Annotated in this window: 54 protein-coding genes and 2 pseudogenes (2 of these 56 cut by a window edge); 6 read left to right on the forward strand and 50 right to left on the reverse strand. The window is 45.8% G+C overall.

The features are described from left to right. On the forward strand, positions 1-998 hold the 3' portion of the coding sequence (locus MKY82_RS15855; RefSeq protein WP_194542653.1) for a GTP-binding protein. The gene continues 4 nt to the left of window position 1, outside the view; the window shows 998 of its 1,002 coding nt (coding positions 5-1,002); the start codon falls outside the window, past its left edge; its stop codon occupies positions 996-998. Positions 999-1,142: 144 nt separating this feature from the next. Beyond that, a complete protein-coding gene (sufU, locus tag MKY82_RS15860) occupies positions 1,143-1,592 on the forward strand; it encodes a Fe-S cluster assembly sulfur transfer protein SufU (protein WP_233355104.1) in 450 nt (149 codons plus the stop codon). Between the two features lie 47 nt (positions 1,593-1,639). Here the strand turns inward: sufU and MKY82_RS15865 are convergent, their stop codons facing one another. From MKY82_RS15865 to nikA, 31 genes are all read right to left on the reverse strand, one after another. Further along, positions 1,640-2,098 carry a Fur family transcriptional regulator gene (locus tag MKY82_RS15865; RefSeq protein WP_194542655.1) on the reverse strand — a complete coding sequence of 153 codons (459 nt, stop codon included), beginning with the start codon at positions 2,096-2,098 and terminating at the stop codon, positions 1,640-1,642. Between the two features lie 165 nt (positions 2,099-2,263). Continuing rightward, positions 2,264-3,118, reverse strand: a complete 855-nt coding sequence (locus MKY82_RS15870) for a class I SAM-dependent methyltransferase (protein WP_194542656.1) — start codon at positions 3,116-3,118, stop codon at positions 2,264-2,266. A 30-nt stretch (positions 3,119-3,148) separates the two neighbouring features. Beyond that, positions 3,149-3,922, reverse strand: coding sequence for an ABC transporter ATP-binding protein (locus tag MKY82_RS15875; RefSeq protein ID WP_220685282.1), 774 nt, complete (start codon positions 3,920-3,922; stop codon positions 3,149-3,151). 12 nt (positions 3,923-3,934) lie between these two features. After that, positions 3,935-5,041: an iron ABC transporter permease gene (locus MKY82_RS15880; protein WP_233354876.1), complete on the reverse strand. Its 1,107-nt coding sequence runs from the start codon at positions 5,039-5,041 to the stop codon at positions 3,935-3,937. Then, positions 5,038-6,213 carry an ABC transporter substrate-binding protein gene (locus tag MKY82_RS15885; protein ID WP_233354877.1) on the reverse strand — a complete coding sequence of 392 codons (1,176 nt, stop codon included), beginning with the start codon at positions 6,211-6,213 and terminating at the stop codon, positions 5,038-5,040. Before MKY82_RS15885 ends, MKY82_RS15880 begins: the two co-directional genes overlap by 4 nt. Positions 6,214-6,297: 84 nt before the next feature. Continuing rightward, complete coding sequence (locus MKY82_RS15890) at positions 6,298-7,065, reverse strand: methyltransferase domain-containing protein (protein WP_339224061.1); 768 nt, start codon at positions 7,063-7,065, stop codon at positions 6,298-6,300. 298 nt (positions 7,066-7,363) lie between these two features. Beyond that, positions 7,364-11,101, reverse strand: coding sequence for a cobaltochelatase subunit CobN (locus MKY82_RS15895; RefSeq protein ID WP_339224063.1), 3,738 nt, complete (start codon positions 11,099-11,101; stop codon positions 7,364-7,366). Between the two features lie 54 nt (positions 11,102-11,155). Then, entirely contained in the window at positions 11,156-13,102 is a 1,947-nt protein-coding gene (locus tag MKY82_RS15900; RefSeq protein ID WP_339224064.1) for a VWA domain-containing protein, read from the reverse strand. Between the two features lie 14 nt (positions 13,103-13,116). Then, a complete protein-coding gene (locus MKY82_RS15905) occupies positions 13,117-14,046 on the reverse strand; it encodes an AAA family ATPase (RefSeq protein ID WP_339224066.1) in 930 nt (309 codons plus the stop codon). A gap of 82 nt (positions 14,047-14,128) precedes the next feature. Then, positions 14,129-15,118, reverse strand: coding sequence for an iron ABC transporter permease (locus tag MKY82_RS15910; RefSeq protein WP_194542661.1), 990 nt, complete (start codon positions 15,116-15,118; stop codon positions 14,129-14,131). Next, a complete protein-coding gene (locus tag MKY82_RS15915; protein WP_339224069.1) occupies positions 15,108-16,154 on the reverse strand; it encodes an ABC transporter substrate-binding protein in 1,047 nt (348 codons plus the stop codon). The genes MKY82_RS15910 and MKY82_RS15915 overlap by 11 nt, the downstream gene beginning before the upstream one ends. Before the next feature lie 93 nt (positions 16,155-16,247). After that, entirely contained in the window at positions 16,248-16,730 is a 483-nt protein-coding gene (locus tag MKY82_RS15920; RefSeq protein WP_339224071.1) for a hypothetical protein, read from the reverse strand. Between the two features lie 31 nt (positions 16,731-16,761). Continuing rightward, positions 16,762-17,214, reverse strand: a complete 453-nt coding sequence (locus MKY82_RS15925) for a transcriptional repressor (RefSeq protein WP_194542664.1) — start codon at positions 17,212-17,214, stop codon at positions 16,762-16,764. A gap of 101 nt (positions 17,215-17,315) precedes the next feature. Beyond that, positions 17,316-17,585, reverse strand: a complete 270-nt coding sequence (gene rpsN / locus MKY82_RS15930) for a 30S ribosomal protein S14 (RefSeq protein ID WP_113059885.1) — start codon at positions 17,583-17,585, stop codon at positions 17,316-17,318. Between the two features lie 29 nt (positions 17,586-17,614). Next, a complete protein-coding gene (locus MKY82_RS15935; protein ID WP_339224074.1) occupies positions 17,615-18,820 on the reverse strand; it encodes a metal ABC transporter substrate-binding protein in 1,206 nt (401 codons plus the stop codon). Next, complete coding sequence (locus MKY82_RS15940; RefSeq protein WP_220685272.1) at positions 18,813-19,676, reverse strand: metal ABC transporter permease; 864 nt, start codon at positions 19,674-19,676, stop codon at positions 18,813-18,815. Before MKY82_RS15940 ends, MKY82_RS15935 begins: the two co-directional genes overlap by 8 nt. Further along, positions 19,622-20,329, reverse strand: coding sequence for a metal ABC transporter ATP-binding protein (locus tag MKY82_RS15945; protein ID WP_194542667.1), 708 nt, complete (start codon positions 20,327-20,329; stop codon positions 19,622-19,624). The genes MKY82_RS15940 and MKY82_RS15945 overlap by 55 nt, the downstream gene beginning before the upstream one ends. A gap of 77 nt (positions 20,330-20,406) precedes the next feature. Beyond that, positions 20,407-20,556, reverse strand: a complete 150-nt coding sequence (gene rpmG / locus MKY82_RS15950; RefSeq protein ID WP_007127873.1) for a 50S ribosomal protein L33 — start codon at positions 20,554-20,556, stop codon at positions 20,407-20,409. A 95-nt stretch (positions 20,557-20,651) separates the two neighbouring features. Beyond that, positions 20,652-21,467, reverse strand: coding sequence for an ATP-binding protein (locus tag MKY82_RS15955; protein ID WP_220685271.1), 816 nt, complete (start codon positions 21,465-21,467; stop codon positions 20,652-20,654). A 48-nt stretch (positions 21,468-21,515) separates the two neighbouring features. Beyond that, positions 21,516-21,848: a DUF3024 domain-containing protein gene (locus tag MKY82_RS15960; protein ID WP_194542669.1), complete on the reverse strand. Its 333-nt coding sequence runs from the start codon at positions 21,846-21,848 to the stop codon at positions 21,516-21,518. Positions 21,849-21,927: 79 nt separating this feature from the next. Further along, on the reverse strand, positions 21,928-23,115 hold the full coding sequence (locus tag MKY82_RS15965; RefSeq protein WP_339224080.1) for a GTP-binding protein: 1,188 nt from the start codon (positions 23,113-23,115) through the stop codon (positions 21,928-21,930). A 249-nt stretch (positions 23,116-23,364) separates the two neighbouring features. After that, positions 23,365-24,180: an ABC transporter ATP-binding protein gene (locus tag MKY82_RS15970; protein WP_339224082.1), complete on the reverse strand. Its 816-nt coding sequence runs from the start codon at positions 24,178-24,180 to the stop codon at positions 23,365-23,367. 32 nt (positions 24,181-24,212) lie between these two features. Beyond that, positions 24,213-25,265, reverse strand: coding sequence for an iron ABC transporter permease (locus MKY82_RS15975; protein WP_339224084.1), 1,053 nt, complete (start codon positions 25,263-25,265; stop codon positions 24,213-24,215). Beyond that, positions 25,262-26,296 carry an iron ABC transporter permease gene (locus MKY82_RS15980; protein WP_194542672.1) on the reverse strand — a complete coding sequence of 345 codons (1,035 nt, stop codon included), beginning with the start codon at positions 26,294-26,296 and terminating at the stop codon, positions 25,262-25,264. The genes MKY82_RS15975 and MKY82_RS15980 overlap by 4 nt, the downstream gene beginning before the upstream one ends. 2 nt (positions 26,297-26,298) lie before the next feature. Then, a complete protein-coding gene (locus MKY82_RS15985; protein ID WP_220685266.1) occupies positions 26,299-27,354 on the reverse strand; it encodes an ABC transporter substrate-binding protein in 1,056 nt (351 codons plus the stop codon). A 52-nt stretch (positions 27,355-27,406) separates the two neighbouring features. Then, a complete protein-coding gene (locus MKY82_RS15990) occupies positions 27,407-28,621 on the reverse strand; it encodes an MFS transporter (RefSeq protein ID WP_220685265.1) in 1,215 nt (404 codons plus the stop codon). A gap of 26 nt (positions 28,622-28,647) precedes the next feature. Beyond that, positions 28,648-29,394, reverse strand: a complete 747-nt coding sequence (locus MKY82_RS15995) for an ABC transporter ATP-binding protein (RefSeq protein WP_220685264.1) — start codon at positions 29,392-29,394, stop codon at positions 28,648-28,650. Positions 29,395-29,397: 3 nt separating this feature from the next. After that, complete coding sequence (locus tag MKY82_RS16000) at positions 29,398-30,204, reverse strand: ABC transporter ATP-binding protein (RefSeq protein WP_220685263.1); 807 nt, start codon at positions 30,202-30,204, stop codon at positions 29,398-29,400. Next, positions 30,191-31,072, reverse strand: a complete 882-nt coding sequence (gene opp1C / locus MKY82_RS16005; RefSeq protein ID WP_220685262.1) for a nickel/cobalt ABC transporter permease — start codon at positions 31,070-31,072, stop codon at positions 30,191-30,193. Before opp1C ends, MKY82_RS16000 begins: the two co-directional genes overlap by 14 nt. After that, a complete protein-coding gene (gene opp1B / locus MKY82_RS16010) occupies positions 31,072-32,004 on the reverse strand; it encodes a nickel/cobalt ABC transporter permease (RefSeq protein WP_220685261.1) in 933 nt (310 codons plus the stop codon). The genes opp1C and opp1B overlap by 1 nt, the downstream gene beginning before the upstream one ends. A gap of 30 nt (positions 32,005-32,034) precedes the next feature. Then, positions 32,035-33,612 carry a nickel ABC transporter substrate-binding protein gene (nikA, locus tag MKY82_RS16015; protein WP_308116329.1) on the reverse strand — a complete coding sequence of 526 codons (1,578 nt, stop codon included), beginning with the start codon at positions 33,610-33,612 and terminating at the stop codon, positions 32,035-32,037. Positions 33,613-35,000: 1,388 nt separating this feature from the next. On the opposite strand from nikA, the gene lepB reads away from it, so the two are divergent. Both lepB and MKY82_RS16025 read left to right on the forward strand, forming a co-directional pair. Then, positions 35,001-35,645: a signal peptidase I gene (gene lepB / locus MKY82_RS16020; RefSeq protein ID WP_339296561.1), complete on the forward strand. Its 645-nt coding sequence runs from the start codon at positions 35,001-35,003 to the stop codon at positions 35,643-35,645. A gap of 5 nt (positions 35,646-35,650) precedes the next feature. Next, a pseudogene (locus tag MKY82_RS16025) lies at positions 35,651-35,770 on the forward strand (coenzyme F420-0:L-glutamate ligase); the annotation flags it as partial. Positions 35,771-35,884: 114 nt separating this feature from the next. Here the strand turns inward: MKY82_RS16025 and MKY82_RS16030 are convergent. The 3 genes from MKY82_RS16030 to MKY82_RS16040 form a co-directional block, all read right to left on the reverse strand. Further along, positions 35,885-36,157 carry a phosphotransferase gene (locus MKY82_RS16030; protein ID WP_259445280.1) on the reverse strand — a complete coding sequence of 91 codons (273 nt, stop codon included), beginning with the start codon at positions 36,155-36,157 and terminating at the stop codon, positions 35,885-35,887. Between the two features lie 195 nt (positions 36,158-36,352). Continuing rightward, a complete protein-coding gene (locus MKY82_RS16035) occupies positions 36,353-36,493 on the reverse strand; it encodes a hypothetical protein (RefSeq protein ID WP_220685258.1) in 141 nt (46 codons plus the stop codon). A gap of 398 nt (positions 36,494-36,891) precedes the next feature. Next, a complete protein-coding gene (locus tag MKY82_RS16040; RefSeq protein WP_308116300.1) occupies positions 36,892-37,275 on the reverse strand; it encodes a recombinase family protein in 384 nt (127 codons plus the stop codon). A gap of 224 nt (positions 37,276-37,499) precedes the next feature. Between MKY82_RS16040 and MKY82_RS16045 the strand changes: the two genes are divergently transcribed. Further along, the gene (locus tag MKY82_RS16045; RefSeq protein ID WP_220685257.1) at positions 37,500-37,976 is read left to right on the forward strand and encodes a hypothetical protein; all 477 of its coding nucleotides are present in this window, start codon (positions 37,500-37,502) and stop codon (positions 37,974-37,976) included. A gap of 1,420 nt (positions 37,977-39,396) precedes the next feature. Here MKY82_RS16045 and MKY82_RS16050 read toward each other — a convergent pair. The 9 genes and pseudogenes from MKY82_RS16050 to MKY82_RS16090 form a co-directional block, all read right to left on the reverse strand. After that, a complete protein-coding gene (locus tag MKY82_RS16050) occupies positions 39,397-39,573 on the reverse strand; it encodes a hypothetical protein (RefSeq protein WP_220685256.1) in 177 nt (58 codons plus the stop codon). 539 nt (positions 39,574-40,112) lie between these two features. Next, positions 40,113-40,904: a phosphotransferase gene (locus MKY82_RS16055; protein WP_220685255.1), complete on the reverse strand. Its 792-nt coding sequence runs from the start codon at positions 40,902-40,904 to the stop codon at positions 40,113-40,115. A 119-nt stretch (positions 40,905-41,023) separates the two neighbouring features. Further along, positions 41,024-41,875 (reverse strand): alpha/beta hydrolase, encoded by an 852-nt coding sequence (locus MKY82_RS16060; RefSeq protein WP_339224103.1) that lies wholly within the window; start codon positions 41,873-41,875, stop codon positions 41,024-41,026. A gap of 563 nt (positions 41,876-42,438) precedes the next feature. Next, the gene (locus MKY82_RS16065; protein WP_339224105.1) at positions 42,439-43,242 is read right to left on the reverse strand and encodes a class I SAM-dependent methyltransferase; all 804 of its coding nucleotides are present in this window, start codon (positions 43,240-43,242) and stop codon (positions 42,439-42,441) included. A 195-nt stretch (positions 43,243-43,437) separates the two neighbouring features. Then, on the reverse strand, positions 43,438-43,851 hold the full coding sequence (locus MKY82_RS16070) for a tyrosine-type recombinase/integrase (RefSeq protein WP_339296562.1): 414 nt from the start codon (positions 43,849-43,851) through the stop codon (positions 43,438-43,440). Between the two features lie 726 nt (positions 43,852-44,577). Beyond that, entirely contained in the window at positions 44,578-45,243 is a 666-nt protein-coding gene (locus MKY82_RS16075; protein WP_006210636.1) for a prolyl oligopeptidase family serine peptidase, read from the reverse strand. 318 nt (positions 45,244-45,561) lie between these two features. Beyond that, positions 45,562-45,876, reverse strand: coding sequence for a hypothetical protein (locus MKY82_RS16080; RefSeq protein WP_339296563.1), 315 nt, complete (start codon positions 45,874-45,876; stop codon positions 45,562-45,564). Positions 45,877-45,987: 111 nt separating this feature from the next. Continuing rightward, positions 45,988-46,406, reverse strand: a pseudogene (locus tag MKY82_RS16085) (excinuclease ABC subunit UvrA); the annotation flags it as partial. A 178-nt stretch (positions 46,407-46,584) separates the two neighbouring features. After that, a complete protein-coding gene (locus MKY82_RS16090) occupies positions 46,585-48,027 on the reverse strand; it encodes an MFS transporter (RefSeq protein WP_339296564.1) in 1,443 nt (480 codons plus the stop codon). A gap of 220 nt (positions 48,028-48,247) precedes the next feature. Between MKY82_RS16090 and MKY82_RS16095 the strand changes: the two genes are divergently transcribed. Next, entirely contained in the window at positions 48,248-48,745 is a 498-nt protein-coding gene (locus MKY82_RS16095; RefSeq protein WP_077566311.1) for a MarR family transcriptional regulator, read from the forward strand. A 219-nt stretch (positions 48,746-48,964) separates the two neighbouring features. Here the strand turns inward: MKY82_RS16095 and MKY82_RS16100 are convergent, their stop codons facing one another. From MKY82_RS16100 to MKY82_RS16130, 7 genes are all read right to left on the reverse strand, one after another. Next, complete coding sequence (locus MKY82_RS16100; protein WP_077566312.1) at positions 48,965-49,396, reverse strand: VOC family protein; 432 nt, start codon at positions 49,394-49,396, stop codon at positions 48,965-48,967. 301 nt (positions 49,397-49,697) lie between these two features. Beyond that, positions 49,698-49,802 carry a hypothetical protein gene (locus MKY82_RS16105; RefSeq protein WP_339296565.1) on the reverse strand — a complete coding sequence of 35 codons (105 nt, stop codon included), beginning with the start codon at positions 49,800-49,802 and terminating at the stop codon, positions 49,698-49,700. 322 nt (positions 49,803-50,124) lie between these two features. Further along, positions 50,125-50,874, reverse strand: a complete 750-nt coding sequence (locus tag MKY82_RS16110; protein ID WP_339224110.1) for a DUF3600 domain-containing protein — start codon at positions 50,872-50,874, stop codon at positions 50,125-50,127. Beyond that, positions 50,861-51,448 carry a sigma-70 family RNA polymerase sigma factor gene (locus tag MKY82_RS16115; protein ID WP_339296566.1) on the reverse strand — a complete coding sequence of 196 codons (588 nt, stop codon included), beginning with the start codon at positions 51,446-51,448 and terminating at the stop codon, positions 50,861-50,863. Before MKY82_RS16115 ends, MKY82_RS16110 begins: the two co-directional genes overlap by 14 nt. A gap of 1,333 nt (positions 51,449-52,781) precedes the next feature. Further along, a complete protein-coding gene (locus MKY82_RS16120) occupies positions 52,782-55,184 on the reverse strand; it encodes a hypothetical protein (RefSeq protein ID WP_339296567.1) in 2,403 nt (800 codons plus the stop codon). 14 nt (positions 55,185-55,198) lie between these two features. Further along, positions 55,199-56,815 carry an extracellular solute-binding protein gene (locus MKY82_RS16125; protein WP_339296568.1) on the reverse strand — a complete coding sequence of 539 codons (1,617 nt, stop codon included), beginning with the start codon at positions 56,813-56,815 and terminating at the stop codon, positions 55,199-55,201. A gap of 41 nt (positions 56,816-56,856) precedes the next feature. Beyond that, positions 56,857-57,671: the 3' portion of a carbohydrate ABC transporter permease gene (locus tag MKY82_RS16130; protein ID WP_194542694.1), read on the reverse strand. 91 nt of this gene lie beyond the right edge of the window; the window shows 815 of its 906 coding nt (coding positions 92-906); its start codon lies off the right edge, out of view; its stop codon occupies positions 56,857-56,859.

The following is a 57,671-nucleotide window of genomic DNA, read 5'->3' on the forward strand; positions in this document are numbered from 1 at the left end:
CAATTCAACAGACCGACCCACGTATTCCCGTCACGGTACTGACAGGTTTTCTCGGAGCCGGTAAAACGACCTTACTAAATCATGTATTAACAGCGGAGCATGGCGAAAAAATAGCGGTCATTGTCAATGAGTTCGGTGAAGTTGGTATCGACAACCAACTTGTTGTAGGAGCGGATGAAGAAATCTTTGAAATGAACAATGGCTGTATCTGCTGTACGGTACGAGGTGATCTCATTCGTATTCTTAATCAGCTTAGGGATGCGAAGCTGGGTAATGGTGATCGCAAAGCAGATTTTGAACGTGTGCTCATCGAGACGACAGGTTTGGCAGATCCTGGCCCGGTTGCGCAGACCTTCTTTGTCGACCCTGAAATAGCTGATTTTTATAAGCTGGATGCGATTGTTACGGTTGTGGACGCAAAGCATGTTGAGCAGCATTTGGACGACGGACATGAAGCTCAGGAACAAGTCGCCTTTGCTGACGTACTTTTGCTGAACAAAACGGATCTTGTTTCAGAAGACGAACTACAGAGGTTGGAACGTCGCCTTCGTACCATGAACTCGGCAGCCAAGCTATATCATACCCAGCAGTCCAAAATTGACATTAACCAAATTCTCGGGATAGGTGCTTTTGATTTAGAGAAGAAGCTGGAGATCGAACCTGGATTTCTGGAAGAAGAGCATGATCATGAACATGACGATGAAGTAACCTCTATTTTCTTTCGGGAAACTCGACCTCTCGACTTAAAGAAAGTCGAACGTTTTCTCAATGAATGGTTGGTAGACCATGGCGTAGACACATTCCGATATAAAGGCGTTTTCAACATTAAGGGAGTCAAGAAACGAGTCGTTTTTCAGGGCATTCATATGCTGTTCAGTTCATATCCTGACAGGGACTGGAGACCAGATGAAGTGCCAACCAGCGAATTCGTGGTGATCGGTCGAAATCTTGACGAGAACTGGTTCCATGAACAGTTTGCTGGTTGTGTAGCCACTTAAGACATAATCGATTTAACCAAAAAGACCTCTCAGCCGTAGGTCTGTGCCATTTCCAGCTGAGAGGTCTATTATATTCATCAGGTTTTTTGTTGAAAAATAATTAATCCTAATTGTAACTATCCAGGGAGAGTGATGGAATTGAAAATGGACGAACTTTATAAGCAGCTTATCATCGATCATTATAGACATCCCCGAAATTATGGTGAAATAAACGACATGTCTTCCATTCGATTATTTTATAAAAACCCCACATGTGGGGATACGATTGTATTATATCTACTAGTCGATCAAGGGCAGATCCATGATATTAAGTTTGAAGGTAACGGGTGCTCCATTAGTATGGCCTCCTGTTCCATGATGACATCAGCTGTTAAAGGACGGTCTTTAGAGGAGGCGGAAAATCTCACCCGTCTGTTCTCCTCCATGATCACGATCGGGATCTCCCCGGAAGATGAGGCCCTGGAAGAATCACTTTCGTTACTAGGGGTTCATTCGTTTAGGGCTCGGCATAACTGTGCGCTAATGGGATGGCAGGCATTGCGCAAAGTTATTAATCAGTATAAGAATGATGACTCCCCACCACAACAAGTTTAAAAGCATGGTTCCTCGGACGGGACCATGCTTAATGAATATCATTTCTTCTATTCCATAGTCTCTTCTTTCTCCAGTGCCTGGCATACTTCACATATCCCATAGACCTCAAATCGATGTCGCAAGACTCTGTAGTCCCCAGGTAATTCAAGACCATGATCCATTGGGCAGTAGTCAAAGGGAAGCGTTTTTTCACAATTGACGCAAATCAGATGATGATGGTGGTGAGTCAGGCAGTTCTCTTTGAATTTTAAACCTCCGTCCATAAAGTAGAAATGTTCCAAAACCCCCATCTCACTTAACATACGAAGATTACGATAAACTGTATCCAGACTCATGCTTGGGTAATGAACGGACATTTGATCGTAGACATCTTTGGGCGATAAATAGCCATCGTGATCGGCGAAAATTTGGGCTAATGTTCTTCGTTGTTCCGTCACTCTCCATCCATTTCGCGCCATGGTATTCAACATATCTTTAACTTTGGTTTTGTTCTCCTTCATAAACATACGTTCCCTTCCTCAGTATACAAAACATCCAGCAAAATACCGTCGCTCCGTTTTGAAAAAGACTTATCTTTTTATTTTAACAAGAAAGAAGGAAAATGTCATATGTAGTGATTGGAGTGCAGGTGAAATTAGCCCCTCAGTGAGTTTATAACCAAACCACATGCGCTAATTTTTTTTGAAAATCATCTCTTCGGGCCTCCAATAGAGAAGCGCTGCCTTAAAACGATGTTTGTACAACAAAATGCCGTTCTCTTCCGTAACAAACTGTCTGAGAATCTTTTCCGTTGCTTTTCGGTCATAGTTAGCTTCCAAAATAACGCCTAAATTGTCCTTCAGCAGCTGTTCTTCATTCTCATAGCGATAGATTCTTTCCAAATTTACAATTTTGCAATTTACATCGATACCAAGTTCATACAGAAGATTGGTTAAATAGATATAGTCCCGTCGCTGAAATTTGACTTTGTAACCAAGCTCTTGATGGATCTCCCACAAATGTGGTTTTTCAGGCCCGGTTGTCAGCCCGATAATCGCCCACCGTTTGGAAGAGTTATTCATATTTAGAAGCGCCCGATCGATCTCCTGCATCCGATAATAACAATTGATCCCAAAAACAACATCAAACTGTTTTTTTGGTACAGAGTCTTCCCATTTAGAATGAATGAACCGTATATTTTGGTGACCTTGCCGCTTGGTATCCTTCTTTAAATGATTGAGTACACTACGTGAACTGTCCACGCAAACAAGCGAGGATGCTTTATCAGCAGCAGCAAAGGTATAGTTCCCCCATCCCGGTCCAATCTCCAAGACGTCATCGGTAGGCTCGATAAATTGAAGAAGCTCTCGCCGAATATCAGCTGCATAGTCATCCAATGCATCTGTTTTTTTGGGAATAAATCCTTCCCAGAAGGATTCCTCCTTGGCATCGTCGCTCATTCGCTCCGGCAGATTGCCGTTCCAATCCTTCATCCCTTCCAGCCATAGCTGCTTAAAATTCATATCAAAGCGGACGCCGTGATACATATTTAGTTTCCCCCTCTATTCCTCACTCGGTTAAGTCCATACCGGCTCAACCGCAGTCATTTTCAATCCGTATTTTGCAGAGGCAACCTCCACTTTTACGCCGTAAACCGTCTCCATATTTGTACAGGTAAACACCTCCTCAGGTCGACCGGAAGCATACACTTCCCCGTCCTTGAGCATGTATATTTCATCCGAATACCGAGCAGCCAGCTCTAGATCGTGTAAAATCAGGATCACTAGGATGCCCGAATGTTTTGAGAGCTTGCGTACTAGCTCCAACACTTCGAGTTGATGGCGAATATCGAGTGCTGAAGTCGGCTCATCCAGTAATAGCAAATCCGGCTGTTGTGCCAACGCGCGGGCTATCCAAACTTTTTGCCGCTCTCCCCCGCTTAGCTCGTCCAGATAACGCGTTGTATAGTGATCCAGATGAAGGTCGGACAGGAGGGTGCCCACAATATGAAGATCTTCTGATGACACTCCCCATCGAATGTACGGCTTTCGCCCGAGCATGACCGTTTCCATGACAGTCAGCGGAAAACCGGATGCCGTATGCTGAGGAACGTAAGCTTGAATTTTAGCCAAATCTCTGGGTTTGAGGGAATATACGTCTTTTCCCCTAAGCCAAACCGTTCCCTTCTTAGGCGGAAGAATGGAAGCGATGCTTTTGAGCAATGTCGTCTTCCCTGCGCCGTTAGGACCGACAATACTGACCACCCGGCCCTTTTCCAGATTCATGTGAATATTTCGTAATATGGAGTTTGAACGGTATCCAAATGACAAACCCGTTATTTGTAAAAACAAGACTTCCCCCTCCTAGGTCCAATACTCCCGGCGCTTCTTGACCAGTAAATAGATGAAAAATGGTGCGCCGAAGAAGGATGTTACAATTCCAACGGGGATTTCAATCGGCGTAAGGAGCAGCCGCGCCACCGTATCCGACGTAAGCAAGAGCAAGGCGCCGATCAAGCAAGAGCACGGTAATAAATATCTATAGTCGGTACCGATTATCATTCGGCTGATATGCGGGGCAACAAGCCCGATAAAACCGATAATGCCTGTAAAAGCAATGGTTGTTGATGCCAGAAGCGTCACCGTCACCAAGCAAACCCAGCGTATATGCTTCACTTTCACTCCGAGCGTGAGTGCTACCTCCTCCCCGGAGATGAGAGCATTCAAATCCCATGCATATTTCATCAAGACTAATAGCGCAAAGGCGGACAGCGGCAAGAGAATTTCCAGCACATGCCAACCGGAGCCCCAGAACCCCCCCATTAACCAAATAATCAGATCTTTAAGCGCATCGTTGTTGGAAAAATACTTAAGAGCCGATACGCCGGCCGAGAATAATTGACCAATCGCTACACCCGCGAGTAGCAAGACCGTAGTTGAGCTGTTTTTCATACGAGCAATACCGTATACAACTCCTACTGCCAAACACCCGAAGAGAAAAGCGTTAAAAGCAATCAGCCATGGTCCGCTGTGAACGAGGTTCATACCGAATACGCTAGTGCCCGCCACGATCGCAAGTGCGGCTCCGAAGGCTGCTCCACTTGAAACCCCCAGGGTAAACGGATCGGCTAGAGGATTACGCAGCAATGCCTGCATGATCGTACCCGCTGCGGCCAGCGATATACCGGTCACCACAGACATCAGGACTCGGGGGAGCCGAACCTCACGTACGATATACACATTCATTTCGTCAGCACCGGCGCCAGTCATCATTGCCCAGAGCTCTTGAAGGGGCACCGTCGCCGAGCCTTTGGTGATCGCTGCTCCTGCTGTAATGATCAATAAGATCAGAAGCAATATGAGCAGCAAGAGCTTACGTAATGATCTACCACGGTAAATCGATTCCATTTGACGATCTGAGGACATCGACTCCAATGGGATATCGTTGTGATGGATTGATTTTTCCATCATTCCGTCTCCTTAAACGAGTAGTACCAAATCCCTTGATAAGGAACATCCAGCCATTCTTCAAAATATTCCTTGGCATATGCTTCAGGATTAACATCTTCAAATAGGTCAGGATACAGCCACTTGGAAAGTTGCAAAACACCGATATATCGTTTGTCTGAACCAATAAAATTAGTATGAAAAAAATAAACTTCCCTGTCTTTGCCTGCATTCAACTTCTTCAAGGATGAAATTTTCATGATATTGGCGAACGCCTCATCAAGCGGTTTGGCATCCATCGTTTCGTACCCACCTAGCCAAGTACCATGTAGTGTAACGACATCAGGATTTCGTTTGAGCACATATTCTTCATCGACCATGATCGTTGTGGAAGCCTCCGCAGGATTCCATTGTAGATCGGCTGCATCTTTTCCACCCGCCAAAATTGTGGCGTAACCTTCACCTACGCCGGTCTTACCATCCAGTGACTGGCTTGGAAAAACTCGATAGCCGCCATTGGAGTTGAGAAAACCGGCTGACAGTGCCAGAACACTTTTTTTCTCACTTGTATCTATAGATTGAATTCGTTTTGCCGGAATACTTTCAATTTCATGCCTCCATTCCAGAAATTTAGCGGCCCTTTCTTCTTTACCGAACAGCTTACCCAGCAGTTTCCATTCTATATCCGTCTGCTCTGGCAAGTAATTGTTCATGCGTACGACCTTAATGCCAGCCGGCTCCAACTTTTCCTCCAGTTTTTGATCAGGCCGATTCGTGTAGGTGAATACCACTTCAGGCTTTAAGCTAAGTATCGCCTCCAAATTTACCTGTTCCGTTTCTCCAATGTCTGGCAATTTGTCAAAGCCAAGATAAGGATTGTGTTTGATCGTATTGTCACCAGTGGCCACTACGCGGTCTTCCGCTCCCAACAGTTTAATGGCTTCTGCTGTATTTCGATTAATAACGACGGTTTTCTGAACCGGGATATTTAGTGTAATTTCTTTGCCACTTGTATCGGTAAAGGTCCAACTTTTTAGTTCCGTATCTTTTTGTGAACTCAGCTGTTGACTTTCTTGATTTGTTACAATTGCATCATCATTATTGGTTGTCGAACATCCCGCTATAAGCAAAGTTAGAATCATTGCAAATGCGAGTCTAATGATAACGTTCGACAAGAATTTTATTTGAATAAACAAAGTGTGTCTCCTCCGGAATTTTAAATGTAATATTTACGATTAATGAACATCTAGCATGAAAAATAAATACTCTTAAGCATTCCTTTAACCTACGCTTTCCTTTCGATGACCAACCATAATCATTCGCGGTGAATGCCTCTTATCATAATGTTGTCCATCATAATTTCCGTAAATTATATCCAATGTAAGACCGACTTTTTTTAGCATATCTTCCAATTTCTCTGGACCATATAGCTTGACGCGTTCCGAATATCGACGAGTAAGATGGTTAGATCCTTGAACTACAATTTCCTTCATAACGAAACCGCTTAAAATGCGGCGGGTTTCCGAGATGAGGTTTCCCTCCTCTACCCGCTCCGAAAAAGGAACCAGGTGATCTGTTGTGTATTCTGCGTTTATATAATCGATAATGAACCGCCCTCCCGGTTTCAATGCCTTATGGATTTGCCGTAACACCGTTAACTGCTCGCTGTCCTCTTCAAAATAACCAAATGAGGTAAATAAATTGACAACGGCATCAAATCGCTCCTTAAACATCTTACTTTCTGGTAAAGCCCGCATATCGCATTCAACCCAATTTACAAGTTCATTAGGGTCGGAGGCCCTAGCTTCCTGGAGCAGCTCCGAGGAAAGATCCACACCTGTTACGCGATAGCCTGCACGTGCAAGTGACATTGCATGTCTCCCCATACCACAACATAGGTCGAGGATTTTACCTTGAGATGGAAGCTTCAGCCACTCCATCATTCTAAATACTTCTTTTTCAGCCTGGCGTCTATCCCTATGACGGTATATTAGCAAATAATCCTTGCCGAAACTCTCTTCGTACCATTTATGTAACGTCTTTTCCATTTATTCACTCTCCCTTGAGATATCAAAGTCACTTGTCATCCATACAAGGCCCCTTTATTCAGGCTAAACAAGATATCAGTTTCCTTAATTGTAATAATTACGATTAATTATCGAAAAAAGAATCGAGAAGACCTTGATTAATCGTAATATTTACAATTAAAGTCTACTTGCAATTTTATAATATGTCAACACTTCCCCCCTCATGAACACGTAGGGATTAAAAAAGCCTCCAAGCAGACATTCACATTGTCTGCCCGGAGGCGTTAGTATACAAACAGTTTGCTATAAGTCATTCTTCTTAATCGTGAGGACCCTCAAGTTCTCCTTCAAGCTCCAAAAAACGATCCCGTAACATGTTCAATTCTTCCTCTGTCGCCTTCCAATAGTTCCGTTGATGACTTTCTAGCAGCGTTTCCAACATACCAGAGTAGGCCCAGCTGTTATTTTCAGACATTTGCTTGCTGCGTTGTTCGTTGGCCACATATTCATGATGAACCGCTGAGAAAATCCAGGAGTCTACTTGGTTGGTCGTCGCTGCAAGCCCCAACAAGTTTTCTACTCGGTCTGCTGCTTTCTGGGCTCCATGATAATCATGCTTTAGCAAACCGTCTATCCATTTGGGATTGAGCAGACGGGTTCGTACTCCACGATGGACAGAGTTTCTTACTTCTTCAGTTAAGATTTGCTCCCGCGTGGTATCGCTAATATATATTTCCGCCTTGACGCCTTTGGTGATTTCTACCGATTTCGCCAAGCCTCCAAAAAACTCATAATAATGATCCAGATCGGTAATTTCATGTTCATGGTTGCTCCGAATCTGTGAAACAATATCAACGGCAGCCAAGTTCGCCGCATACAAATCATACATATCCTTGCCCCTGTAATCGGAGCTGTACACATGCTTCAGGCTGTTCATGAAAGCTGCGCCCAATTGGTCTTCTTCTTCCCACTGCTTGGTCTCGATCAGCTTTGTGACCGAGGTTCCATATTCTCCTGCGGCAGGCCCGTATATGCGGGCACATGCCAAGTCCCAAGCCTCGTCATGCTCTGCCCCGGCGCTGCGTAACTGCTGATACAACCTCTCCGAATGCTTTTTGAACCGGTTTTGATCAACCGGCTCCTCCAGCTCAGAAATTTCTTTAAAGAGACGGTGAAGCGTTGATAGCTGGTCCGGGAACATGTCGCGGAAAAATCCACAGATATGGACCAGGACATTCAGTCGCGGCCTCTTCAGCTCTGATAGCGGAATAATTTCATATTCCACCTGCTTATGGTGATCCTGGTCCTTAACTCTAACGCCTAGATAAGCCAGAATCTGCCCCAACGTCTCCCCTTGTGTCCGGGACGTTTCCAAGCCCCACATAACCAGCGCGGATGTTTCCGGATATGACTTATGCGCTGCATCATACAAATTCAAGGTGTTCTCCGCAATCCTCCAACCACTCGCAACGGCTGCACGGCTTGGTATGGACCTTGGGTCAAACTGTACCAGATTGTTTCCGGACGGCAGAACCTCGGGATTCCGAAAGCAGTCGCCTGCAAGACTAACCGGCATATATTTACCGTCCATGGCCCTAAGAAGATTCGTAAGCTCCAGATCTGCCTTCGTAGACTGATAAGCCTTTAAGCCGAGCTCCCAAATGTTCTGCCATTGTGATTGTTGATCGGCTGATCCTTGCGGTGGTTCAGGAACTTCCCGGGTTTGAACAAAGGTTAACACAGCTTTCTCCACATACTCATCCAGCGTTCGCAGCCTGCGGATATCCTGGGCTTCCAGCAGCTCATCATAATCCCAGCCCATCGAATGCGCATATAATCTCTGCAGCGATCCGTAGGTTCCCCGTTCATGGCCAAAAATCATGCTCATATGCTGCGCCGCCTGCTCATGTGTATACCCCTCGCCTAATATATGCAGGCCATCAGGAATCATGGATCTTTGGATTCGGTACAGCTCGGATTCCAGCGATTCAAGACTAGAGGATTCAAGAAAAAGCGCAGCTGCCTGCTCCTGCAACATCTCCCACAGATCAGGAAGTCGTGCAGGATTCAGCTGTTCCGCTTCCCGATACTGATGCAGCAGTGTTTCCAGGCCGGCGTATTCTCCGTATAACCCGGATACTGTGAATGGAGGGGATTGGTATCCTATCAAGGTAGCATGGGATCTTCGCTTCGCAATCATGGCTTCGGAGGGGTTGCCGACATAATACGCGTAAAAATGCGGAATATCCCGAATCAATGCATCAGGTAAACAATCCCCCGACATGCCGCTTTCTTTGCCTTCCAAAAATTCAAGCGTACCATGGGTTCCCACATGCAAGATCGCATCAGCCTTGAACTCATCACGAAGGTATTGGTAAAAAGCCAAATACTGATGGTGCGGAAGGAGACTTTTATCATGGTAAGCAGCCTCCGGATGCTCATGTACGCCCCTGCTAGGCTGGATACCGATGAACAAGTTGCCGATCCGAAGGCCGGGAATTTTGAAATCGCCGTCCTCGGTCGTCATGATGTCGCCTGGCACTTCGCCCCACTGTTGAACAAGCTCTCTCTTCCGCTTATTCAAGACCTGATTGCTCTGCTCATACGATGTATTTTTATAAGTCGGAAGATGATCGGGCCAGTTGTCGTTGGACCACACTGCGGAATTTATGGTTCCATCCTGTATGAAACGCTCTTTCAATTCGAAACCAGAGTATGTCTCGGTATCATAACCATGCGCCTTCATCGCCGTGAGGATGCGGGATATCGATTCGAAGGTATCCAGAAAGGAGGCCTGGAACAGATGTCCTTCCCCTGGAGGGTAGTTATAGCCGATAATGGCGATTCGCTTCTCGGATTGCTTCTTGGATCGGAGATTCAGGTACCGCTTTACACGACCGACCACCCGCTGCGCTCGATCTTCGATCATACGGAGCTCTTTGGCATCAAACCGCATGTCCTCGTCATATCCAAGGCTGGATAACGCGGCAACCGGATGCGTCTCAATGCTCCCGTCGAGCTCAGGCAGCATCATTTGAACCAGAAATTCGGAAGGCGTCAAGCCTTGTCTGGAGCTTTCCCACTCCTGCCGTTCCCGGCGCGTCAGGAAAAACGGATGGAACATCGGAGCGTCCACTTCTTTTAGTAACGCCAGGATTTCATCGCTCTTTCCCCCCGTAGGTCCGGCACCCAGGCGGAACGGAACAAAGTTTACGATCAAGTCTACCTTGCCTCCATGAACGCCCCCATGCATCAGCAAGGTTCGCAGCCGATTCGGTTCAACATCCGACAAAGAAGTGAATACGACAGGAAGAACATTGGCAAACTCTCGAATGCTCTGCATCATGCTGCTGACGATATCTCCGGTGTGGAGCGGGTAGCTGTGACCCATAAAAAGTATGGCAACTGTTGGATCATCCTCACGGGCCGGCATGGACGCCCGATAGGCCTCCAAGGATTCAAATGACTGCGGGTTAGAGGGATCATAGATGCTCAGCGACTTCAGGGCAAAGGGCGGCTCGACCGGCGGCCAATCCGTTTCCTTTCCGAAGCAGGTGGCAATGTAGCCAAGCATATGGTGTAAATTGGGAACCCCTGCATTTCTCCAATATGCGACCAAGGTCCGGTGATGCCTGAGATTATCTTGCTGCTCGGTCGATATTGAAGATGTAGAAGGATGTCCACTTGAGGTTGTTGACGGATGTCCACGATGGCCTGCGCCGGCAAGATCGTGATACCTCAATGAACCCAGCCTATATAAATCCTTAAGCCGCTCCCCTTCCCCTCCTACAATCACTTGCTCCGCTTTAAGACCGATACAAAGGTCATGAATACGGGAAACGGTCCGGGCAGGGCTGCCGTGCGGATCGTGGATGATAAAATCCGCTTGATTTACGGCTGTCTCGAGCCAGCTCCACTGTGCCTCCGACAAGGTTCCTTCTATATTAAATACAGATAATGAAAGGCGACTGCGCAAAGATGCATCCCACTTCTTCTTATATATGAACGATAAATCCTTCATGGCCGCATGGGATGTCGTTAAGACCGTGATCTTCATTCTGTTTTCCTCCTCCTATCCAAGAACGATAGAATCATGCTTGATTAGGGTTATCTAACCCAATATGGTTCGAACCGTGCCAGTAAATCCATCTTCGTTCAAGTGTTCGAGTACTCGATACTCAGCACCCAATGCTTCAGCCAATTCTTTAGAGCGTCCCAATTTAACAAAGCCCTGCTCCGTATCAATGACCAGACAGGAGATCCCGGCAAGCCGGATCCAGCTTGCGGCCTCCAGGCATTCATTCCAAATGTCCGAATAAACCGACAATCCTGAAGGACTTTGGTTCGCTCGGCCATCCGTAACGAATATCAACGTCGGTATCGTATCATGATTTCTTCGTTTCTCCGCTTGAAGCACCTTATAGGCCAGGTTAAGCCCGGCTGCCAGAGGCGTCCTTCCTCCAGTCGGAATATCGCGGAGATGCTTTGACGCTGTATCGATGCTGCGTGTAACCGGAAGCACAAGCTCAGCCTCGTCCCGTCTGAACGCGATCATGCCAATTCGGTCTCGCTTCACATAAGAATCCCGGAGCAGATGAAGGATGCCTCCTTTGACCGCTGTCATGCGCTTTCGGGCCAGCATCGAACCGCTGGCATCAACCACAAACAATAACGTAGACCCAACGCGATTCTCTCTTTTCTTGAGACGCAAATCATCGAGTTCAATGGCAAACGCGACGCCGTCCTTTTTGGTACGGATCAACTGATAGGGAGCCGCTGCGCGGATCGTAGCATCAAAAGCCACATCGGTTCGCTGCTTCCTGTTCGGGTATACAGCCCCTACCGATCTGCCTCTCTTCTGAACCGTACGCAGATCATGTCGCTTTCCCGAGCCCTCATATTCTAACTTACGCTTCATGTTCAACTTCAAGGGCTCGATTGGATACGCCTCGTCAGGAAACAGCACCTGATCATCCATTCGATCACTGGATACATTCTGAGGATCATTAGGATCCTCCACAACCAGCATTTCTGTTCTGCTTTGTTTGAAGGCGTCTCCCGCCTCATTCGTATTGGTCCTCCCATCCCCGTGATCGGGATGCTCTGCAGGGGAGTGGGAAGAATTCGTTTGATCGGGTGATGGATTCGTCTGATCGCCTGCATCCGGTTCAAGTGGATGACTCCCAGGGGCGTGGGGGTTCTCGAATGCAATTCGCATTCGATGAGGAAGAACATACTCGGCGATCTCTCGGATATCCTCCATGGTTACTTTGGTGCGCCCATCCCAGGCGGCTGCCGCTTTAGCCCCTTCAACAAGAGAGAGCTCGGCACGGGCGCTTGCAATCCCCGCTTCATATGCGGTTGAGGAGGCTAGCTGAATCATTTCAGCGCTTACCTCCATGTGAGGAATCAATTGTCCGGCCGCTTGGATTTGCAACCGGAGTGCATCTTCCTGACGCTGATATCGGCTACGGAAGGCATAGGGGTCCTGCTCGAATTGTAATCTTCGGCGTATTACCTCGGCTCGATCCTTGTGATCTATCAACTCGGCCAACGTTACACAGAATCCAAAGTGATCCAGCAGTGAAGGCGAAAGAACGCCGTCTCCCAAATCCATTGCCGCAAGCAGCATAAATCGGCTTTCTCGAATTTCTGATATCCCTTCTCGCTGCAGATAAACCCAGCCGCTCGAGCGTGTATTGACAATCTCTCTGATGAGCACTTCGGGCACTAGATTCATATGATCGGCCAGCAGCAGTTGACCATCGGCAATTTCTAACAAACCCGGGGAACGTACGAGCCTGCCGCGGTCGATGGCGGCCGTCATATCGAATGAGCCGAGAAGCCGATCCGCTGTGATGTTGACAGGTACGGATATTTTCAGACGGTCAGGGATCATCGAAGAAACTGCATGCAGCAGATGACTTTTACCTGATCCTCTAGAACCATGAATAAGAACTCCGCCAATCGCAGGATTCACAGCATATAGCAGAAGCGCCCGCTTCGCTTTCTCTTGTCCAACGATTCCGCTGAATGGATATACTGAAAGCTGCTCCATTTCCCCCACCTTCATCATGCCTGTACCATTGCTGTTGAACGCAGTAACGCATGTAATCGCTGTTCGATACCGCCGGACTCTTCAAACGGCTGCCGTCTCATCCGATGAGGCAAGACCAGGTATGCGACTTCCTGCATATGTTCATGGCTAATTGAATCTTGGCCCTGCCATGCTGCCAGGGTGAGCGCTGTTTTGATCAGGGTAATGTCGGATCGATGCCCCTCAACTTCCAGCGCAATTCCGATTTTTGCTGCCAGCTCCAGCATGTCGTCTGTAACGTCAATCTGATCCAATCGCTCCCTTGCCTGAAGGATCTGATTCAGAACGCGCTCCTGTTCGGCCTCATAATGCGCTGAAAATGATGCAGGGTCACGCTCAAAATCCATACGTCTGCGGATGACAAGGGCACGCTCGCGAACATCCTTCTCTCCGCCGATGTCGACCGACAGCGCGAAACGGTCCAGTAGCTGCGGCCGCAGGTCACCTTCTTCCGGGTTCATCGTCCCCACCAACAGAAATCGCGACGGATGAGAATAGGATATCCCTTCTCGCTCTACCGTGTTGATTCCCATTGCAGCCGCATCCAGCAATACATCGACAATATGATCGTCCAACAGATTGATCTCATCGATATATAAAATATGACCATGTGCCGCAGCCAGCAGACCCGGTTCGAATTTCTTCTCTCCTGTCTTGATTGCGTGCTCAATATCGAGAGCACCAACGACGCGGTCTTCCGTTGCACTTACAGGCAAGTTAATGACTTTTAGATCAGGCATGAGCCCAGCCAATGCCCGTACAGCTGTAGATTTTGCCGTTCCTTTCTCACCTCGGATCAAAACCCCCCCAAGCTTCGGATTTACGACGTTCAAAATGAGCGCCAGTTTCATTCTCGATTGACCTACAATGGCTGTAAATGGATATTGCTGCTCTACGTCTTTCAAACATCACAACTCCTTATGGCTTCATTAATCCCGATACTCGGGCCGTGACACGTTGGCGAAAGGTCCTGTGTCTCAATCCGATTCATGCCTTTTTCCTCCTTAACAGATACAGGAAAAAGGGCGCTCCCAGCACACCCATGATGATTCCGACCGGTAGCTCCATCGGGGAGAACATAATTCTTGCCAGCGTGTCGCAAATCGTCAGAACGGCAGCCCCTAACAGCGCTGTGGAAGGAATCAGAAACCGGTAATCCCCTCCGACAAGCAGCCGGGCGACGTGCGGTATGATCAGCCCGACGAATCCCAGAAGGCCTGCGATGCTGACGGCACTGGCTGCAAGCAGCGTTGCGATCGCAGTTATCCATAATCGGGAAAGTTCCACCCGTATCCCTAAACTCCGAGCCGTGGCATCTCCGAGCATCATAATGTTCATTTGCTTGGAGAAGAGCATCGAGAGAGCTAGACCGATTAAAGAGTATGGGAGGATGGTCGATAGGTCGGGCCAGCTTTTAGCTGCAAGTCCGCCTACCATAAAGAGCAAGGCCCCTTGCACCCTGTCGCTGTAAAAGGTAAGCATTGCTGATATCCCGGATCCCAAAAAGGCGGAGACTGCCACACCTGCAAGGACAATTCTGAGCGGGTTTACTCCGTCTTTCCAAGACAGCAGATAGATGATGAATGCGGCAAGCGTCGCTCCGATGAATGCGGCAGGCGTCAACAGATAATCATACTGCGGCATAACGACAAGCAGGAAAATTCCGAACAGCCCGGCCCCGCTAGAGACCCCAATTATATGGGGATCTGCCAGCGGATTTCGCATAATTCCTTGCAGCAAAGCTCCTGAAACGGCAAGGTTCGCTCCAACAAGCATTGCAACAAGCGTTCGTGGCAGTCGGATATTCCAGATAATCTCCCGGTTCACTCCGGGCAGATCATGTTGCAATACGGCCGCAGCAATATCTCGAAGCGGAACCATAACAGCGCCGGTGGCTATGCTAAAAAGGGAAGCTGCTATCGCTAAAACCATGAATATGATGATCACGGACACAGAGCGAATGGATTTATTCGGCATCACCGAAGATCTCCGGATACACCAGCTTGGCTAAATACTTCAGCGATTCATCATAGTGAAGGCCTGGATTCGTGAGGAATAAATCGGATGGTACGACAATCACTCGCTGTTCTTTGACAGCTCCTATAGAAGCCCATGCAGGATTGCTCTCGAGTTCCTCCTTAATTTTCTTATCCCCCACAGCCTTTTGTCCGTGGATGATCATAAAGATATAATCCGGATTCTGCTTCGCAAGCGTCTCCATGCTGTAAGGGGACGTGGTTGGACTGTCAGGCGATGATGCTAGAGTCTCTGCCACGTTGCTCAGGCCAAGCATTTTAGCTATCTCCAGTCCTGTTGTTCCGTCCTTCTGAATGGAAATTCCACCGGGGGTGACGTTTAGATTGATAAAGGTACGATGATCTCCCGGCAATTGCTGCAGAACTTCATTCACCCGGTCATCTAATGTCTTCAGCTTTTCCTGCAGCTGTTCTTCCGTCCCGGCAATCTTCGCCATCCATTCCGCCTTTGACTTCATATCCTCGTAGCTGGACATGCTCATTAGCGCCACGTCAATGCCACTGCTCTCCAGCGACTTTACAAGCTCCTTATGAAAACGTGCTTGCCCGATGACCAGATCCGGTTTTAAAGCCACCACCTGCTCCAAGCTAATCTGACTTACGGTTCCGACAGACGCTACCGCTTCTGCTTCTTCAGGGATCGAAACGCCCAGGGCTTCCATCCGCCCTACCGCTTGTCCTCCCACAGCATACAGCAGCTCAAGGAATTCGGGTGACAGCACGACGATTCGTTCCGGACGCTGTTCGAGCGTAATCGTACGATTCGTCGCGTCTTGGAAAGTGATATAAGCTTCGTTGACTGCTGGGGGCTCAGTTTCTGTTTCCGATGACTTCAGTTCTTTTTGGTCATGAGCTTCTGTCTCCTGGCTGCCTGAAGTTTCGGTTCCATTGCACGCTGACGCAACAAGTGCGAATACGACGATAATACAGATCGTCAAGATGTAATGTGTTTTTTTCTTGCTTAATTGCAAAGACATGGACTCGTTCTCCCCTTATGACTAAATCCTTTGATTTAGCAGCTAGTAACGACATTCTATGTAGAATGTAATTTTTACGATTATAGAAGATGCTTATTTGCTTACCGTATTAATGCAGAATTCTTTGGCATAATGATTCATTAAAGTACAGAATCTCCGATTGTGCCGAATAAAAAAGGAGGACAGATCATAGCGGTTCCTGGATGGCTCGTAAGTAACAAGCAAACGGTGTTTCATTCGCTCCATTGCGAACTCGATAAATGACTTTGCCTGCACCGAGGAGATGAAGGTGACATACGCATAGAGCGAGTGGTCTTCCGGCTCATCCAAGAGGCTGACTCCCGCGCAGGAATACTCTGTCTGTATCCCTGCTCGTTTGAAATACATATACGCAGGAAGAAGTTCTGCGTCAAGTTCTATGTTACCTAACCAGACTGTCTGCTTTTCCCGCATTCGCTGCTTGGACAGCTTCGCCCATTTCCCCAATTCCATCTCCCGGCGGTTCCACTGATCTTTGCTGTGCGTACTTATCACTCGTTCTGCTTCTTGATCGAAGATCCTAACCCTGTCCGCCATCTCTGTCCTCCCTGTCGGCCATGATGCTTGCTCAGTCATTCCATTCCGGTCTAGCGGGAGCATGTGTTTCTAATGAACTTTCACAATCCGTGCAGTAACCGAAAATATCAATTTTGTATTTCAGTGATCGAAACTGCTGGGGCTTGGGTAACTCCATCTCCTCTGGATCAAAGCTCATCGGAATGGTTTGTTTACAATCCATGCATATAAAATAAAGCTGCGGCTGAACATGATCGATTATGCGATACCGCAATTCATTATCCAACACGAAAATCTCAACGATCCGCAATTGCCTAAAAAGCTCAAGATTCCGATATACTGTACCGTAACTCAATCCATGAAAGGTTTTCTCCATGGCTTGGTATATCTCTATGGCTGAGAATGGACGGTTTAATCCTAAAATCAGATCAACAAGGAATCTTCGCTGCGTTGTAATTCGCACGCCATGCTCAACCAGGTAGTCAATCATTTTATCGAGCTGCATGCCAGGATTCAACCTGATCACCTGCCTGCTACTATCATGATATGATTTATGTTAGACAACTTTAGTACACAGCCCACGATCCTATACCCAGATGTTGCGTCTTACCAACTGGACTTTTTCACGCCTGGAATTTGTCCTTTGTGGGCTAGCTCGCGAAAGACGATCCGTGACACGCCAAACTTGCTAATATAGCCTCTTGGTCTGCCGCTAACCGCGCAGCGATTGTGAAGTCGTGTCGGGGAGGAGTCACGAGGAAGCTTCTGCAGTCCCTCATAGTCCCCTTTTTCTTTTAGCTCCCTGCGTTTTTCAGCATATTTGGCCACGACTTGCTGTCTTTTTCGTTCTTTAATGACTTTGGACTTTTTTGCCATCTAAAACAATCCTCCTCTATTCTTAAGATTTATTCATTTAAAGCAGCTTGCAAGGCTTGGAGATTTTGATGCATGATTGCAATGTAATCAAGTTCTTTTGCGATATCTTCCTCCGTCAAGCCTTCAATCGGATTCAGCACGGCTGTGGATGCTCCGATTTCAGTTGCGATCGTCTCTGCAACGTTTGAGGCGACGAGCGTTTCAAAAAATATAGTTTTTACATTGTTCTCCTTGGCAAATTCAATGATCTTCGCCATTTGCGAAGCCGACGGCTCTTGATCCGGAGACAACCCCGCGATCGGTACCTGGGTTAAACCATATTCATGGGCTAAATACCCGAAAGCAGCATGCTGGGTGATGAAGTCTTTTCTCTTGGAATCCTTCAATCCTTCGTTAAACTCCTGATCCAACGCCTCCAGCTTGCTTACGTAGGCATCTGCATTCGCTTTGTAGGCATCCTTATGCTCAGGATCTGCTTCAGCCAGGCCTTGTTCAATATTACGCACTTGCTGAATAGCAAGAGCAGGCGAAAGCCACACATGTGGGTCAAGACCACCGTGATCATGATGATGCCCACCTTCTTCGCCATGATCATGGGCATGTTCATCTTCGTGGCTGTGTTCATCCTCTGCACCATGGTCATGGGCATGTTCATCTTCGTGGCTATGTGCACCCTCTGCCCCATGGTCGTGCGCATGTTCATCCTCGTGGCTATGTTCGCCCTCTATGCCATGATCATGGGCATGTTCATCTTCGTGGCTATGTTCGCCCTCTGTGCCGTGGCCATGGGCATGCTCCTCTTCATGGCTGTGTTCGCCTTCCATGATCTCTATTCCTTGACTAGCCTCAATTACCTTTAGATCACGATCTTTGACGCTATCCAGTACCTGATCAATCCAACTCTCCATACCTGCACCGTTATACACAATCACGTCAGCATCAGCAATGCCTGCCATATCCTGCGGCGTAGGTTCCCAGTCATGCGGTTCAACCCCTGCCGGTACCAAATTCTCAACATCCGCCAAATCGCCGGCAACTTGGCGCGTAAATTCATACATCGGATAGAAGCTTGTTTTAATCTTTAATTTTGTTGCTGTCGATGTATCTGTTACTTGGCTATCTGTTGTATTCATGCTTCCATTGGATTCACTTGGCTTGGCAGAGCCGCAGCCCGCGACAGCCAATGCTGCGGATAATGAAAAAGCGGCAAAGATTCGTTTATAACTCTTAATCATGATTAATAACTCCTCTTACTTTCGGTTTGTTTATTTGTACAGCTCTTCGATTTCGCAATTGCAGCAGCTTCTGAATGAATACGGCTATGAGCAAGAACCCTAACAAAATGAGTGCAATCGTGCCACCGGGTGGCGAATTCAAATAGTAGGAGGCGGTTAACCCCGAGAAAACGCCAAACAATCCTGTAAGGACGGCTACTCCCATGGCAGCTAAAAATCCGGGAGCAATCCGGAGCGCTATCGAGGCTGGAAGTACAATAAGTGCCGATACTAGCAATACACCAACGATCGGCATGGAAGCAGCGACCGTCATGCCTGTGAACACGGCGAATGAAAACGATAGAATCGAAACCCGAGTTCCTGAAATTGCAGCAGTTTCCTCATCAAAGGCGAAGTTATACAGGGGCCGGCGTAAGGCAACAAAAAACACCAGCCCTAATGCGGTTACGATGGCAATCAGTCCTAGTTGTGTATCACTGACCGCAACGATGGATCCAAAAAGGTAGGAACTGAAGCTTTTGTTCAAATGCGCATTCAAACTCATCAGGACGACGGCCACTGCCAGTCCGGAGGTCATGATAATGGCTACCGGCACCTCGGTGTAGGTGCGGTATACCCTTCGAAGCTGTTCAATGACAAGAGCTCCGATAATGGCGATCACAAATCCGCTTATCGTCGGATTGAGTTGCAGGAACGATCCTAATGCCACCCCTGCCAACGATACATGGGAGAGGGTGTCAGCCATAAGCACCTGCCGACGAAGCATTAAATATACGCCGAGGATCGGAGCGATTACACCGATCAGGCCTCCTGCCCAAAACGCGCGCTGCATGAATTCGTAACCGAGCATCGCCATCCCGTATCCTCCTTTCGTTCCAGATGGACGACCCGGTCCAGGTAAGGATCGATTTCCTCCAATGAATGGGTAACCATGATAACCGTTTTGCCTCTATGTTTCACATAGTGATCCAGCAGCTCGTATAACTCTTTACGGCTCGCTTCATCCATCCCGGTTGTTGGTTCATCGAGGATCAGCGCCTCCGGCTCCTGAGCCAATGCTCTGGCAATACAAACCCGTTGCTTCTGCCCCCCTGACAATTCGCCAATCTTATGGTTGCGATATTCCCACATCCCCACTTCAATCAAGCTTTGCTTGACGGCCTCATGATCGCTGGCTGCAAACCGTTTGAACAACCCGAGACGATGATAACGGCCTGAACGAACGAGTTCGATGACTTTACTGGGGAAACCGGCGTTAAACGAAGCCACAAGTTGAGGAACATAACCAACCGTTATTGGTGATCCGTCCTCCGATACACGATTCATTTCAATCGTTCCGCTCCACGGCTTGATCAAACCCAGCATCAATTTAAGCAAGGTCGATTTCGCTGCACCATTGGGGCCTGAAATAACGATAAATTGCCCGGTATGGATATCCAGTGACAGGTTCTCGATGACGGTTCGATCTCCGTATCCAAACACGACGTCGCGCATGGAGGACATAATCATTTCTATCTCTTCCTTCCTCATGACAGAACATTCAACACTGTCTTGCGTAATAATTACGATTAATGACGCTGCTTATATTAACGTGTCTCACGATGTAACGTATATCTTTTCAATCTAGGGCAATACTTGCGCATTTCCAAACGCTCTGGATGATTTTTCTTATTTTTGGTTGTCGTGTAATTGCGATCTCCCGTTTCGGTGCATGCCAATGTAACGATGACTCTCATATTTTGCATCCTCCTTATTAGTAATGTTTACGATTAGTAATACTACCCTCTATGTGTATCTTTTGTCAACCCATCTATCGGATTTATGACATCTATTAATGAGCAGCGACGGTTATTGGATTATACTCTTCAATAGCGTTCTGCATATGCTTCATCTGAAGAGGCATTCGCTCAATAATCGCTTTTCGTTTTGCTTTTAGTACAATTTGTTCAATATCAGCAAAGCTGCACCTTGCAAGCTGCTGGCAAGTTTCAGTGAGAATTGACGGATCATATTCAAATTCGCCAATGAGAATTTCAATGTATAACTTCCTTTGCTCCAGCTCAGGCACGGTATAGATTAACTTCGTATCGAATCGGCGCCATATAGCCTGATCCAGATCCTTTTCTAAATTGGTGGCCGCCATAATAATGCTCCGGTCTCCAAAGTCATCCAAGCATTGGAGCAACGTATTTACAGCACGCGCCATCTCCTTGACTTCATCGTTGTTATCTCGAGTCCGGGCAATGGCATCGAATTCATCCAGGAACAGAACACACGAAAATGTGTCGGCATAATCGAATATTTTACGGATATTGCTTCCGGTTTCCCCCAAATGACTGTGGATGATCGCGTCCAAGCGAACCAAGACAAGTGGAAGTTCAAGGACCTTAGCCATGTAAAAAGCCGTTAAGGTCTTTCCTGTTCCTGGAGGGCCGTACATGACAATCTTGTTTGGAACCGGCACGCCATGCTGTTCAAACTCCTCCCTCATCCCTAAAATTTCAACAAATTCATTCACAATTCTTTGATTGATTTCTGGCAAAATGAGATGCTTTGCCTTTTTGGCACAGTCCTTGGGAGAATATAGGCTTGCCATGTCAATTCCCTTCGCACGAGGAAGACGCTGACTCGTATTACTTTTGCTCATCGATAGTTGTAGCTCCTTCAGTGTGTATATAGATGGATGTAACCCGGTTTAAGTAACCCATATAACCTCTTGGGCATCAATTTCTACCTGCTCCAGCACCTCTTCAAAATCATTGCTGGGATTAATAGACGAAACTGGAATCCATTCATTGCCGTTCGGCTTGGCATAGACTCTCCATGTACCTTTGTGGAAATGAAATTGCACTAGCTCGGTAGACATCCATTCCCGTCGATCCCAATCGGGTCTTTCTTCCGAAAGGATGACGGTATCTTCAAGAGTCCGATATGTTAGCCGAACAGACGCTCTAAGATCCGCAGGTACTTTCACGGCAATGTAACCCTCAAGAATTGCACAGATCCTTTTGTACGTAAATGGGTCCACGCTAAAATACCTCCTATTCCTCGGTTTATTCTTCTAGCGCGCTGTTCACGTAATTTTAAATCAATAGCCGCTCTATCAGTTATGCAATCCAAGGCAATGGATTCTCAAAGCGCGCCCAATTCAAGCTCATTTCCTCATCGGTAAGCAGACACTGATCCAACGCATCCTCAACATTCTCTCGATCCATGTCGATCCCGATCATCACCAACTCGGTTTGCCGATCTCCCCAATCGGTGTCCCATTTCGACCGAACATCCGCCTCGGTTCGTAAAATCTCTTCTCTTTCGGCTGCAGGAAGAGCGGCAACCCAATATCCAGCTGGTCCAAACTGAATCGAGGGGCCGGCTTGGCTTAAGCTTGCCGCAACATCTCCATCGGCAGCCAACCACACCAGTCCTTTCGCACGCACTACCTGTTCAGGCCATTCCCCCATGAATTCAGCCAACCGGGAAGGATGAAAGGGCCTTCTGCGACGATACACGAAGGAGCTTATTCCATACTCTTCGGTCTCCGGGACATGCGTTTCTTTTTGCAATTCCTGGATCCATCCGGCTGACATGCTTACCCGTTCAAAATCAAACAATCCCGTATTTAAGATCTCAGACGGATCGACTTGCCCATTCCGGGTACGAATGATCTTGGCGCTCGGCTGCAGCTTCCGAAGGACAGCTTCCAGCTTGTTCAATTCCTCGTCATCCACGAGATCACATTTATTTAGCAGCAGTACATCGCAAGTTTCGATCTGATCGATAAGCAAATCCACGACATCACGATCATCTTCGCTTCCTGCGCCCTGATTGCGGTCCAGAAGGCTCTGACCGGATGCGAAATCCTGCCAGAATCGATTAGCGTCCACGACGGTGACCAAACAATCGAGTTTAGCCAGATTCGTTAAATCAATCCCTGTCTCTTCGTCGGCATATGTAAATGTCTGAGCGACCGGGATCGGTTCGCTGATGCCTGTGGATTCAATCAGAATGTAATCAAACCGTTGTTCATTGGCGAGTTTTTCAATTTCCTCCATTAAATCATCTCGCAGCGTGCAGCATATGCATCCGTTGGACATCTCGACCAGCTTCTCTTCCGTGCGGGATAAGGACGCCTCTCCCTTAACCAGCGCTGCATCAATGTTAATCTCGCTCATGTCATTTACAATGACAGCGACCTTCAGGCCTTGCCGGTTATTCAAAACGTGATTTAATACCGTTGTTTTTCCCGAACCTAGATACCCGCTGAGTACCGTTACGGGGATTTGTTGTTGTGTCATTGCATTCTTCTCCTTGTGACTTGATATTGGACTTAAAATGGACTAATCCATCTTATTCGTAATGATTACGATCTATGACAAACCTAATATAATTCCTTTTATTCAAAATGTCAAACGTCTATATTTCGATACATCACGTCCTTAGAATCACAAATTATCTTGGCTCCAAAAAAACCACAGCGAATAGACCAAAGATGATATGGATCCCTGGTCTACCAGCCCTTGATTTTGCAAGCGTTGAGCAATACCTTATCCTTCGCGATGAACGATTGAATGGGGCAGGAAGATAGGCGTTCCCGCCACAGGATCCTTCAACACCGTAGCGTGTATTCCGAACACTTCCTGCAGCACAGCTTCAGTCAGCACTCGATCCGGCGTACCATCCCGTACAACCCGCCCATCCTTTAGAACAACCATTCGATCTGCGTATCTCGCCGCCTGATTCAAATCATGAAGCACAACAATAATCGTAGTCCCTCTCTCTTGATTCAGCCTTCTAACGAGCTCCAATATCTCCAACTGATGTCGAACATCCAGGAATGTCGTGGGCTCATCCAGCATTAACACGGGAGTCGACTGAGCGATCGCCATGGCAATCCACGCTCGCTGCCTTTCTCCCCCCGAAAGGGAATCCAGCGGCCGCTGCTCGAAAGCTTGCATTCCGGTAACCTCAAGCGCCTCTTCGATTGCAGCATGATCCTGCTTTTTCAACATCCGCAGCGGACCTACGTGAGGATACCGTCCCTGCTCTACCAGCTCTCTGACCGTTATGGCCATCGGAACCTCCGGTGACTGAGGGAGTATCGCCATTTTCCTTGCCAAGGCCCTCGGAGATTCTTTTGCAATGGCATGCCCATCCAGATATACACACCCTTTCTGCGGCATAAGCAGCCGTGCCATGGTTTTAAGCAGCGTGGATTTGCCGGATCCGTTGGTGCCCAAGAGCGCGGTCACACCACCCGATAGGATATCCATGGACAGCTCTTTGAGGATGGGTTTGTCGTTATATCGCAAATCTATTTTCTGAGCTTCCAGCAAGGGTTTTTGGGATTGATCTTCTTTCATCTTCGTCTCTGTCTCCTTGTTCGTTGAAACATTTAATGTGATTTTCTTTTTTGCTTAATGAGATACAGAAAAAAAGGAGCCCCCATAAAGGCGGTAACTGCCCCAACCGGAAGGGAAACTTGCGAGCTTAAACCGAATACACGCAGCTCGAACGATACGGCCTGGGCAATGACATCGGCGCAGAGCAGCAGCAGACCTGTGACAACCGTACTGAAAGGGAATAATCTTCTTGCATCTTGGCCTACCAGTCTCCTTGCAATATGAGGGCCGATAAGACCGATAAATCCGATTGCGCCAACGGCTGCAACCGCTCCGGCGGTCAGCATTGCCGCCAGGATGAGCATCATCCATCTCATTCGACGAACTTGTACGCCCAGACTAGCTGCCGTAGACTGCCCCAATTGCAAGGCATTCGCAGCTCCTGCGCTAAGCAGACCCAGAGGAATGATGAGTAAAGCCCAAGGCCAAAGCATATCCCAATGTACCCATACCCGGCCATTAAGGGATCCGATCATCCATAACAAGATGCTGCCGACCGCTTCCGTATGCCTGAGCAGGATTAACGAGGTGCAGGATTGCAATACGCTGCCCGTCAGTATTCCGACTAATGCAAGCCTGGTGATATCCATTCCCTTACCCAAGCTTAATGCGTTTACAAAAAGCACAGTGCCGATGCCGCCCGCCCATGCAACCAAAGGAAGATATTTTGTCGCATCCCCTAACCCGTCAGCAAAAGTGATCCAAATGACGATCATCAACACCGAGCCTGCCGATACGCCGAGCAACCCCGGCTCTGCCAATGGGTTCCGGGTTATGGACTGAAGAATCGCTCCTGCCAGACCCAGCATGGCACCCGCTACAAGCGCAATCAAGGTCCTTGGCAGTCGAAGCTGCCATATGATTTGTCGATGGTGTGCCTCTTCATGCGCGTTTGCTAATGCACGCAGAATATGTTGCGGTGAAATAACCACTTTGCCAAATGCGATATGCATGACACACAGAATCAGGATAAGCAGCAAGGCTACCATGAGTCCGATCTTATATGTCATCTCATAGGGATTACGATTCCGGATCAGCTTGTTCATTCTGAAGACCGCCCCCCAAGCTTACGCAAAAACAATGCGATAATGACAGGTCCGCCGATTAGAGTCGTCCAAAGCCCGACAGGCACTTCCCTGGGCATAAATACGGTTCGTGCCAGGATATCGGCTGTTGTTAATAGTACGGCTCCGAGCATTGCCGAGAATGGAAGAACGAACTTTGCGTCATATTGCTGTGATAAGCTCCGTATAAGGTGAGGAGCGATCAAGGCAATATAGCCAATAGGTCCGCACTGGGATACAACCGCAGCCGTCATCGCGCAGCATACGATGAGCAGATAAATACGCACCCGCATGACATGAAGTCCCAGTCCTTCGGCAGTCTCGCTCCCCAAGCGCAGAACGTTCAAAGATCTGGCGAAGCTAAGGGAAAGGGGAATCGTAACGAGCGCCCAGGGCAAAAGATAACCGACATGAGTCCAATTGCGGTTCGCCAAATTTCCCATCAGGAACGTAAACAAGAGGCTTGCACTATTGGATGACCCCATCGTAATCACCCATACCACCAATCCGTTCATGATCGCAGTTACTGCAGCGCCGATAAGGATAATATGTATGCCTCCATTCCTTCCCCCAGCTGCCAAAATAACAACAGCCCCGCCTATAAGTCCTCCAATAAGGGCAAACCACGGCTGCATGACATAGGAAATGGGAACATGTAAAACCGTAATAAGGGCCATCATAAACGAAGCTCCCGAAGAAACACCTAACAACTCCGGACCTGCTAATGAATTTCGTAGTCCATCCTGCAAAAGAACGCCGCATAACCCCAGCATCGCTCCGGCAATGCATCCTAGTACGATTCGAGGGAGCCTGATCTCCAGAACGGACACCCTCTCAAGTTCGGTTCCCCCGTTTAAGAACAGCAGCTGCCGCAAGCCTGACCAGGATATTTCCGGGTAGCCGTACTTCATGCCTATCGCCATAGCAGCAGCCAGCATGATAAACAAGGCAAAAAAAAGGGGCGCACCCCCTATATTTGCTCTCTTGACTATGGTGGAATCGGTACTCTGCAATGCTATTCCACCGCTTTCTTATAAAGCTCGGGATACATGATGCTCATCGCTTCGTCTAATATGATGCCGAGCGAACGTGTTCCTCTGCCGCTCGCCCATACGGACGTGCGCATCTCATGAACCTGTCCATTCTTTACCGCGCTGAGTCTGGACCACAGCGGGTTCGTCTTGAATTGCTCGGATAATGGCTGTGCATCTGGGCTGAACGTGAAGGTCTCGACAAAAATATAATCCGGATCGTTCTCAAGCACCTTTTCCAACGAATAAGCCATCCCCCCTGCTTGATGGCCGCCATCTGCCTCGGGTGCGGGCCATGGGTATTGCGTCACTTCCGCCAGCACCGAGCCTACGAGTGACCCGGCCGTATCGATCCCGAAGTTTACATCGGACCCGTACATCACCAGCGCGGTTTTATCCTTCGGACTGTGTTCTTTGTAGTAGTTGAATTTATCCAGCAGGCGCTTCTCGGCCGCTTCGGCTTCTGCTACTTTTCCGGTCAGCTGGCCCATATGCTGTAAGAACTCGATCGATTCTAGCATACTTTTGGGCTGGACGATGTACAGCGGAGCAATGCCGGCTAAGCCTTCCCGTAAACCTTCATGGGTTCCTTCCAATCCGATGACAAGATCCGGCCCCGCTAACGAAATATCCTCCAAATTGGGTTCAAAGAAGCTTCCTCCGATTTGTCCAAGGCTTGCGGCTTCCTCACCATAAAATTCTGGTTCAGGCGCTAGTCCTCCTGCAGTTACCGCAGCGGGTTTCAATCCCAGCTCAACCAGGGCATCTACGCAGATCTCTGTTAAACACGCCACCTTCTCCACCGGCAGGTCAACGGATATCTCAGTGCCGGTTACATCCTTGAATGTCGCTTCGGAGTTTTTTCCTTCCTCATTTGACGCTGCCTCTTCAGCACTTGGCGTTGCTTTTTCAACATTTGGATCCGCTCTGTCCGTTGCATTTTCAGTCCCCGTTTCTTGAGGCGGGTCTTGGGGAACACTGCTGCAGCCAGAAATGAGTGCTGCAATTATCAAAAATATGATACCTAGTCGTTTGCGCATGGGTTACATCTCCTTTAATTCAGTGTAATTATTACGAATAATACAGATGAAGCTATGTACTCTGTACATTATCTTCTTCACTGGCCAAACTTCTCGAAGCCTTCCTATCACTGCGCCCATATGCAAAAACAATCATAATCAGCCCCAAGGCAGCACAGATCAAGTACATGGAGGAGTAAGATAGAACATCGGCGATCGGTCCCATAACGACACCGCCCAAAGATACACCGAGATCGGCCATTGCGATAAACAAGCCTATCAATACATTGCGGCTTTGTTGAGGCAATACAAAAGATAAATAGGTTGTTAGTGTCGGATACAGGAGTGCCTGCGCAATGCCCATAACTATGGCTCCTGCGTACAGAAATAGAGAACCCCATAGTTGAGAAATACTGATGCATAGGGAAGCGAGGGCAATGAGAAACATGATTCCCATGACAAACCACGAATGCCATCTGCCATCGGAAGGGATTCTTTTTCTTAGCGTGAAACGAGCAGCGACTACAACAGCGGCTTGGAGCATCAAATAGATGCCGGCATGGCCGCTCTCCAACTGAGAGCCGTAGAGCGGCATAAACGTGGTTACCGCTCCAAACACGATTGACGACGAGAGCATCAGTACACTGCATTTGAACATGAGTGGATTTTTTATGATCTGTCCAAAGGACTGAAATACCCCTGAATTCGTGGTGGGCGCATCGGAAGATCCCGTTGCCGGGTCCATTTTGACTGCGTATCCGAAAAGACCAGTACTGATAGCAATCAGGATTAAGATGATCGATATGGAGTCCATCCCGTTCGATTGCCAGAAACCTATAGCAAAAACAGGACCGATAATGCCCGGAATATATGAAAATAAAGAGTAAAAGGAGATGCCTTGAGAACGATCTTTCTCTGGCAAAGCGTCAATAATGCCAATCTGTAGGGCCATCGAAAAAAATGCTGTTGAAACACCCTGCAGTATTCGTGCAACCAAATACCCACTTAACCCGGTGAATGAATACAGTATTAAAGCAGCAGCGTTGACCAAGAGAATAATGCGAAGGATCCTAATTGGCCCGTACTTTTGGATCCATTGGCCGGCCCACGGCCGAAAAAACATAGTTGTAAACATGTAGGCGCCCATAATAATGCCGATCGTTGTGCCGCTTGCTCCCCATGCAGCTCCCTGGAGCGGTATGATGACGTTCAGAATGGCATTGGCGCTGAAATATAGCAGTGTGAGCAAGTATAAACGCAGAAATGGCCAAGACATCGCTCCACTCATCATTCAATCCTCCTGCGTTGAAAATGTCAAAATGTAATCAAGTGATCGATCAGTCGCTTGGCATAGTCCGATTGGACCTGCTTTAATTGCTCGACGTGAACGGTCTCCTCAACCTGACCACTTTTAAAAATAAGGATCCGATTGCAAAGGTAAGTTGCTGCTTGTATATCATGGGTAATAAAGACATAACTCATCTGATAGATTTCTTTTAGTTCCTTTAATAATCGTAGAACTTGAATCTGAACAGATACATCCAAGGAACTCACGGCTTCATCGAGTACAATGCACTTTGGCTCCGTTGAAACGGCTCTTGCGATGCATACCCTTTGCACTTCCCCCCCGGACAGCTCATGAGGATACTTTTTTTTGTACGAGGAATCCAACCCGACTCGACCCAACAGAACGTCGATTTTGCCTCGAAGATCTTTTCCGGGTCCCCTCAAAGCTCTCAATGGTTCCATGATGGCTTCTTCAACCGTAAAGTACGGGTTAATGGAAGATGTATAATCTTGAAAGACTGCACTGATATTGCCCAATCTGGTTTGTCGGTGCGTCACGTTGTTCCCTTCGAAAACGATCCTTCCACTATCTGGCTTCTCGATGCCCAAGATGAGACGTCCAAGCGTTGATTTTCCGCTGCCGCTTTCTCCAATAATACCAAGACACTCGCCCTTCCCGCATTCAAAGCTTACGTTCCTGAGAATGTTTTGACGTTTACCCGTCATCCATCCGCCAATGCGGTAGGATTTATCGACGCCTTCGACTTTCAGCACGGATTACTCTCCCTTCATGATGGAATTGAAATGGTTGCTCAGCTCGAGGCGAGTAGAAACCAAGTATTGGGTGTATGCGTGGTTCGCATCTGTAAATACCGTTTCGGTTAGGCCCCTTTCAACAATCTCTCCGTTTCTCATCACAATCACTTCGTCCGCAATCTTCCTCACAACCCCCAGATCGTGGGAGACAAATATCATAGAACTGCCTGTGCGTTCGCGAAGCTGAATTAATTGCTCGAGCACTTCATATTGAGAAATCGTATCCAGTGCCGTTGTCGGTTCGTCCGCGATGATAACGTCGGGTTCAAGGACCAATGCCAATGCAATCATTAATCGCTGCAGCATCCCGCCCGACAATTGGTAAGGGTATTTATTCATGATCTCCTGTGGATCATGAATCATGACGCTCTTCATGGCATTTATCATGATGGATTCCGCCTCGCTTTTACCCCAGCCGAAATGCTGCTTTAGCGTCTCCTTGAAATGCACGCCGACTACGCATGATGGATCGAATGCGCTCATTCCATTCTGCATGATCATGCAAATATATTTGCCGCGTCTTTTTCTCATTTCCTTCTCCGGGAGTAGGGTTAAATCATCCCCTTTAAACAAGATATTCCCGGATTGGCGAATACCTGGCTTGTGTAATCGGATAATCGACCTGCATGTCATGGATTTGCCGCTTCCGCTTTCTCCTACGATGGCCAGACAGGTGCCCGACTTTAGCTGAAACGAGCTGTTATGGATGATATCTTTACCGTCTTTCGCGTTCCAAACCCTCAGTTGATTTACCTCAAGCATATTCATAGGCCGGTTTCTCCACCTCTGCATTTCTTTGCATTCTTCCCGAGTTCATTCGTTTCGGATCCAGCGCATCCCGAAGTCCATCCGCCAAAAAATTAAACGCTAAGACGGCAATTACAATGGCCAGCCCAGGCGCAAGCATGAGTTCCGGACGGGAGAACATTACCTCTCTCGCCTCATTCAGCATCATTCCCCACTCGGCGTGCGGGGCCTTTATTCCCAATCCAAGAAACGATAATCCTGAAATTTGCAGAATCATGGAACACATCGAACCGCTTGCGGTAACTGCAATATCGGAAAATGTCACGGGAACAATATGTTGAAGGATGATCTTGCGATTGTTGATGCCCGCTGCCTTTGAAAACTTGACATAATCCATCTCGGAATACTGCATGACCGATGTCCTGATGACGCGGGCAAACCACGCCCATTTCATAGCAACGAATGCAATCAATATGTTCTCGAGACCCGCCCCCAGAATGCCCACTACCGCTAAGGTCATGACATATCCCGGAAAGGATAGCATAATATCACATAGTCTCATGAATACCTTATCTGTTTTCCCGCGAAAGTATCCTGAGATAAAGCCTACAATCGCCCCCACGCCTACTGATGCCATGAGTGCAACTAAAACCCAAAGTATGCTGGGGCGAATACCGTAAATCAGCCGGGATAGAATATCTCTCCCTAAATGATCGTTACCAAGCCAATGAGACCAGGAAATCCCTTCATACCGAAAATCCATATTAACTTCGTTAGGATCATGCGGAGCGAACACGGGGGCTGCGACACCAACGATTAGGATTGCTGCAATAACAATCAGAGACAGGCTGGCTAGCTTGTCATTGCTTAAATTTTTTAGGACTCTCATCAGATTTCCTTCCTTAGCTTCGGATTGAATGCCGCATTAATCAGGTCAGCCAGGGTGTTAAACAATACAAAAGCTACGGCCATAATAAGGACATAAGCCTGTATGACTGGGAAGTCCCTGCTCAGAATCGACTTTATGCTTAACCGACCGAGTCCCGGCCATGCAAATACATTTTCGATAACGACCGTACTTCCCAATATAATCGGAATGGCCATGCAAAATATGGATACGGCGACCTGCAAGGAATTTCGTAGAATATGAATGGTGATCTTCCTCTCAGGCAAACCGCAAGCTCTCCCATAGACAACATAATCTTCGTGTAATTGAAAGAGCATGGAGCTTCTTACGTTTCTGAAGTAAATGCCTACATAAGCCACTGATATGACCGTCACCGGTAGAATGTAGCTTTGATAAGAATCCATCCCACTTGTCGGTAATAGGTCCAAATGGACGGAAAAATACCAGATCATAAGCGAGGCCAGCCAATAGGAAGGCATTGCGGTCAGAATGAAGGACCACCCTCTGATTGACCGATCCAATAACTTGCCTTCATTGAGTGCACAAACAACCCCCAAGATGATAGATAGCAAGATAATGAAGAACGATGAAATTAAAGTAAGCTTTAACGTATTGAGAAACGCCGGACTTATCAAAGACCACACCGATTGCCCCGTTATATAGGATTCTCCAAAATCCAATTGAAGACAGGCTAATACCCAGTCTGCGTACTGTTTAAGGAATGGCTGATTCATTCCCAGCTCCTCCCTCGTTTTGACAATCAGATCGTCCGTGATTTCAGGGACCTCTTGGGCGCGAAGCACTACTTCCACAGGGTCCATCGGAGACAGATTAATCAATAGGAAAGTCAAAAACGATATGACGACCAGAATTGGAACGGACAATAATAGACGTTTAATAATATAGCTCCCCATACATGTCTCCTTATCGAATGATGATCTGTCCTATTCAAAATACATGCGTTCGAACGGGAGCTCGAATTGCGTTTGTTTGAAAGCAATCCCTTTTAATGCCTTAGGTGCGAGCACCGTAACACTGCCATTCGATATCGGGATAAATACGGCCTCATCATGCACGATCCGCATGATCTCCGCGTACAAATTTGTCCGGTTATCTTCATCGGTAGAGACCATTACCTTCTGAATAAGGTTGTAGAGGACATCTGCTTCCTCGATTCCCTTGGTAGTGTGGAGATAAGAAGCTTCCGAGGTGAAGGCCGAGATGGTGCTTTGAGGATCATACGCCAATCCCCAAGTTTGATTGAACAATAAGTCATAATCCCCTGTAGATCGGCGATTCGCAATGGAAGTGGATTCTTCGCCGATAATATCCAGTTGTAATCCAATTGATTTTAATGCATTTTGAATAAATTCAGCCTGTGTTTTTTGTGAGGAGGAGTTGCTGTCGTAATATAAATTCATGGCCAGTCTATGACCCGATTTACTTCTGACGTCATTGCCACTGGCTAATTTCCATCCGGCTTGGTCCAGTAAGAGCTCGGACGCTTCTACATCATAACCCCGCTCCTTTAATTGGACGTCTGCATAATTGACGTTGGATGAGAACAATCGATCCGCTTCCGCTTCTGTGCCTTCAAATATGTCCTTGCTGATGGTTTCCCGATCTATTGCATACCAGATAGCTTCCCGGACGGCGGTTTCGCTTATCGGGCTTTCCGATTGGCTGCTGTTGGCAACGATCATTTTTGTATTCATGGCGTCACTTCGGACTATTTGGTAATTCCCCGTATCGACCAAGCGGTTCATCGCTTGTACATCGAGGCTGTCCGCTCCCCGGTCATCAGTGAATACGAAATTCACTTCTCCTTTTTGCAAAGCGAGGAACGTGGTTTCACCGGCCGGAAGCACTTTTGCAGTAATTTTTTTGATTTTTGGAGTTCTTCCCCAATACTCCTCATTAGCGGTGAAGGATGCATACTGGTCGATCTGATGTTCCTTGAATATGTAAGGACCTGTGCCGTTGGACCCGCTCACGCCATTCTTCGTCTCACCTTGAATGAAGTCTTTGGGGGAAATAAATACATAGGGTCGTGTCATGGACAGTTCGACCAGTGCAGGATAATATGATTCACTCAAATTGATTTGGACGGTGTATTCATCCAGAACGGCTACACTTTCTATTTTGGACGATAGTTTTATCCAAGCGTGCTTCTCGGCATTACGCTGGACGGCATCGATATTTTGCTTGACCGCTTCGGCATTAAACGGCTCTCCGTCATGAAACTTCACATTTTCCCTTAAATAAAAGGTATACACTTTTCCATCTTCCGAAACGTCCCATTTTTCAGCTAACAATGGTTTGATGCCTTCTTCTGTGTTCTCTACCAAAGACTCGTACACCATCCCCTGAGCTGGCATGGAACCCGTGTACAAATGAGGATTCATGTCATGAATATCTTTGGCTGTTGCATAGATAATTTCATCTTGGATTGCCGACTCACCATTCTTACCCTGAGTTGCTTCACCACACCCTGCTATCAGTGCAACCGTGATAATGTACATACAAACCTTAAGAATTCTGTTCACGCTTTCCCTCCCAAAAATAATTAATGTACTGCTAATGAATTTCTTTCCCAGACCAGACCCTCATTGATCCCCCTATCTCTTCCCATTTTTACTCACTGCAACTTAATTGTAATCATTACTATTTAATCCGAAAAAAATATAGCATGTCATCAAAAAATAGTCAACAAATTCTTCCATGGAATTTTCTATACAAATTTGAGGACTGCGCCAGTTGACATGGCAGACTTAAAAATATTCGTTCGCCTTAAGATTCCATAGCCTTATGCATGTAGACTTGCTATGAGACCGATTTAGTACAAATAACGGTCCATTGTCTTAAACACGATACCAACCCTTTTACACTAATTACTTCCTAACCACTCCTCAGCAGTGCAGGAAAACCCGATTAAAACTGTTGGCTTTTTGAGAGACGTAGCCAATATTCGAATAATCTTTAAAGCTTCCTATGAATTGTCCGAGCCATGCGACTGTACTTGCCTGCATTGGCAAAATCCTTTAAGTAATGTCGATTTACCTGAAACGTTGGAACCGATACGCTACATCATCTCGCACGCCGTTATACAGGATTACTAATTGGGACTACATGGACTCTGCCTGACAACTTAGCATTAGAGAACAAAAGGTTACTTGAAATCTCGTTATTCGAAAAACAAAAGGAAGAACTCACGGATCAAAGATGGACTCAATCAAGAAAAGCCCTGACTGATAACTCACATGTTAAAACAGTTACATCAGAAACAGAGGATCGTAAGGAGATAGTATCCATTGATGAAAATACTGGGCTTCCGATTAAAAGAGAAATACTAACAAAAGATGATGATGGTAACTGGAATACTGACACTATAAAAATTGAGGAATACCGGTACTTAGATTCCATTCCCATGGAGCTCCAAAGTATTGAAGATCAAATTTGAACAACGTGCCACAATACCCCAAAAAAGATCACCGCCTCCCTCCATAAATAGAAGTCAGCGGTGACATTTTTAAATTCCTGATGTTGCCTTATACGTAAAATCTACTTCGAAATAAATGTTTGGTGTTTGAATATGAACTCAGGTTTCGTTAAATACGCCATGTAAATTTATTTGAACACAAACCAAGTTAATTATACTTTTGTATATAATTCAAGTCGTTTGTATTTAATAGCTTTAAAATTTTTGTGATTGGATAAGTAAAAGACATTACCATCTTTTCTGAAAATTAACACTCCTGGATTGTAATTTTATTATTATAGTAAATCTAAAGGAATACTATCCGTTATATTAAATGTGAAGTAAAGCCTAACAGAAAGGGGACGATCGACATGATATCTTAATGCTTCGATAAAAAACTCAATAAAACTTTATATACCTTGGAGGGGAAAGATGAGAATCGTATGGTTTGCATTCATCCTGTTATTCTTGGTAACCGGTTGTCATATTCAAGAATCAACACCTCAAACGATTAGTGATACAGTGACTCCTTATTACGTTAGTGAAATGAAAGATGTGCCTGAAGATACCATACTAATAGAAAACTTAATTGATGAGATGGATCAGGGGACATTTGAGTATCATTCAGGTGAATGGGGAAAATTTGTTGTTAATCCCAATCAACGTGAATTTAACAGAGGTGATGTGGTATACATCGAGACACCTAAAGAAGCGTTGAAAAACCAACCTCCGTATATACCGGAGGCGAAAATTCTACGGATTGTTGGAATGCCCGGAGAAAGGTTAAAAGTAAAGAAAGGTCAGATTTTTATCAATGATCTACGTCTTGATGCTTTTTATGGTAGCGCAAGGAATCACGGAATGACCGAGGAGCAGTATATTGTATGGGCAAACGAGAACGAGGAAGATTCTCATCGGTTTAATGATTATTTTCATCAAAATGTTGAAGAAATCACAATTCCACAGGAACATTATTTTGTTATAGGAGATAATTGGTGGAGAAGCGTCGATAGTTTTAAATTTGGCCCGATTCATAAAAAGGATATCATAGGTACAGTTATTGGATATAAAAAATAAACTTTACTACACCTCGCAGATTAACAGATCTAATTGGTTCATTATCTGATTTGACTTCTGGTAGTGGGGATAAAGGAACACCCATGGTCTATATCCAAGGTTACTTCGATAACTATACAAAATAAGATCGGTGCAAAAAGAATGTCTCCTAATCGAGACATCCTTTTTTGCTTGCCTATTCAACTATCGGATTCGATCTCCATGACACCATTGATACTTAACAGCAAGATTATCAAGCATCATTCTGACAATACTAGGTCGAGCCAGGATTTCGCCTCATGGTACAGAACTGGATTGTTTTCTGGCGTGTAGTAAGCCAGCACTGCCGCCGCCTGCGATACGACCCATCCGCGGGCTCTTGCCCATGTAGTGTCATCCGTAGGAAGATATTTGCGGAACGCGTCAAGTGCTGTCGGCGAGTGTAACTTCCATGCGACCATGACATCGCATGCAGGATCGCCAACGCCCATTGTATCCCAATCAATCACACCAACGATTCGTTTATTTCGCACAAGCCAACTTTTGTGCATTGTTTGATGACACAAATTAATCTACACAAAATAAAAAAATCCTGATAAGCCAGAGGCTTTTCAGCTTTAATAAATGTAGACACTTTTGTGTCATTAGACAAGTACGACATATTTAGTGTCATACACTTATTGCCCATGAAAATTGAAATAGAGTCTTCATCTATAAGAACAAGGCGATCAAACATCTATCACGGTAAATTCCGTACCTTTACGACTAACTTCAAATCGTATATCTTCTCCAGCTACATACCCTCCGACGGTCACTTGATCCCCTTCCAACATATGCTCGATATTGGCTTTAGCTGTCGGTGTAAACACACATACTCTTCCCTTCTGTATATATATTGTCTAATTATGTCCCGGCTGATCGAATCCTCTGCACTCTCCTAACCCAACTTCGAAAAAGTAAACCATCGTTAAAAAATTCAAGGGATTTTCATTTCTACTCCTCCCGCATATTCTATACGTCTGTTAATATCACTGAGACACCAACCCATTTTTCATATTCTCTTATTGTGAAAAGTGTTCTTCTTCAGATCGAGCTTCCTCATAAATTCTACAGCCGACAACTCCCTATTCTTCCAGAGCTTATAGTTCGCATCCAGGATGCCCCTTGCCCTGGTGTAAGAGTATTCAAGTTAATTCGCGGCCGCCCCAGGTGCTTCCCTTTTTTCTTGGCTTCAGCAATCCCTTCAGCCTGCGCCTGTTTGATTCCCTTACGTTCCTCTTCGGCAAGCCAACTTAAGAATCTGAAGTACAACATCCATAATGAGCTGCCCGATCACTTCTTCATACTTGCGTGTATCCAGAATGGGTATGTCTATCACCACAACATGGATTTTCGCATAGATCAACCATCGCCATTCTTTTAGAATATCTTGCTTGTTACGGCCAAACCTATTGATGGATTTTACAAATAAGATGTCGCCCTCATGCATGACACGCTTCAGCAGTTGATACTCGGGTCGATCAAAGTTTTTCCCACTATCTTCATCGAAAAAAGTGTATTCTTCCGGAATGCCTTGTTCTCGCAATGTTGTAAGCTGTCTATCTTCATTTTGATCCTTTTCGGACACTCGGCCATAACCGTATTTTCTCATTTATGCTGCCCATCGTTGTTATAAACGTTTAAAAATAAAAAGGATATAGTTTATAAACAAGAAATTATGCTATTTTTCAAAAGATCCTCATAACTTTACAGCAACTTAAAGCGTTATTTATATGAGAATAACAGAGGTAAAAGTAGGTTAACTAGACGACAAGCTTAGAAATAACACTTTTACATAAAATGATTTTGCAAATATATAATTTCGGAGATATTTAGATGAATAAAGCAATCAAACGTATTTTGGCTACTACAATTTCTGCAAGTATCTTTGGTGTGGCATCTTTCGCATTTGCTGAAGATGTATCCCTACCAACAACACCACCAGGGTTGATAGAGCAATCTGGAAATGAAACAGGCGTTATTGTTCCTTTCGCTTCTGATAAGCCATGGTCCATAAATTTTGATGGGAGTAGAACAAGTGAATCAAAAATGCTTGTAATGTCAAATGATTTACCTTGGCTTAAAGTGCTAATAAAAAATTCAGGAACAACAAAAATGATAGTTACTCTCACATCAAGCTCTCCAACGGGAACAGTATGGGATAGTCTTACTATTGCCCCTGGAGAATCACAAAACATGTGGGGTAAGGTACCTTACTCAGGCACGTATTATGTTAACTTTACATCGACGGGAACTTTAAAAGGTGCAGCATCTTCCCGAATTGCTTCTACGTATGAGGAATTAGGTCTTTAATATAGCATTCCCAAAAGGCACCCTAACCAGGCAATGACATTAAGTTTAGTCCAAAGACAAGATTGGGAACAAAAATTGGAATCCAGTACGGTATGGGAGTGAGTCCCATGCCGTTTGTTTTTCCGATGTATTAAAAAAATTGCACAGCAAATAAAGCGGAAGGAATGTCCGCTTAAAATATATAGATTCTGTCTCTATTGAATTGTGTTCGGCCCAAATTTTCCTGGGAAGTAAAATGCATTATTCTCTGGACTCCGGTTATTTTTGATGTTACAGAAGCATTAAACTAGTTGCAAACATTCGGATTATACTGATGAAGATAAAGAAGGGATCGCTGCAGAAATGCATACGCTCCCTTTTGTATACCTTTAAGGATACTGAAATATTATGCAACTTTCCAGCCACTCATAACGTTATTCTGTTCAAGACCTAAAGAATGGGAGAGGTTAGCCAGATAAATTGACAAAATAAATGTTTATGTATCTGTGTCTGCTTGTTCTGCACTGCTCTTTATAAGCATCCGGTGCATAGCGGCACGTAGACATACCGTCCTCCAGCTTTCCCTCCTTGATCACCTTTCCATTTACGAGCATAGTAACTCCTTACGAACTCCCCCTCTCATTCCATTTAAGTCCTAAATACATTGCATCTCGAGCACTACATAATATCTGAGTAACATCTGATTAATCCAGGTCCCCCAATCCTCATTTTCAGTGCAGAGCATAGGCTTGTAAGGTCTTCGGACTGAATCCTTGGATACGTTTATCTGTTTCATACAGTCGCCATTGCTCGCTTATCTAACATAAATAAAACCTCCTAAAAGAGCTATTAAAACTGTTTGCTTCTATTAGAAGGTTTTAATCTTATAGATTGAATTAGCGTTTCCGGTTAGCTTAACTCGTTAACTTCTTTTGTTACACTATTATGCCTTTTCATTACTTATCAAATATCTCATCGAGATTCTCCCATTCGTCGCCAATCTATATCATTTCATCTTTAAATCGGCTCATGGCTTTATCTTTTCTAAATTACTCATGCACCCATTTGAACACTTTATACCAAGTTAATTTAACCGAAACAACTAGCTGTTCCGAAAGTATTGTGCGATGATTTCGGTAGCCCTCGATGTATGATTTTGTAGTCTTAATATTTTTTGATTTGCTCGCAATGTTCCTGAAAGGAGAGCGAGAAATATCAAAATCCATATAAACGTAATGAAGTCTATCGAAATCCAGAATGTCCGCTAGGCTATCACTATGAAACAATAGGTTATCCATGTGCATGTCCCAGTATGCCCAACCTTGAAATCTATTATTTTTTAGTTTTTCAAGATCGAACCTTTTAAGTATTTCTATTTGCTTTTCAATAGCAGCTAGATACTTCTCGTTACCTGCCTGTTGGGTCTCAAGATAGTTTATTCTTAGCTCTTCAAGTTATTTTCCTTAGAAGGTAATTCCCACTGTAAAAACTGTAACTGAGGCATGTTAACTTGCGTCCATTTATGCATTCGTCCAGTAGCTTCACCAAGACTATACATTTGTTCTTTATTGGTTTCACCAGCTTCAACATGCATCCCGGTACTGACTCCTGAAATCATATAAGATTCTCCGCTCGTTGCCTATTATGTTTATCTGACCATTAGCTTAATGAAATTGCATGGAAACATAATTAGATATTTATCTAATCGGTAATCGGCTCACGTTCTTGTCCTTTACGGCAATCGGTACAAGTTCTTGTCCTCGACTCGGGACAAGAACTTGTACCGATAAAACAAAAAAGCCGCTAAAATAGCGACTCTCAATGGGAACAAGATCTTGTCCTGCGACACTTGGACATCATTTAGGTTAAACTGCCGTAAAACTAACCTACTGGTTTTTAATGTAGTCGTCCCTGTATGTACCAGCATGTTATATTCCCCTCTGAAGAGTAAGCTCTCTGTTTTTATATTTTTTTACACGCTGATTTCCGATAACGTCTTATCTACGAACTTCGTAAATAATTCCATATGTAGAGTATTCGTGAATTTATTGAACTATCCTGCCCGTTAGCGTAAAGAAACTGCAGTCGATCAACTGGTCGGCTGCAGTTTTATCTTTAGTGAGCTATCGTTTCCCGTTAGTTGAGCATAAGCTAACCTTAAATCCACTCTTTTCCATGTTCTCGAATGAATTTAATATCGTTTTGATAATGTTCAAGATGCCCCTCATCCATCATCTTTTGAAAAGCAATGTCACCTTCACTGCCTTTCCTTATAATTGTTTTACATAACCCTTCTAATCGTAGCAATACCATTTCCAAGTAATCTTCTTCCTTTCCTTCACCGTACGATTCAAAAAACAATTTAACTCTTTGTTTTATACGGTTAGCATGCTGTAATGAATTATAATAAATAATTTCACCTGTTTCGGAAAGATAACATCTGCTTAAAGGGACGCAAGTATAAAGCGTATATGCTATGTCCCAAAGTCTTGGACCAGGTCCAGCAACATCAAAATCAATAATACCTATTGGTTTTTCTTGATTAAAAATAATGTTGTATATTGCAAAATCATTATGGCACAATACTTCAAACTGTAGAGGGGTGTTATCTATCGATTTCCAGCTCTCATCAAATGAAAAATCACTCACAGAATCATGATAAAACCTGAGCATTTTCGCTATTTCTATTAAGACTTCATCAGACCACATGTATTCCTTTAAAGGATAATTACCAGCTTCTCCTTCAATAAATGATAATATCTCTCTTCCTTTTTCATCAATACCTAAAAATTTTGGTGCATAACTGAAACCTTTGTTCTCCAAATGCTTTAATAGCTTATTAATTTTGTAACTATCTGGTTTTAATTCGCGTCGTACAGTATCTCCCGAACGATACACTTTAGAGACATTCCCTCCTGTTAGTATTACTTCATTTTCATGGTTTGACATTAAAAATATTCCTCCCTGATATGACTTACTTTAAACCGTAAAACAATCCTGTTTGTTCAATTAGCTTGGAAAAGGCAGCCGAACGTTCGGCAGGCTGCCTTCGTGTCTATTATTGATCGTTAGCTGAACTGATTTGGTATCGCAGTGTGATTTGAAATAGAATCGATTATTATATCCCAGTCGCCATAGTGAAGCTCATGCCCAGTACCTTCCAATGTCAGTAAAACCGCACCTGGAATTTCGTTAGCAAGATTTTTTCCATGTTCATAAGGGATAATCGGATCTTCAGTGCCATGTATAACCAAAGCGGGCACGTTTATTTCACCCGTCCTAGACAAATAGGATTCTCCACCTGTGAGCATGCCATGATTATGGATGCTGGCCATATTTTTGCTTCTTTTTATTTCTTCTTGTGCCAAATGATAAACTTTTTTCTCATCAAAAGGATGCTTTGAACCCACTAGGATTCTTGATCTATCTATTGCAAATTCGACTACCGATTGTTCGTTATTCCAATCTATTGCCCCCACATTCGAGAAAAAATCCATAATCCTTTCCTCCATCGGGGGGAGATCCGGAGCAAAATTGGACGTTGATAAGAGGGTAATGGTTAAAACTCTCTCTGGATGCCGCAGAGCTATCATTTGAGTCAGCATACCACCCATGGACAAGCCTACGATGTGTGCCTGCTGAATTTTATAAGCATCCAATACTCGAACAGCATCATCTGCCATATCTTCGAAAGTATAGCCCGGTTGACCAGGTTCGTAAGTTGTTGAACGTCCAACATCGCGGTTATCATAACGAATGACAAAACGTCCTGTATCTGCCAGGCGCCGACAAAATTCTTCTTCCCACCAAATCATTGAGGATTGGGCACCCATAATCAGTAATATTGCCGGGTTACCTTGTATTCCGAAACTGTCGGTACATATTTCAATCCCATTTACTTTTATTAATCGTTCGTTCATGTAAATTCCTCCAACATTAATGTAGAAATAAAAAAAAACACAGGCTATCGGCCTGTGCATGCAGTAATCGAATAAAGAAATTGAAAATGAACGTAATTAGATGATTATCCTATGATAGACTCGCAGTCCCCTCACCGGATAGATCAAAAGGGTTCATTACATTTTCTTTAAATCCAGTCTATACGACATGAGCTTAGAGTTACCCCTGTCTCCAATCGCATAGTACTAAACTAGGTTACCGTGGAAGGTAAACCAATCTTCGATTACGATGCACGCAAAACAAATAGCCTTAAACCACTATTTAAATTCATTTGTGCAAAGAATATCGAAGAATTAGTTTAACACACGTAACCCCTCCGCTCTTATCAATTATTGCAATGCTAACACATGATGATTTCTATGTCAACACCTGGAAAGTGTCTTTCAGGCTAACCGCTCAGTTCAACGCTAATCTGCCCGTTAGTTGAACAAAGGCAGCCGATCTCGTTAACGGCTGCCTACTTGTCTTTTATTGAACTAACATTCCCCGTTAGCATAACGATGGGAAGCTTTTGTCTCCATTGTCAATCTTTTCGACGGGCGACATGGAGAACAGCGCCCCAGTGGCGGCGAACCGACTTTTCTGGGCGACTATTAAGGCGAACTCGGATTTCGTTGAAGAGTTTTTCGCGTTTCCATTCCTCCATAAGTATGTGCCCGGAGAAGGTTTCGAGGAGTTTAATATAAGCGTTAACATGATAAATGCGCTCCCAATCGAAATGTCGTATGCGAACAACCTCAAAAAGGCCGCTTTTCTCAATCTCATCTCTTTGCACGTGAAGTTCCCCTGGCCTTGGCCAATCGTTGTTGTCTACCGATTTACCTTCGCCGATCTCATAGTAAACGGTTTGAATTTCACGGAAGAATGGGTCTTCATCGTCTGGAAAAACGTGATCTGCGTTCCAAAATGCTAGGTGTCCGCCAGGACGAAGTGCCTGCCATGCCTTCATGTACCGAACTTCGGGATCAACCCATTTCCAAGCGGTTGCAGCGAATACCAGATCAAAACTATTCCCCGCCTCCGGTTGCCAGTCTTCGAAATTACTGTTGATTATGTCAACGTCCATTCCGACAAGGTTATGACGGGCAACTGCAGCGAGCTCGGCTCCAAGTTCTACGCACGTGATTTTAAATCCGCGCTTGGCTAATGGGAGAGTAGCCTTTCCTGTAGCACAACCCACTTCCAACAAACGATCGCCTGGATTCAAATTTGTAGCAAAGATTAAGTCATCGAACAATTCATCAGGGTAATCCGGACGCGACTGCTGATAAATATTCGCGGCTTGTTCGAATGATTCGCGCAATTTATTATCATTTTTCGAGTTCATAGTACCTCCTTAATACGGCAGGCGATTGACTTGGCCGGATGAACCGTCGATAAATTCAAATACTCCGTGTTTCTCATTGGGAATCACATCCAAATCCGAGGATATAACATAATTTATTCTATGATCTGCTGCACTATCCTGCCCTTTAGTTGAATAAAGGCGGACTTTAAGGGGAATCTGCTGTTATTCAAAATGCTAAAAAAATCGACGATAAAGTTCTCGTCGTCGTTCGCCGCGCAGCTGAGCATATATTTGAGTGGTCGATGCTTTTTCATGCCCTAGCATGCCTTGAATGAAATCTAAAGGTGCTCCATTATCGAGGAGTTGGCACGCATAGGTATGACGAAATCGATGCGGATATGGATTTACTTCAATCTCTCCTCGGCCTGCAAGCAGTTTCAACGCCCACCGGATCGTAGGAATGGCCATCCGTCTACTCGGATGTGTATCGGTTACGAATAAGGCTTTACAGTTGTCTTCACGGCCGGCCAGATACTTCTTGAGCCACACTTTACACTCTGTCGTGAAATAAACTTCTCTCTGCTTTGAAGCTTTGCCATTAACAATTGCAGAGCAATTTTCCCAGTTAAGATCCTCGATTTTTCCCATGCTTCTTGCAGCTCGATATCCTCGCCCGATAGATACCGATTCATTAATTCTGAATTAGCAAAATCCTCAATTTCAATCAGTGGTTAAAGGTTTTGATAAACAATAGAGAGGAATTTATTAGAACCTTGTATGACTATAACGTGATTTCTATGGAATAAGGTTGGAATAAATACTAATTAAGACGAGATTTTTCATAACACCTCACGTTCAATCAAACGTTGGAAATTGAGTGCGTCTCTAGGAGGAGGGATGAACGAATGTCCGAGGGCAAGAACATGGTCCCTTTGAAATCCATGATTCCATACAATTTGGGGTTGCGACTATCGAAATAAGCAACTTTGTATTCTTCATTCTTCATCTGGTTCGCAATAAAACACCAGGCATTTCATTTACGATCTAGAGAAAATGGGATTAAATGGCCCTATTTCCACTGATCCACCCTCTCTAATATTAATCATTTTATGAGTCTCAACGCTCGTCATTCTTTATAATGAAAGTCTCTGATTCGATAAGTTTTTCTTGTTTCTATCTCCTACTGCACTAACTTCTTGAATCATGTACAGAAATGAACCATTGCTAAACTGTGATACCAAATCACAAAAGGATTTTGGTAGTTTGTAATTCAATGATATTCTGTTTTTTCTATATCTTCCGTTAGCTAAAAAAAAGGAGCAGCTGCCAACAGGTGAACTGCTCCATGATATTTTAACTTAATGTAAAACAACTTCATTTCCTTACCATTAAAGAATGACCTAAAAACCAGCTATATAATTCCGGATTATCGTATGTTTCTGTCCAGGAGTTGTGATTCGTCTCAGGATAAATTGTGAAAGAGACATTTCCACCGTTTTCGCGAAGTGCGTCTACCATTTTTTCTGATTCAGAAATGGACACTATATCATCCTTCGCGCCATGGAATGCCCAGATGGGTGTTCCTACTAGTTCATGTACCCGGTTGGGGTTACCTCCACCACATATCGGAGCGATAGCTGCGAACCTTCCTGGATATTCTGCTGCTAAGTGCCACGTCCCATAACCACCCATGCTTAGCCCCGTCAAGTATATCCGATCTGGATCAACGTTATAGTTTGCAATGATCTCATCTACTAATGCCATCAATCCGTCTTGTTCAGCATTCCAAAAAGAATCCTCCGGGCATTGAGGGGAAATCGTAATGAATGGAAAAGAAGGATCGCGTTCTGCTATCATAGGAATTCCATGTGCTTTTACCAACTCCAGATCATCTCCACGTTCACCTGCCCCGTGAAGAAACAAGATTAAAGGCCACTTATTTGAGGACTCTTTTTCATGTTGATCTGGCAAATGTAAGAGGTATTTCATCCGCACTCTTTTAGTTATTTCTTTTTCAAATTTATTTGCGGTTTGACTCATTGTATCTCCCTCACTTTACTGATATCTCCCATAGGGGGTAAAAATAGAATTCCCCATATTTCCCGGAATTCCTTCAGTTGCATTAACCTGCCCGTTAGCTAATGAAGTTGCATGGAAACATAATTAGATACTTATCTAATCGGTAATCGGACCATGTTCTTGTCCTTTACGGCAATCGGTACAAGTTCTTGTCCTTGGCTCGGGACAAGAATTTGTACCGATAAAACAAAAAACCGCTAAAATAGCGACTTTCAATGGGACAATGTTTCTGTCCTACGACAAAAACATACGTCGTAATGTTCTTTTTATACGTAAAATCTACTTCGAAATAATTGTTTGGTGTTTGATTATGAACTCAGGTTTCGTTAAATACGCCATGTAATTTACCGCTCCATTAAAGTCCAAATATGCCTGATAGCGGGTGCGAATAGCGGGGTGTTCAATGAAATCAAGAACTTTATCCTTCGCCACCCAGCGACTATCGGTTGTTTCCTCAGTAACAGCTAATAACTCCCCACCAACAGGTTTACATACGAAATCAAACCCAACTTGCGTAGGAACATCAGTCATATTTATTCCACAGCCTTCTCTCACTACCCTGCCCGTATGTTTAATGAAATTTCTTCGAAACATAGTTAGATACTCATCTAATCGGTAATCGGCTTATATTATTGTCCTTTACGGCAATCGGAACAAGTTCTTGTCCTCGACTCGGAACAAGAACTTGTTCCGATAAACCTACCCCAGAGATTTGCTTTGGTCTATGGCAGCCTCCAGATCGACACCCACTTTCCGACCGACTCCGTTGCATACCGGGCACATCCCTTGTGTAGTATTGAAGCAGAATTGGTCGACATTGCCTACTTGCGGCTGGCCCACACGCTCGAATAACAAGCGTAACATCGGAGCAATATCGCTGACCGTGCCGAGTGTCGATTGCATGCCTCCTCCAAGCCGCTTCTGGTCGACCACAATCGCCATGCTCAGGTTCTCGATATTGTCGGCTTGCGGTTGCGAGGCAGGAAATTACGTGCAAATAGACTGAAGTTATCGTTCAACAGCGCCTGCGCTTCTGCAGCGATGGTATCAAAGACAATCGACGATTTACCATACCCGGACACACCGGTAAAAATTGTGATTTTACTAAAAATGACTGAATCCAGATGATGAACTGCTTCATGAGTTTGACGTAACTTGTGTTTTTCAGCGTGGCTACATCGACGATTTGGATTTCGATCGCTACTACCAAGTACAGGTTCTTATTCGTCCCACATCTGAAGATTAATGGAATATTTATACAGAATAATTGGTGGCGAATTGAATTGTTTGCCGGCCCTGATATCAGTGATGAAGTTCCTCAGAGGCTGCTTTTGCTGGCAGCAAAAGCATGAGAGCAGCCGCTATAACATAACATGCAATTAGCCAAGGAAGAATAAAGGTCAATGCATCGCCATAAGCAATCAATTGATTTTCTTCAACGGTAAATGAAGAGTTTAACCTAGAGAAGAAAAGGACACCCAGGATCGCAATTCCGATGGAGTTGCCTATTTGACCAATCGTAGTAAGAACGGCACCGGCAGAACCAGCATCTTTGCCAGGGACCCCAGCAATAATGACATTCACCAGAATAGGCGCAGTAAAACCGATCCCTAATCCGCCGATAAACATTGGCAAGGCGAGCGCCCAATAAGATGGATCAACACCATCTCTGACATTTAGCAATAGAATTCCCTGAGAGATCGCAAGAAGTAAACTGCCGAACACAAGCATGGCGCGACCGGCCCGGTTTGCAAATTGGACACCGATGCCAGATGTAATGATAGACCCTATCGCGTAAGGAAGAATGGCCATACCCGTTTCAAGCGCATCCCGTCCGGTGCCGAGCTGAAGGTAAAGGGCAAATAGGAAGAAAAATGAGCCTATCCCCCCAAAAAATAACAGGGAAGCGGAAAGACCACTTGTAAATGCTCTTATACGCAAAAGCGCCGGATCCAGTATTGGTTGGTCGCCGCCTGCGGCCAAGCGGCTTTCTCTCATAAAAAAGAGCGCTATTAATGGGATGGATAAGGCAAGCATTACGAAGCCCCACCATGGCCACCCCCACTCACGTCCCTGTACTATAGGTAACAAAATTAATATCATCGCAAATGAAATTAGTACTGCGCCACCCAAGTCAAGTTTCATTGAACCAGCTCCACGGGATTCAGGTATATACCTGAATCCAAGAATAAGACCGACGATACCGACTGGTACGTTCACCCCAAAAATGGTGCGCCAACCCAATCCCAAAAGATCAGCATTAACAAGTATTCCTCCAAGCAGTGGCCCCGCCAGGCTAGCTAGACCTAAAACAGCACCATAGGCTCCGAATGCCATAGCTCGTTGAGATGGCGTAAACGCTGTGCGAATAATGCCAAAAACCTGGGGTATCATTAAACTTCCAGTTAACCCTTGCGCAACACGTGCAGCGATTAAGAAAGCCGGACTAGTAGCAAGCGCACATAATAACGAGGCTAAGGTAAACCCCATAAGTCCTATTAAGAAAGCACGTCTCCGTCCAAACTGGTCACCTATTCGTCCGCCCGTTATTAATCCAGCTGCTAACGCAAGTGTGTACCCTGCCACCGTCCATTGGAGCTCTGCTTCGCTGGCTCCTAACGATACGGCTATCGAAGGAGCAGCTACACTGACAATCGTTGCATCAAGCAATTCCATGAAAACCGCAACTAAGACGACAACTAGAGCAATTAGTTGTGAACGGGGACTTACTAATCGACTTTTCAATTTAAATACCTCCACTGTAAAGTATCTTTATGATAAAGCTTTATTATTATACAACATTATCGAATTATATTGTCAAGGGAATATTTCCATTCAATATAACCAATACAACATATCCGTTTACGCCTTTACAGTCGCTTTGAAGTACATTAAGATAGTGGTGATTAAGCTAGTGTGATAATCTAGAGATGATATATTGATATTAATCAAGGAGAAAGTATCCATGGATAATCCAGAACTTAGAGACGTCACTGAACACCGCGAGCAAATTGTAAATGAACTTCGACGGTTTGGTGCGAATTACGCCGAGCTTTCACACCGATTTGCAACTTCGCTTAATTTACATTCTACTGACGCTATTGCATTAATAGAGATTTTCTACGCGGAGGATATTGGTTCTCCATTATCGCCTGCACGGTTAAGTGAGCGTATTTCGTTATCGTCGGGAGCAACCACTGCATTGCTCAACCGTCTTGAACGTGCTGGGCACATATATCGTACTCGCGAAGCTACCGATCGACGGATGGTTACTCTACATAGCGGTCCTAATGTCCAAGCACATACTGCACAGTTTTTTGGACCTCTCGCTAACCACGTAGATTCAATGCTCAGAGAATATACGGACTTGCAGTTGAATCAATATGTGACTTTTTTAAACAAGTTTAACTCGACTATGAGATTAGTCCTGGATGAACAACATCAAGAACCCAATTCAGAATAAAAAAGCACTGACAATGGCTTCTTTTCCCGGAATGCTGTCTACCCTCATACCAATAGCTTTCATTTTCACTTCAACAGGATAGCTAACTCTAGTTGCCGACAAAAAAACACCTCCAAGATGATCTCCATGCCCTACGACATGGTTGCATTTTCTTGAAGGTGTTTTAATTTGTCTTACATTAAGGGGGCGGTTCCCCTCCCCGGTCAAGGCCTTTTATTTTCAGCTCCAACTGCTTGTTGTATCATTCATGAAGAACTGAAATGTAATGTTAAAATGATCTTTCACTATTCCGAAGCAGGGACTGAATTCAGTTTCTTGCAACGGGAATATAACTTGTCCTTTTTCACTGAATTTTTTATACATTTCTTCAATCTCGCTTTGTTGCGTAGCTGTAATGCAAATATTTACCTGATCTCCGATTACAATAGATTTCCCCGGAAAGATGTCAGCGACCATCAAATCATTTTCACCGGTTTGCAACACAGCATGGGAAATACGAGTCTTCACTTCATCAGGCAAACCATCGGCATCCGTGCCTTCCCCGTACGTAGTTTTGAACAGTAATTTCGAGTTCAACGCTTCCCGGTAAAACTCAATCGCTTCCGCAGCTTGTCCATCCAGCATAATAAATGGTGTTGAGCGCATTGACATATAAACAGCTCCTTTTACTTGAAATTGTCCAATTTGTTATTTGGACTTCATTAGCATCTTATCGTACAATAGTGACAAAACTTGTCATAAATACAAGAAATGGAGTTTACAATGGCAAAGTCGAAAAGACTGATCGAGATTATGATAATCATCAACAGATAGAAATCCTTCAACACCAAAGATCTTGCCAATTTTGCGACCTGGTTAGATTCTATGAAGGCTACTCTATAATGTAGTCACATTTGAGTCAAAATCCTATAGTGTGGCCACTTTTCTGCATTTTTTGATGACACAAATTATTCTACATAAAAAAAAAGCCCGGCAAGCCATCCCAATGCTCTTCCAGCAGCTTGCTGGCCCAGCGGTATACTTGCATGGTGATGTTAGACGGATCTTCCATCTTCATTTGTCTAGAGAAGCCGGTGGGCGATCAAAGTCCGCTCCCATACACCCGATCAAAGAGTTGTTCCATAACAACGTGAAAAAACTGTCATGCATCATGGTGTTATTGAAGGTTTTAACTACATATGCTTATTATTTAGATGATCATCTATCGGTAATCGGACTATGTTCTTGTCCCCCAACACTCGACATTTTTTCATTTGTTCCGCTTAAGTCTTTGTTTCGCACGCTTCGCGATCTCAACTGGCTAAAGCCGCTAATCAAAAAAGCCCGCTATTTATGCGGACTTTTAAGCGTACATGTTCTTGTTCCTCGACAAGTGGAGATCAATCTTTCGGCTTAATTGTAATGCCCAACTTCTTAAAAAATGGTTGCAACTGCTGTTCCACTTGCTCTATATTCGTTTGATCTTCCTTTGATAGCCGTTCAATATGAACACTACCATCCGGATCAAGTGTTTTGGCGTCATAAGCCATTAATTCATTTACTAATTTTTGAAACTCATCAAACTCTTCTTTGCTTAATATTTGCCCTGCTTCATCTAGCACTCCATTCCAAAAAGTAGCGCTATCTATAGGTTTAGCTTCTCCCTTCGTTGATTGAACTTCATTTAATTTGCGAAAGAGTGGCTCTAGCTCTGCGGTTAACCTTCTATAGATTTTTTGCTCTCCTACACTCAATCTCTCGATATGAAAATCCCCATTTGCATCGGCAACTTTCAAATTAAGGGTGCCCAATTCTTTTAGTAAGGACATCCATTTTGTAAACTCCTCTTCACTTAGGTTTTGTTTAGCGGTCTGCAGCTTTGCCTCCAGCTCATCATATTGTTTTTGAGTTACTCCGATATTTTCCCTCGAACCATAGATGGAATCAGCTATGTAGCTATAACCGGCAAAAGCACCTGTTGGGATTAACAATGTAGCGGCCAAAATACATACAACGACCCATTTTTTCATTTGCCTTCCTCCTTGAATGTGTACGACTTTGTTTAATATTTTTTCCTTGAGCTCCGTTGGTGCGTTCCATTCTTTGGTCTCTTCCTTAAAAGCAGTTTTCAATCTTTCATCGAGACTCATTTAGCTCCTCCACCTTTCCCATAGCCAGAATGCTATTTTTCTTTTTTTTGCGCATCTTTTGTAGAGCAGCATTAATCCGCGATTTTACCGTACCAAGAGGGATTTCTAATGTGGCTGCAATTTCTTCTTGCGTGTAATCATTCATATAATGCAGAATAACTACTAGCTTCAGCTTATAAGGAAGTCGATTTACGCATGCAAGTAGCGATTGATTCGATACTTTGTTGACCACCTCACTTGAGAAATCGTAGACCACGGCTTGGTCAACCCGTTCAGCTTTTTTGATGATCCGCACATGTGTCCAACTCTTTCTGCGGTAAGCCTGAACTTGCCGCATGACCACTCCCATTAACCAAGGCCGAAACGGCCTGCTTACGTCAAACTTTTCAAGAGACCGGTATACTTGAATATAAATCTCCTGAACGACATCCTCTGCATCTGATGGTTCCCGAATAAGGAAATAAACAGTATTGTACACGTCCTTAATGGTTGCTTCATATAACTCACCAAACGCATCACGGCTCCCGGCCAGCGTAAGCGAAATAAGCCTTGCATATTCAGATTGATGATTCATCTGCCACCTCCCCCTTCGGTCTTACAGTATATATTGGTAATATTTATTGATATCGTTCGAATTATTTCAAAATATAGGACAAGTATTCAGCTGTGACCGGAAAATGATTTATTTCTGCATATCGGCATATCCGCTGGCGTTATTGTTAAACCAAGATGCCTTATAAGAAAATCTGCCGAAGTTAAGGATAAAATTTCTTATCACAGGCTTTGGACAAAAGCTAATATTCATAAATCAAAAGGCCCGCTATTTATGAGGACATTTATGCGTATATGTTCGTTGCCATAAAAAAGCGGGCCCTCTCTTTCTCTACAAGGGCCTCGCTTTTGTAAATCATCAGCTGAGCAAAGTTCAACTAACGTATCCCGATAGTTCAATCATTGAATGCTGTAGTATACGATCGAATTGTTCTTTGTAGTAAATGAGAAGATCTCCATCTTGTGGCTCGATTTCCACGGGTATCTTGATTTGATCGTACACATTTTCTTGCTCATTCATCCATTGGGCATGAAACACATCGTCTCTGTGTCTGGCCCTCCAGACTTCCCTCCATTCGAATTCAGGAAATGAAGTTAACTTTTCTTCCTTACCGATCTCATGGTAATCCTTAAGATCGTTTAAATGAGCCCGTTCCTCCTCAGTCGTTGATTCGTACCACTGGGGGGTAATGGTTCAAAAACAGAGCATGGTTACAATGGAAAATCTGGATGTCCCGTTGCCGCAGTGAACGTACTAATGGCGTTAGTTTATTCAGAATGATTTTTTCTTCCTTCGTGCATGAGAAGTTCCTCTTTACGTACTTAACTCCCCACCTAAGGAATCAACAACAGGACCGTCCTCCCACCCAAATTTCCACAGATTCACGAGTGCGATTCCAATCTCTTCAGATCGAAAAGTGAATTGGGATGACGAACGTACAAAACTAGATTCCGTATATGTTGCGCCGGGAAGTGGCGATCTTGGGGTGAATTCTAAGTCAATTTTAACGTCCATAACCAACACCTCCTGAAACGATTTTCGTCACAACGGAGAAAATTCCTTCAAGCCTCACTGAAACTTCTTAGTTAGATACTTGTACCGATAAAACAAAAAAGCCGTTAAATCAGCGACTTTCTATGGGACTATGTTCTTGTCCCCCGACAGCTTTCCACTTTGCACGGCTTCAATAATCTTACGCTCACCAGCTTCGTTACTTGATGGCTCCATACCAGCTGCAAGACTATTTACAACCTCATCGACGGCTCCCCAATCATAAAACCCGGCAACCAATATAAAAAATAAAAAAAGAGAAAGCATATCAACAGTCGTCGAATCGCTTTCTCTGCATATAAATTCATTCGCCCGGCCGCGCTGCCACCACTTCCGGCACGCCGCGCGTGAACAGCTTGACGGATACGCGCGGCTTTGGATCGCCTTCAAAGCGGCAACTGAACGAGACGGTTTGCCCTCCTCTTTTTAGCAACGGAGCTTCCGACACAGCCTCCACCGTCTTCAACAAGTTCCAGTTAGCGTCGTAGACACGGCCTATCCGGTCGCTCTCGCACACGAGATACTGCCCGGCGCCGATCTCCGTCTCAAATGTCATGTAGCTGCCGCCGGCGTAAAACGTCGGCCGCTTAACCATTCCCCGCGTATTGCCATAGGACGGCACCGCGCGCAGAATGAATCGGAGCGGCTGCTCCTCTTGCCGATTGTAGAACGTCCAGTCCGAGCCGCCCGGCTGACCCGGTTGCTGCTCTTCCGGATTGCACAGCAATTCATCCGATATGTCCACAGGATACAGCATCCAGCGGCCTTCCCCCGCCGGTTCCAGATGCCAGTCGCGGGCAGGGTCTTGCATCTGTTGGCGCTGCGACTCGCTGAACGCATTCGACCGTCTGGCGGCCTCCCACTCGCGAACAAGCGCCAGCAATTCGCCGATATTGCCGTTTCGCTTTAACACAGCCATGTCGGCAAACAATGCGAATCCGGCGTCGAAACCGGCCGCCTTGGAGAGCACCCATTCGATCTCGTCCTGCGTCGTCGCTTCGAACTGGTTCGAAACGGAGCGGAGCATAAACCAGCCGAGCATCGCCGGAATAAAGTTTCGGGCAAAAAAGCGCTGATTATGGAGCCGCCAATCCAACTGCCCTTCCCGCGTCGCGGCTCCCCACGGCTCGCCCCAGTTGAAGCGTGTATGGATATGCCAGGCGTAATTGGAAACTACGATGCTGGCATCATTGATCACTTCGCCTTCCCATCCGTCATAGCAGCGTTTGACAAAGCGGTTTGTCGCGTAATCCTCATGGCCGGTCACATAGACGCCTTCCAGACCGTCAAACGAAATTTGCCGCAATCCCGTCGCCTGAAACAAGGACGTAATCCGGTCACAGTACGTATCCTGCAATTCCAAATTCGGAAAAAACACATCGTACGGGTGGTCCCACAACCGGCCGACAGCCGTTCCCGTCTCGTGGGCGGAAATCTCCGTCCCGTTCGCCCCGCGACGGCAGCCGAGTAGCCTCCACGGCGCTTCCTCCGATACTCCGTCGTATTCAATCAGTTCGTTTTCAATAACGGCCGTTCGCCGGAACAAGCTAACCTGAAACGGACGCGGATCGTCAACCTCGATCTCTGTCGCTTCTATCCCGACAGGTGCAGTCAGCAGCCCCCTTCCCACAAGCTGCAGCCGTTTATCCGGTTTGGGCGTGACATAGGGATCGTTGAGTGTCGTAAAATTGGTCAACGTATGGACGCCAACAATTATCCCTTCTTTCTCCGCCGCCTCAACGCAAGCTTTCATCCCGGCGTCTCCATTTGGAAAGGCTGACGGTTTCAGCTCGAAATGTCCCCAGTTCGCGAACGGATCGGGATGATAAATACCGTAGAGGCCGGCTTCCTTCGCGAAAGCTACCGCATCTCCAATATCACCCTCATTAAAGTCGGTAATCAGATACGACTGCTTCGCATCCGGCGACGACTTAGCCCAAGCACCGTCAATCGTTGGATGTGGCAGCCCTTCGCCCAGTTCGATCGCTTCGATTATTTGCAGGATAAGATCGGCCGGACAACCAAACAGCGCAATTTTTGACCCGGTCAGCGCTGCATCCGGGCCATCCATAGGGGTGACCGGGATGTCGGGCGTTCCCCATACCGTCCGCCGTTCATCTCGCGTCCGGTTACGCGTAAACGCTTGCAGCAAGCTGCCATCGGCTGTCGGCCAGGCTGCGCAGACGTCATACCCGACCTTCGCGTCCGGGTAAGGAAGGTCGGCAAAGCGGTCCAGTCTCAGATCCACCGGGAAGCCGCCGAGCGTCTTCTCGTTTAAGGCCTGAAAGCCCAAAGCATATTCGCCGTCATGCACGACCCCGACCGACTCCCCGATCGAGCCGGAAATCACCGTTTCGTAAGGGCCCCAGAGCAGGACGTCCGGCTCCGTGCCAACAATGCGCATAATCTCGAACGTCGCATAGTCTCCCTTTGCGTACGCTTCCACTTCCAACCGCACAGCCCCGTCCAAGAAGTCAAATACCATCAGGAAACGGCTGCCGTCATCGTGCCCAACGCTGCTTGTGACGCATTGAAGCCGTTCCGGCTCCAAAATCTGCCCGTGTACTGCTATTCGCACAAGAGGAGAGCCTGCTTCTCCGGCAAGATAACACTTTCCCGTCGCGGCACATTGCAACCCGATCAGACGGCCGAGACCGTCCATTTGCAGCTCCATATGCTTCAATCGCATTCCAAACAACCCTAACATGCCCGCTTCGCTCCTTAATTTTTGAAATTCTCGTCGTATACTTTCTGCGCCTCTTCCAGCACCTTGTCGCCGCCCATGCTCTTCCATTTGGCCACGTAGTTGTCAAACTCGCTGAGCGATTGGCGTCCTGTAATAAAGTCCACATATTGCTGCAGTGTAAACTGGCTCAGTTTATCCTGATACTCGTTATAAATCGGCTTGTTGAACGGCGCCAAAATATCGATGTTGCGCGTTCCTTGCGCCCGCGTGTCCTTAGCCAGCTGCCGCAGGCTTTCTTCCGAGGTATAGGTGGTTTGGAAATCGTAGTCGTTGAAGGAGCCGGACATCGAGTAGCCGCCTATACCCGCCCGCTTACGCTCTTTCTCGTCGTTGTAAGGAGGGATGAACTGGACCGTCCCTTTTTCGCCGATATTCCACGTTTTTCCTTTCTCGCCGAAATTCAGCTTCTCGTACATTTCCGGATCAAACTGCGTTGTTTCGAACACTTGCAAATATTTGATCAACTTCTCGCGGTTGTCGTTCAACTGCTTGCCGAACATGACGCCGGAAGCGAAGCTTGGATGGTACTGGGCCATGCCGTATTTTCCTTCCGGACCTTTAACGCCGGGAGAAATCGCCCAGTTAAAATCTGCCTTTTTCTGTTTCAGCTTGTCATACCATTGCTCGCCCCCGAGGAACGCATTGCCCGGTACGAAAGCCAACCAATAATATTCGATTGCGCCAACTTTATCGGTCAGTACCTTGTCTTCCACATTGCTCGCTTTGTTGACGACAAACTCAGGATCGATCAGTTCGTTCTTGTACCAGCGATGCAGTACTTCCAGCGCCTGCTTCGCGCCTGGTTCAATTTCTCCCCGCACTACTTTGCCCTCCTTCTCTACAAAAATGCTGGGATAGACGTCAAAAGCACCGAATACCGAGCTGTACAAGCTTCCGATGCTTTCTGCGCTCGAAGTGATGCCGTAGGTATCCTTCTTGCCATTGCCGTCCGGATCGTTGTTGCGGAAAGCCGTTAGCGCCGCTTCCATCTCTTCGAGCGTTTCCGGCTTTTTGGCAATGCCCACTTTTTTCAGCCAATCTTCCCGGAAGCCGAGCTGCATGCCGTCGATGCCGATATCCCAAAGCACCGGAAGGCCGTAAATTTTGCCGTCCCGGCGAACGTATCGGAAAGGATCGTCGCCCAAATACCGCTTTAGCCAACCCACGTATTTCGGCATATGCTCCTCGATCAGATCTTGCGGAATATCAGCTGCCACCTCTTGCTGCAAAAACTTGTCGTATTCCGGGAAGGACGGCTCTTTCCACCAATCGGGGATTTCGCCGGAAGCAATCATCAAGTTCAGCTTCTCTTTGAACGCTTCGCGGCCGACAGAAACAAATTCAACGTCGATGTCGAATTTTTCCTTGAGCGCCGTAACTCCATAAGAATCTGCTTCGGCGTTTCCGTCCAGGTTCCAAAACATCAGCTTCGGCTTGCCCATAGCATTTTCGCCGCCCTCCTCGGACACCGTCGACCCGTTGCCCGGTTGTGATGCCTGATCCGACGACCCGTTGCCGCAGCCGGCCAGCAACGTCACCGCCATCATTGCGGCGAGCGCGCTGCTCACCCAACGTTTTTTATTCACGAACATGTTCTCATCCCCTTCTATTTTCCAGAAGTTCCAATTCGGAATCACCCTTTAACTGCGCCGACCATGACACCTTTGACAAAGTATTTTTGAATAAACGGATATACAATCACCATCGGAATGATCGAGAACATAATGACCGTCGCCTGCAACTGCCGGCCCGAAAAGGTCGTCTGGTTGCCGATATGTTGCATGACAGCGCTAATATCGGTCATATTGTTCTGAATGACGATTTTGCGCAGCACGACTTGCAGCACCTGCTTGTCGGGATCGGACATATAAATCATGCTGTCGAACCAGGCATTCCAATGCCCTACGCCGACCCAAAGCGCAACCGTCGCTAGGACTGGCTTGCTGAGCGGGAGCACGATTTGGGTGTAGATTCGCAGATAGCCCGCTCCGTCGACCCGGGCCGATTCCTCTACCTCGGCAGGAATCTCCCGAAAGAAATTCCGCATTATAAGCACATTGAACGCGCCGACCATCCCGGGAATGACAAGCGCCCATATCGTGTTGTACATCCCCAATTCCTTGATCAGCAAGTAGTTTGGAATCGTACCTCCGCCAAACAGCATCGTGAACAGAATAATACCCGTAAATACGCGATTCCAGGGCAGATCCCTCTTGGCCAGCGGATAGGCAGTGATGGAAGTGAGCAGCACCGCCAATATGACACCGATAACGGTACGGACGATTGTATTCCAATACCCTTGCCACAGCGCATCGAACTTGAATGCCAGCTTGTAGCTTTCGAAGGACAACTGCTCCGGCAGCAAAATAAAGCCCGAGGCATAAGCTGCACCGTCCGCCCCCGTACCGTCGAGCGAAATGACGATTTGCGTCCAAAACGGATAGATGG

Source organism: Paenibacillus sp. FSL W7-1279, assembly GCF_037969845.1.
GTDB lineage: Bacteria > Bacillota > Bacilli > Paenibacillales > Paenibacillaceae > Paenibacillus_AQ.

Excerpts from the sequence above, each read along its gene's own strand:
- sufU (WP_233355104.1), top strand. The coding sequence starts at position 1,143 with ATGGACGAACTTTATAAGCAGCTTATCATCGATCATTATAGACATCCC.
- MKY82_RS15865 (WP_194542655.1), bottom strand. The coding sequence starts at position 2,098 with ATGTTTATGAAGGAGAACAAAACCAAAGTTAAAGATATGTTGAATACC.
- MKY82_RS15870 (WP_194542656.1), bottom strand. The coding sequence starts at position 3,118 with ATGTATCACGGCGTCCGCTTTGATATGAATTTTAAGCAGCTATGGCTG.
- MKY82_RS15880 (WP_233354876.1), bottom strand. The coding sequence starts at position 5,041 with ATGATGGAAAAATCAATCCATCACAACGATATCCCATTGGAGTCGATG.
- MKY82_RS15890 (WP_339224061.1), bottom strand. The coding sequence starts at position 7,065 with ATGGAAAAGACGTTACATAAATGGTACGAAGAGAGTTTCGGCAAGGAT.
- MKY82_RS15895 (WP_339224063.1), bottom strand. The coding sequence starts at position 11,101 with ATGAAGATCACGGTCTTAACGACATCCCATGCGGCCATGAAGGATTTA.
- MKY82_RS15900 (WP_339224064.1), bottom strand. The coding sequence starts at position 13,102 with ATGGAGCAGCTTTCAGTATATCCATTCAGCGGAATCGTTGGACAAGAG.
- MKY82_RS15910 (WP_194542661.1), bottom strand. The coding sequence starts at position 15,118 with ATGCCGAATAAATCCATTCGCTCTGTGTCCGTGATCATCATATTCATG.
- MKY82_RS15915 (WP_339224069.1), bottom strand. The coding sequence starts at position 16,154 with ATGTCTTTGCAATTAAGCAAGAAAAAAACACATTACATCTTGACGATC.
- MKY82_RS15920 (WP_339224071.1), bottom strand. The coding sequence starts at position 16,730 with ATGGCGGACAGGGTTAGGATCTTCGATCAAGAAGCAGAACGAGTGATA.
- MKY82_RS15925 (WP_194542664.1), bottom strand. The coding sequence starts at position 17,214 with ATGCAGCTCGATAAAATGATTGACTACCTGGTTGAGCATGGCGTGCGA.
- rpsN (WP_113059885.1), bottom strand. The coding sequence starts at position 17,585 with ATGGCAAAAAAGTCCAAAGTCATTAAAGAACGAAAAAGACAGCAAGTC.
- MKY82_RS15935 (WP_339224074.1), bottom strand. The coding sequence starts at position 18,820 with ATGATTAAGAGTTATAAACGAATCTTTGCCGCTTTTTCATTATCCGCA.
- MKY82_RS15940 (WP_220685272.1), bottom strand. The coding sequence starts at position 19,676 with ATGGCGATGCTCGGTTACGAATTCATGCAGCGCGCGTTTTGGGCAGGA.
- MKY82_RS15945 (WP_194542667.1), bottom strand. The coding sequence starts at position 20,329 with ATGATTATGTCCTCCATGCGCGACGTCGTGTTTGGATACGGAGATCGA.
- rpmG (WP_007127873.1), bottom strand. The coding sequence starts at position 20,556 with ATGAGAGTCATCGTTACATTGGCATGCACCGAAACGGGAGATCGCAAT.
- MKY82_RS15955 (WP_220685271.1), bottom strand. The coding sequence starts at position 21,467 with ATGAGCAAAAGTAATACGAGTCAGCGTCTTCCTCGTGCGAAGGGAATT.
- MKY82_RS15965 (WP_339224080.1), bottom strand. The coding sequence starts at position 23,115 with ATGACACAACAACAAATCCCCGTAACGGTACTCAGCGGGTATCTAGGT.
- MKY82_RS15970 (WP_339224082.1), bottom strand. The coding sequence starts at position 24,180 with ATGAAAGAAGATCAATCCCAAAAACCCTTGCTGGAAGCTCAGAAAATA.
- MKY82_RS15975 (WP_339224084.1), bottom strand. The coding sequence starts at position 25,265 with ATGAACAAGCTGATCCGGAATCGTAATCCCTATGAGATGACATATAAG.
- MKY82_RS15985 (WP_220685266.1), bottom strand. The coding sequence starts at position 27,354 with ATGCGCAAACGACTAGGTATCATATTTTTGATAATTGCAGCACTCATT.
- MKY82_RS15990 (WP_220685265.1), bottom strand. The coding sequence starts at position 28,621 with ATGAGTGGAGCGATGTCTTGGCCATTTCTGCGTTTATACTTGCTCACA.
- MKY82_RS16000 (WP_220685263.1), bottom strand. The coding sequence starts at position 30,204 with ATGAATATGCTTGAGGTAAATCAACTGAGGGTTTGGAACGCGAAAGAC.
- opp1C (WP_220685262.1), bottom strand. The coding sequence starts at position 31,072 with ATGAGAGTCCTAAAAAATTTAAGCAATGACAAGCTAGCCAGCCTGTCT.
- opp1B (WP_220685261.1), bottom strand. The coding sequence starts at position 32,004 with ATGGGGAGCTATATTATTAAACGTCTATTATTGTCCGTTCCAATTCTG.
- nikA (WP_308116329.1), bottom strand. The coding sequence starts at position 33,612 with ATGTACATTATCACGGTTGCACTGATAGCAGGGTGTGGTGAAGCAACT.
- lepB (WP_339296561.1), top strand. The coding sequence starts at position 35,001 with ATGAGAATCGTATGGTTTGCATTCATCCTGTTATTCTTGGTAACCGGT.
- MKY82_RS16040 (WP_308116300.1), bottom strand. The coding sequence starts at position 37,275 with ATGAGAAAATACGGTTATGGCCGAGTGTCCGAAAAGGATCAAAATGAA.
- MKY82_RS16045 (WP_220685257.1), top strand. The coding sequence starts at position 37,500 with ATGAATAAAGCAATCAAACGTATTTTGGCTACTACAATTTCTGCAAGT.
- MKY82_RS16050 (WP_220685256.1), bottom strand. The coding sequence starts at position 39,573 with ATGATTTCAGGAGTCAGTACCGGGATGCATGTTGAAGCTGGTGAAACC.
- MKY82_RS16055 (WP_220685255.1), bottom strand. The coding sequence starts at position 40,904 with ATGTCAAACCATGAAAATGAAGTAATACTAACAGGAGGGAATGTCTCT.
- MKY82_RS16060 (WP_339224103.1), bottom strand. The coding sequence starts at position 41,875 with ATGAACGAACGATTAATAAAAGTAAATGGGATTGAAATATGTACCGAC.
- MKY82_RS16065 (WP_339224105.1), bottom strand. The coding sequence starts at position 43,242 with ATGAACTCGAAAAATGATAATAAATTGCGCGAATCATTCGAACAAGCC.
- MKY82_RS16070 (WP_339296562.1), bottom strand. The coding sequence starts at position 43,851 with ATGGGAAAAATCGAGGATCTTAACTGGGAAAATTGCTCTGCAATTGTT.
- MKY82_RS16075 (WP_006210636.1), bottom strand. The coding sequence starts at position 45,243 with ATGAGTCAAACCGCAAATAAATTTGAAAAAGAAATAACTAAAAGAGTG.
- MKY82_RS16080 (WP_339296563.1), bottom strand. The coding sequence starts at position 45,876 with ATGTTTCGAAGAAATTTCATTAAACATACGGGCAGGGTAGTGAGAGAA.
- MKY82_RS16095 (WP_077566311.1), top strand. The coding sequence starts at position 48,248 with ATGGATAATCCAGAACTTAGAGACGTCACTGAACACCGCGAGCAAATT.
- MKY82_RS16100 (WP_077566312.1), bottom strand. The coding sequence starts at position 49,396 with ATGTCAATGCGCTCAACACCATTTATTATGCTGGATGGACAAGCTGCG.
- MKY82_RS16105 (WP_339296565.1), bottom strand. The coding sequence starts at position 49,802 with ATGAAGATGGAAGATCCGTCTAACATCACCATGCAAGTATACCGCTGG.
- MKY82_RS16110 (WP_339224110.1), bottom strand. The coding sequence starts at position 50,874 with ATGAGTCTCGATGAAAGATTGAAAACTGCTTTTAAGGAAGAGACCAAA.
- MKY82_RS16115 (WP_339296566.1), bottom strand. The coding sequence starts at position 51,448 with ATGAATCATCAATCTGAATATGCAAGGCTTATTTCGCTTACGCTGGCC.
- MKY82_RS16120 (WP_339296567.1), bottom strand. The coding sequence starts at position 55,184 with ATGTTAGGGTTGTTTGGAATGCGATTGAAGCATATGGAGCTGCAAATG.
- MKY82_RS16125 (WP_339296568.1), bottom strand. The coding sequence starts at position 56,815 with ATGTTCGTGAATAAAAAACGTTGGGTGAGCAGCGCGCTCGCCGCAATG.